The 55,462-nt window shown below is 62.1% G+C and carries 55 protein-coding genes and 3 tRNA genes (1 of these 58 only partly in view); 32 read left to right on the plus strand and 26 right to left on the minus strand.

All coding sequences use genetic code 11. The annotated features are described in order from the left end of the window. A protein-coding gene (locus tag MHM97_RS04665; protein ID WP_239320044.1) for a YqaA family protein crosses the window boundary here: on the minus strand, positions 1-382 show its 5' portion. 197 nt of this gene lie to the left of the window's left edge; the window shows 382 of its 579 coding nt (coding positions 1-382); its start codon is at positions 380-382; its stop codon lies beyond the left edge, outside the window. Positions 383-548: 166 nt separating this feature from the next. On the opposite strand from MHM97_RS04665, the gene MHM97_RS04670 reads away from it, so the two are divergent. Further along, positions 549-634 (plus strand) — tRNA-Leu (locus tag MHM97_RS04670). A 209-nt stretch (positions 635-843) separates the two neighbouring features. Here the strand turns inward: MHM97_RS04670 and MHM97_RS04675 are convergent. Further along, entirely contained in the window at positions 844-1,509 is a 666-nt protein-coding gene (locus MHM97_RS04675; RefSeq protein ID WP_239320046.1) for a class II aldolase/adducin family protein, read from the minus strand. A 247-nt stretch (positions 1,510-1,756) separates the two neighbouring features. Here MHM97_RS04675 and MHM97_RS04680 point away from each other — a divergent pair, with 247 nt between their 5' ends. After that, positions 1,757-2,593 (plus strand): hypothetical protein, encoded by an 837-nt coding sequence (locus tag MHM97_RS04680; RefSeq protein ID WP_239320048.1) that lies wholly within the window; start codon positions 1,757-1,759, stop codon positions 2,591-2,593. Between the two features lie 110 nt (positions 2,594-2,703). On the opposite strand, the gene ugpC is transcribed toward MHM97_RS04680, so the two are convergent. The 4 genes from ugpC to MHM97_RS04700 all read right to left on the minus strand — a co-directional run bounded on the left by ugpC (position 2,704) and on the right by MHM97_RS04700 (position 6,952). Beyond that, positions 2,704-3,753, minus strand: a complete 1,050-nt coding sequence (ugpC, locus tag MHM97_RS04685; protein WP_239320051.1) for a sn-glycerol-3-phosphate ABC transporter ATP-binding protein UgpC — start codon at positions 3,751-3,753, stop codon at positions 2,704-2,706. A gap of 12 nt (positions 3,754-3,765) precedes the next feature. Further along, positions 3,766-4,674, minus strand: a complete 909-nt coding sequence (gene ugpE / locus MHM97_RS04690; RefSeq protein ID WP_239320054.1) for a sn-glycerol-3-phosphate ABC transporter permease UgpE — start codon at positions 4,672-4,674, stop codon at positions 3,766-3,768. Positions 4,675-4,687: 13 nt separating this feature from the next. Continuing rightward, a complete protein-coding gene (locus MHM97_RS04695; protein WP_239320056.1) occupies positions 4,688-5,569 on the minus strand; it encodes an ABC transporter permease subunit in 882 nt (293 codons plus the stop codon). A gap of 75 nt (positions 5,570-5,644) precedes the next feature. Beyond that, the gene (locus MHM97_RS04700) at positions 5,645-6,952 is read right to left on the minus strand and encodes an extracellular solute-binding protein (RefSeq protein WP_239320059.1); all 1,308 of its coding nucleotides are present in this window, start codon (positions 6,950-6,952) and stop codon (positions 5,645-5,647) included. A 360-nt stretch (positions 6,953-7,312) separates the two neighbouring features. Between MHM97_RS04700 and MHM97_RS04705 the strand changes: the two genes are divergently transcribed. Then, complete coding sequence (locus MHM97_RS04705) at positions 7,313-8,305, plus strand: TAXI family TRAP transporter solute-binding subunit (protein ID WP_239320062.1); 993 nt, start codon at positions 7,313-7,315, stop codon at positions 8,303-8,305. A 17-nt stretch (positions 8,306-8,322) separates the two neighbouring features. On the opposite strand, the gene MHM97_RS04710 is transcribed toward MHM97_RS04705, so the two are convergent. Genes MHM97_RS04710 through MHM97_RS04720 form a run of 3 tightly spaced genes read right to left on the minus strand, consistent with a single transcriptional unit; the run spans position 8,323 to position 12,465 of the window. After that, a complete protein-coding gene (locus MHM97_RS04710; protein WP_239320065.1) occupies positions 8,323-9,393 on the minus strand; it encodes a lipocalin-like domain-containing protein in 1,071 nt (356 codons plus the stop codon). Continuing rightward, entirely contained in the window at positions 9,383-11,803 is a 2,421-nt protein-coding gene (locus MHM97_RS04715; protein WP_239320068.1) for an ABC transporter permease, read from the minus strand. The genes MHM97_RS04710 and MHM97_RS04715 overlap by 11 nt, the downstream gene beginning before the upstream one ends. Then, entirely contained in the window at positions 11,800-12,465 is a 666-nt protein-coding gene (locus MHM97_RS04720; protein WP_239320071.1) for an ABC transporter ATP-binding protein, read from the minus strand. The genes MHM97_RS04715 and MHM97_RS04720 overlap by 4 nt, the downstream gene beginning before the upstream one ends. A gap of 121 nt (positions 12,466-12,586) precedes the next feature. Between MHM97_RS04720 and MHM97_RS04725 the strand changes: the two genes are divergently transcribed. Beyond that, positions 12,587-13,042: a potassium channel family protein gene (locus tag MHM97_RS04725; RefSeq protein ID WP_239320073.1), complete on the plus strand. Its 456-nt coding sequence runs from the start codon at positions 12,587-12,589 to the stop codon at positions 13,040-13,042. 25 nt (positions 13,043-13,067) lie between these two features. Further along, positions 13,068-13,931, plus strand: a complete 864-nt coding sequence (locus MHM97_RS04730) for a YihY/virulence factor BrkB family protein (protein ID WP_239320076.1) — start codon at positions 13,068-13,070, stop codon at positions 13,929-13,931. 337 nt (positions 13,932-14,268) lie between these two features. Here MHM97_RS04730 and MHM97_RS04735 read toward each other — a convergent pair whose 3' ends face one another. Together MHM97_RS04735 and MHM97_RS04740 are read right to left on the minus strand one after the other, a co-directional pair. Further along, complete coding sequence (locus MHM97_RS04735; RefSeq protein ID WP_239320087.1) at positions 14,269-14,985, minus strand: RlmE family RNA methyltransferase; 717 nt, start codon at positions 14,983-14,985, stop codon at positions 14,269-14,271. A gap of 81 nt (positions 14,986-15,066) precedes the next feature. Beyond that, a complete protein-coding gene (locus MHM97_RS04740) occupies positions 15,067-16,179 on the minus strand; it encodes a Ppx/GppA phosphatase family protein (RefSeq protein ID WP_239320108.1) in 1,113 nt (370 codons plus the stop codon). Positions 16,180-16,478: 299 nt separating this feature from the next. On the opposite strand from MHM97_RS04740, the gene MHM97_RS04745 reads away from it, so the two are divergent. Genes MHM97_RS04745 through MHM97_RS04755 form a run of 3 tightly spaced genes read left to right on the plus strand, consistent with a single transcriptional unit; the run spans position 16,479 to position 18,802 of the window. Next, positions 16,479-16,775, plus strand: coding sequence for a virulence factor (locus tag MHM97_RS04745; RefSeq protein WP_239320110.1), 297 nt, complete (start codon positions 16,479-16,481; stop codon positions 16,773-16,775). Positions 16,776-16,804: 29 nt separating this feature from the next. After that, positions 16,805-17,737: a methylenetetrahydrofolate reductase gene (locus MHM97_RS04750; RefSeq protein ID WP_239320112.1), complete on the plus strand. Its 933-nt coding sequence runs from the start codon at positions 16,805-16,807 to the stop codon at positions 17,735-17,737. A gap of 3 nt (positions 17,738-17,740) precedes the next feature. Further along, entirely contained in the window at positions 17,741-18,802 is a 1,062-nt protein-coding gene (locus MHM97_RS04755) for a methyltetrahydrofolate cobalamin methyltransferase (protein WP_239320114.1), read from the plus strand. A 95-nt stretch (positions 18,803-18,897) separates the two neighbouring features. Here the strand turns inward: MHM97_RS04755 and MHM97_RS04760 are convergent, their stop codons facing one another. Both MHM97_RS04760 and MHM97_RS04765 read right to left on the minus strand, forming a co-directional pair. Then, entirely contained in the window at positions 18,898-19,308 is a 411-nt protein-coding gene (locus MHM97_RS04760) for a DUF1801 domain-containing protein (protein WP_239320116.1), read from the minus strand. Between the two features lie 131 nt (positions 19,309-19,439). Beyond that, a tRNA-Ser gene (locus MHM97_RS04765) sits at positions 19,440-19,529 on the minus strand. Positions 19,530-19,649: 120 nt separating this feature from the next. On the opposite strand from MHM97_RS04765, the gene MHM97_RS04770 reads away from it, so the two are divergent. The 7 genes from MHM97_RS04770 to MHM97_RS04800 all read left to right on the plus strand — a co-directional run bounded on the left by MHM97_RS04770 (position 19,650) and on the right by MHM97_RS04800 (position 26,066). After that, on the plus strand, positions 19,650-20,525 hold the full coding sequence (locus MHM97_RS04770; RefSeq protein ID WP_239320118.1) for a DUF2059 domain-containing protein: 876 nt from the start codon (positions 19,650-19,652) through the stop codon (positions 20,523-20,525). Positions 20,526-20,758: 233 nt separating this feature from the next. Continuing rightward, positions 20,759-21,367: a 50S ribosomal protein L21 gene (locus tag MHM97_RS04775; protein WP_239320121.1), complete on the plus strand. Its 609-nt coding sequence runs from the start codon at positions 20,759-20,761 to the stop codon at positions 21,365-21,367. Between the two features lie 12 nt (positions 21,368-21,379). Then, positions 21,380-21,649: a 50S ribosomal protein L27 gene (gene rpmA, locus MHM97_RS04780; RefSeq protein WP_005611266.1), complete on the plus strand. Its 270-nt coding sequence runs from the start codon at positions 21,380-21,382 to the stop codon at positions 21,647-21,649. Between the two features lie 213 nt (positions 21,650-21,862). Continuing rightward, positions 21,863-22,399 (plus strand): GNAT family N-acetyltransferase, encoded by a 537-nt coding sequence (locus MHM97_RS04785; protein WP_239320123.1) that lies wholly within the window; start codon positions 21,863-21,865, stop codon positions 22,397-22,399. Positions 22,400-22,569: 170 nt separating this feature from the next. Beyond that, a complete protein-coding gene (gene obgE / locus MHM97_RS04790; RefSeq protein ID WP_239320125.1) occupies positions 22,570-23,616 on the plus strand; it encodes a GTPase ObgE in 1,047 nt (348 codons plus the stop codon). Then, the gene (gene proB / locus MHM97_RS04795) at positions 23,604-24,710 is read left to right on the plus strand and encodes a glutamate 5-kinase (protein ID WP_239320127.1); all 1,107 of its coding nucleotides are present in this window, start codon (positions 23,604-23,606) and stop codon (positions 24,708-24,710) included. The genes obgE and proB overlap by 13 nt, the downstream gene beginning before the upstream one ends. A gap of 90 nt (positions 24,711-24,800) precedes the next feature. Further along, a complete protein-coding gene (locus MHM97_RS04800; protein ID WP_239320128.1) occupies positions 24,801-26,066 on the plus strand; it encodes a glutamate-5-semialdehyde dehydrogenase in 1,266 nt (421 codons plus the stop codon). Between the two features lie 100 nt (positions 26,067-26,166). Here MHM97_RS04800 and MHM97_RS04805 read toward each other — a convergent pair whose 3' ends face one another. Beyond that, the gene (locus MHM97_RS04805; protein WP_239320130.1) at positions 26,167-26,763 is read right to left on the minus strand and encodes a histidine phosphotransferase family protein; all 597 of its coding nucleotides are present in this window, start codon (positions 26,761-26,763) and stop codon (positions 26,167-26,169) included. A 28-nt stretch (positions 26,764-26,791) separates the two neighbouring features. On the opposite strand from MHM97_RS04805, the gene MHM97_RS04810 reads away from it, so the two are divergent. The 5 genes from MHM97_RS04810 to tsf all read left to right on the plus strand — a co-directional run bounded on the left by MHM97_RS04810 (position 26,792) and on the right by tsf (position 30,581). Beyond that, complete coding sequence (locus MHM97_RS04810; RefSeq protein WP_239320132.1) at positions 26,792-26,974, plus strand: DUF3553 domain-containing protein; 183 nt, start codon at positions 26,792-26,794, stop codon at positions 26,972-26,974. 108 nt (positions 26,975-27,082) lie between these two features. Continuing rightward, positions 27,083-27,844, plus strand: a complete 762-nt coding sequence (locus tag MHM97_RS04815) for a GNAT family N-acetyltransferase (protein WP_239320134.1) — start codon at positions 27,083-27,085, stop codon at positions 27,842-27,844. Then, positions 27,841-28,686: a lysophospholipid acyltransferase family protein gene (locus tag MHM97_RS04820; RefSeq protein WP_239320135.1), complete on the plus strand. Its 846-nt coding sequence runs from the start codon at positions 27,841-27,843 to the stop codon at positions 28,684-28,686. The genes MHM97_RS04815 and MHM97_RS04820 overlap by 4 nt, the downstream gene beginning before the upstream one ends. A gap of 168 nt (positions 28,687-28,854) precedes the next feature. Then, a complete protein-coding gene (rpsB, locus tag MHM97_RS04825) occupies positions 28,855-29,625 on the plus strand; it encodes a 30S ribosomal protein S2 (RefSeq protein WP_239320137.1) in 771 nt (256 codons plus the stop codon). 80 nt (positions 29,626-29,705) lie between these two features. Continuing rightward, the gene (tsf, locus tag MHM97_RS04830; protein ID WP_239320140.1) at positions 29,706-30,581 is read left to right on the plus strand and encodes a translation elongation factor Ts; all 876 of its coding nucleotides are present in this window, start codon (positions 29,706-29,708) and stop codon (positions 30,579-30,581) included. Positions 30,582-31,005: 424 nt separating this feature from the next. On the opposite strand, the gene MHM97_RS04835 is transcribed toward tsf, so the two are convergent. Together MHM97_RS04835 and aroQ are read right to left on the minus strand one after the other, a co-directional pair. Then, positions 31,006-31,761, minus strand: coding sequence for an autoinducer binding domain-containing protein (locus MHM97_RS04835; RefSeq protein ID WP_239320143.1), 756 nt, complete (start codon positions 31,759-31,761; stop codon positions 31,006-31,008). Continuing rightward, positions 31,758-32,207, minus strand: a complete 450-nt coding sequence (gene aroQ / locus MHM97_RS04840) for a type II 3-dehydroquinate dehydratase (RefSeq protein WP_239320146.1) — start codon at positions 32,205-32,207, stop codon at positions 31,758-31,760. The genes MHM97_RS04835 and aroQ overlap by 4 nt, the downstream gene beginning before the upstream one ends. 403 nt (positions 32,208-32,610) lie before the next feature. On the opposite strand from aroQ, the gene MHM97_RS04845 reads away from it, so the two are divergent. Then, entirely contained in the window at positions 32,611-33,324 is a 714-nt protein-coding gene (locus tag MHM97_RS04845; protein ID WP_239320149.1) for an enoyl-CoA hydratase/isomerase family protein, read from the plus strand. A gap of 112 nt (positions 33,325-33,436) precedes the next feature. Here MHM97_RS04845 and MHM97_RS04850 read toward each other — a convergent pair. Both MHM97_RS04850 and MHM97_RS04855 read right to left on the minus strand, forming a co-directional pair. After that, positions 33,437-33,513, minus strand: a tRNA-Arg gene (locus MHM97_RS04850). Positions 33,514-33,697: 184 nt separating this feature from the next. Beyond that, positions 33,698-34,264 carry a YcbK family protein gene (locus tag MHM97_RS04855; protein WP_239320152.1) on the minus strand — a complete coding sequence of 189 codons (567 nt, stop codon included), beginning with the start codon at positions 34,262-34,264 and terminating at the stop codon, positions 33,698-33,700. A gap of 358 nt (positions 34,265-34,622) precedes the next feature. On the opposite strand from MHM97_RS04855, the gene MHM97_RS04860 reads away from it, so the two are divergent. The 4 genes from MHM97_RS04860 to MHM97_RS04875 are packed head-to-tail and all read left to right on the plus strand — an operon-like array spanning position 34,623 to position 38,909. Then, positions 34,623-36,245: a L,D-transpeptidase family protein gene (locus MHM97_RS04860; RefSeq protein WP_370645677.1), complete on the plus strand. Its 1,623-nt coding sequence runs from the start codon at positions 34,623-34,625 to the stop codon at positions 36,243-36,245. Positions 36,246-36,283: 38 nt separating this feature from the next. Beyond that, entirely contained in the window at positions 36,284-37,357 is a 1,074-nt protein-coding gene (gene lpxD / locus MHM97_RS04865) for a UDP-3-O-(3-hydroxymyristoyl)glucosamine N-acyltransferase (RefSeq protein WP_239320158.1), read from the plus strand. Between the two features lie 51 nt (positions 37,358-37,408). Beyond that, positions 37,409-37,666, plus strand: coding sequence for an acyl carrier protein (locus MHM97_RS04870; RefSeq protein ID WP_239320161.1), 258 nt, complete (start codon positions 37,409-37,411; stop codon positions 37,664-37,666). Between the two features lie 34 nt (positions 37,667-37,700). Then, on the plus strand, positions 37,701-38,909 hold the full coding sequence (locus tag MHM97_RS04875; protein ID WP_239320162.1) for a beta-ketoacyl-[acyl-carrier-protein] synthase family protein: 1,209 nt from the start codon (positions 37,701-37,703) through the stop codon (positions 38,907-38,909). A 78-nt stretch (positions 38,910-38,987) separates the two neighbouring features. Here the strand turns inward: MHM97_RS04875 and MHM97_RS04880 are convergent, their stop codons facing one another. Continuing rightward, positions 38,988-39,635, minus strand: a complete 648-nt coding sequence (locus MHM97_RS04880; RefSeq protein ID WP_239320164.1) for an invasion associated locus B family protein — start codon at positions 39,633-39,635, stop codon at positions 38,988-38,990. Between the two features lie 577 nt (positions 39,636-40,212). Between MHM97_RS04880 and MHM97_RS04885 the strand changes: the two genes are divergently transcribed. Next, positions 40,213-41,757, plus strand: a complete 1,545-nt coding sequence (locus tag MHM97_RS04885; protein ID WP_239320166.1) for a helicase HerA-like domain-containing protein — start codon at positions 40,213-40,215, stop codon at positions 41,755-41,757. 52 nt (positions 41,758-41,809) lie between these two features. On the opposite strand, the gene MHM97_RS04890 is transcribed toward MHM97_RS04885, so the two are convergent. From MHM97_RS04890 to MHM97_RS04910, 5 genes are all read right to left on the minus strand, one after another. Further along, complete coding sequence (locus MHM97_RS04890) at positions 41,810-43,135, minus strand: branched-chain amino acid ABC transporter permease (RefSeq protein ID WP_239320168.1); 1,326 nt, start codon at positions 43,133-43,135, stop codon at positions 41,810-41,812. Beyond that, entirely contained in the window at positions 43,132-44,142 is a 1,011-nt protein-coding gene (locus MHM97_RS04895) for a branched-chain amino acid ABC transporter permease (protein WP_239320169.1), read from the minus strand. The genes MHM97_RS04890 and MHM97_RS04895 overlap by 4 nt, the downstream gene beginning before the upstream one ends. Before the next feature lie 3 nt (positions 44,143-44,145). Continuing rightward, complete coding sequence (locus MHM97_RS04900) at positions 44,146-44,859, minus strand: ABC transporter ATP-binding protein (protein WP_239320170.1); 714 nt, start codon at positions 44,857-44,859, stop codon at positions 44,146-44,148. After that, the gene (locus MHM97_RS04905) at positions 44,856-45,647 is read right to left on the minus strand and encodes an ABC transporter ATP-binding protein (RefSeq protein ID WP_239320172.1); all 792 of its coding nucleotides are present in this window, start codon (positions 45,645-45,647) and stop codon (positions 44,856-44,858) included. The genes MHM97_RS04900 and MHM97_RS04905 overlap by 4 nt, the downstream gene beginning before the upstream one ends. Positions 45,648-45,757: 110 nt before the next feature. Continuing rightward, positions 45,758-46,951: an ABC transporter substrate-binding protein gene (locus MHM97_RS04910; RefSeq protein WP_239320175.1), complete on the minus strand. Its 1,194-nt coding sequence runs from the start codon at positions 46,949-46,951 to the stop codon at positions 45,758-45,760. Between the two features lie 139 nt (positions 46,952-47,090). Between MHM97_RS04910 and MHM97_RS04915 the strand changes: the two genes are divergently transcribed. Continuing rightward, on the plus strand, positions 47,091-48,197 hold the full coding sequence (locus MHM97_RS04915; protein WP_239320177.1) for a PQQ-dependent sugar dehydrogenase: 1,107 nt from the start codon (positions 47,091-47,093) through the stop codon (positions 48,195-48,197). A 3-nt stretch (positions 48,198-48,200) separates the two neighbouring features. Here MHM97_RS04915 and MHM97_RS04920 read toward each other — a convergent pair whose 3' ends face one another. After that, entirely contained in the window at positions 48,201-49,205 is a 1,005-nt protein-coding gene (locus MHM97_RS04920; RefSeq protein ID WP_239320179.1) for a GlxA family transcriptional regulator, read from the minus strand. Between the two features lie 200 nt (positions 49,206-49,405). Here MHM97_RS04920 and MHM97_RS04925 point away from each other — a divergent pair, with 200 nt between their 5' ends. Continuing rightward, complete coding sequence (locus MHM97_RS04925; protein WP_239320181.1) at positions 49,406-50,776, plus strand: class II 3-deoxy-7-phosphoheptulonate synthase; 1,371 nt, start codon at positions 49,406-49,408, stop codon at positions 50,774-50,776. Positions 50,777-50,991: 215 nt separating this feature from the next. Here the strand turns inward: MHM97_RS04925 and MHM97_RS04930 are convergent, their stop codons facing one another. Continuing rightward, positions 50,992-51,942, minus strand: a complete 951-nt coding sequence (locus tag MHM97_RS04930) for a PAS domain-containing protein (protein WP_239320183.1) — start codon at positions 51,940-51,942, stop codon at positions 50,992-50,994. A gap of 242 nt (positions 51,943-52,184) precedes the next feature. Here MHM97_RS04930 and MHM97_RS04935 point away from each other — a divergent pair, with 242 nt between their 5' ends. The 4 genes from MHM97_RS04935 to MHM97_RS04950 are packed head-to-tail and all read left to right on the plus strand — an operon-like array spanning position 52,185 to position 55,453. After that, complete coding sequence (locus MHM97_RS04935; protein WP_239320184.1) at positions 52,185-53,081, plus strand: YicC/YloC family endoribonuclease; 897 nt, start codon at positions 52,185-52,187, stop codon at positions 53,079-53,081. Between the two features lie 16 nt (positions 53,082-53,097). Further along, complete coding sequence (gene gmk / locus MHM97_RS04940; RefSeq protein ID WP_239320185.1) at positions 53,098-53,751, plus strand: guanylate kinase; 654 nt, start codon at positions 53,098-53,100, stop codon at positions 53,749-53,751. After that, complete coding sequence (locus MHM97_RS04945) at positions 53,748-54,269, plus strand: gamma carbonic anhydrase family protein (protein WP_239320187.1); 522 nt, start codon at positions 53,748-53,750, stop codon at positions 54,267-54,269. The genes gmk and MHM97_RS04945 overlap by 4 nt, the downstream gene beginning before the upstream one ends. Before the next feature lie 26 nt (positions 54,270-54,295). Next, entirely contained in the window at positions 54,296-55,453 is a 1,158-nt protein-coding gene (locus tag MHM97_RS04950; protein ID WP_255729369.1) for a trans-sulfuration enzyme family protein, read from the plus strand. Positions 55,454-55,462: the final 9 nt, after the last annotated feature.

Genomic DNA, 55,462 nt, shown 5'->3' on the forward strand with positions numbered 1-55,462 from the left:
CGGACATGATGGTGATGACCTTGTAGGGGAAGGGCGTGACCCCGGCGATCAGCACGGCCCAGAAGCCAAAATCGTTGAACCGGGTATTGAACTCGGCCATCTTGTCGGCCTTTCCCATGGCTTCGAGTACCGGCAGGCCGATCCCCTCGTAGAAGAACGCCCCGATCACATAGCCCAGCAGCCCTCCGGCCACCGAAGCCGCAAGCGCCACAAGCGCAATCAGCCAGGCGCGGGACGGGCGCGCCAGGATCATCGGGATCATCAACACGTCGGGCGGTATGGGAAACACGGAGCTTTCGACAAAGGCGACAATCGCCAGCCACCACAGCGCATGCGGGTGGTCCGCCAGGGCCATGGTCCGATCATAAAGAGGGCGCAACATGTCAGAGGGCAATGTCCTAGATGGAAAAGTCCCGGCTGACGTTGCATGCAGGCGCCCGGGGGTCAACTCAACTGTTTGCGACAGCGCTGAATTGGTCAATTTTCTGCGCCTGTGCCCACATTTGGCTCTGGACCTCGGGCAAAAGCAGCGCTAGGACACGCAGCAGGCCCAAGTGGCGGAATGGTAGACGCAGGGGATTCAAAATCCCCCGCTGGTGACAGCGTGCCGGTTCGAGTCCGGCCTTGGGTACCATCGCAAAGCATTGTTTTGCTTGAGAAAGCCGCTGGTTGCGAAACCGGCGGCTTTTCTGGTGGATGCGGCGACATCAGAGAAAATCGTCGTCATCATCCTCGGGGAGGAAATACCACCTCAGCCCAAGACCGATCAGGGCCACGGTGCCCAGGATCAGCAGCAAAGCAAGGGCGTGCGACGCGCTCATGCGTGGACCAGGCCCCGGCGCATCAGGACTCGCGCGCCGGGCCGTAACCGGCAAAGGCCTCCAGCACCTCGGCCATTTCCGCGTCGCTCAGGATATGCGGCGTGCCGATGGAGAGGCTTGCGATATAGCTCTTGGCGAGGGCTTCCAGCTCTCCCATGCGCCACATGGCCTTCTCGAGCGTTTCACCGCAGACAACAGCGCCATGATTGGCCATCAGACAGGCAGAGCGCTCCTGCATGGCTGCGGTGACACTGTCCGAGAGCGCGTCGGAGCCGAACAACGCATACTCCGCCAGAGGCACGTCGGTGCCGCCAAACGCAGCCACCATATAGTGGCAGGCCGGTATACTCTGGCGGTTCATGGCCAATGCACAGCAATGAACCGGATGGGCGTGCACCACCGCCTGCATCTCGGGTTTGGCAACCAGCAGGGCACGGTGGAAGGGCCATTCCGTCGAGGGTTTCATCTGCCCGGGCGCTGCCTGCTGAGTTGGGTCCAGTGGCAGGCGCACGATCAGGTCAGGGGTGAGCCCCTCGTAGGGAACGCCGGACGGGGTAATCAGAAAATCCGCGCCGACGCGCACCGAAATATTGCCGGAGGTGCCCTGGTTGACGCCGCTTTGGTTCAACGCGCGGCAGGCCTCGATCATTGCTTCGCGGGTCTCGAAGCTGTCGCCATAGATGGTCATGGGCACGCATCCCCTTGTTGCTGTCTCCGCTACATAGCGTTTTTACGCGCGCGGCACAAAGCCTTGCGCCAGACCGCCGGGCGCTGGAAAAAATCGCACACGCCGCGACGGAACCTGAGGGCTGCTGCGTGAGACCAGATGAGACGCAGGTTGTTTCAAAGTTTTGCCGCTCCCGACTGGTGGGACGGCGCGCAGCCCGCTAATCAGATTATTGTGAACAGGCAATTGGCACCAAGGAGGAACGAATATGGCAGTAGAAGCAGGAAGTTGGGCGAAAGAATGGGAACGCGCCAAGACGGCGTTCGAAAAGAACACGAAATCCAAAAAGCCGAGCGATGCCTTTATCAAGGCGATCCAGAAGACAAAGCTGTCCACCAATTTCAAGGCGATGGACAAGGCGTTCACCGACTATCGCAATGGGGCACGCGATAAGAAGGATCCGTTGGACAAGCAGCTGAAGGCGCTCGAAGATCTGGACAAGGCGCTGTCTTCCGCCAAGAAAGCCTGCGCGGCCTATGTCAAGGTTCTGGACACGGCATGGAAGGACGAGCTGAAGAAAACCGGCTCCAAGATGAAGCTCGACAGCCTCAACGTGCTGGAGAAGGACCTCGAAGCGATCATCGTCAGCGGTGAAGCGCAGCTCAACATGAACAAGCAGATCGTCGGCAAGCGCGGCAAGGAAATGACCGATGCGGTGCGATCCCTGAATGTTCTGGGAAAAAACCTCGACGCGACCCTGAAAAAAGGCGCGCTGTTTGTGGCGCAGAACCAGCGCAATTCAAACGGCGACGAAACCGAAGCGCTGAAGTTCTTTTCCGAGAACATTCTGAAAGCGGCCCGCGACATCAACCAGAATGTCGGCAATATCGCCAAGCTCTATCCAAAGAGCAGCACTGAGAACAAGACCGGCGAGGCCATATTCAAGGCCATGGCGGACTGGGCATCCAAGGGGGCCAGCGCATCGGATGTGAAGGCGATGAAAACCATGAAAGACATGCTGGATCTCAATCAGAAGATGTCGACGCGGATCAAGGCGATCGCCTCCTGGCGCAAGAAACTCGGCCCGCCGCCTGCAACCGTTTGACCCGGAGGCTGTGGGATCCGCGTCCGCACCGCGGGCGATGATCTTGCCAATGGGCCGGCGACGTCGCAGTCGCCGGCCTTGTTATTGCTGCACGTTACTCTGCACCGGGATCAGAGACGCGTGCCGCGCTCGGGGTGGAAGAAGTGGACGCGATCCTGGGGCAGGGTGATCGGCTGCGGGCCGACCTGAGCCTGTTCGTCCTTGCCGATGCTGATCGAGAACGCCTGTCCGCCCAGCTGACCATGCAGCAGCCGGTTTGCGCCCAGCTCCTCGATGATCTGCACATCCAGCACCACAGAACCGTCACCGCCCAGACGCACATCCTCGGGCCGGTATCCGACAAGCACCTCATCCGTTGCCACAGCAGGCGGGGTGAGGGGCAGTTTCGTCTCGCCCCCGACTTGCAGCTGACCGGAGACCAGCGCTGCCGTCATCAGGTTCATCGGCGGCGCGCCCATGAATCCGGCCACAAAGGTCGAGGCCGGGCGTTCGTAGATTTCGGTCGGGGTGCCGATCTGCTCCACGCGCCCGGCATTCAGCACGATGATGCGGTCCGCCATTGTCATCGCCTCGACCTGATCGTGGGTGACATAGACCGAGGTCACCCCAAGCCGCTGCTGCAACGCCCGGATTTCGATCCGCATCTGGTTGCGCAGCTTGGCATCGAGGTTGGAGAGCGGCTCGTCAAACAGGAACAATTCCGGATCGCGCACGATGGCCCGCCCCATGGCGACGCGCTGTCGCTGCCCGCCCGACAGCTGGCTTGGGCGACGATCAAGATAGTCGCCGAGGTTCAGAATACGCGCGGCTTCCTGCACCTTGGCGTCGATCTCGGCCTTGGAGGCGCCGCGGTTCTTCAGCCCGTATCCCATATTTTTTGCAACGCTCATATGGGGATAGAGCGCGTAGTTCTGAAAGACCATCGCGATGTTGCGATCAGCCGGGTCCTTGTCGTTGACCACATCGGTGCCAATCGAGAGCGCCCCATCGGTGATGTCCTCAAGCCCTGCGATCATGCGCAACAAAGTGGATTTCCCGCAGCCCGAGGGGCCGACCAGCACCACCAGCTCCCCATCAGGGATCTCGACGGAGCAGGGCTGCACGGCTTCAAAGCCATTGGGATAGGTCTTGCGGACACGGTCCAGTGTTACCTGTGCCATAGGTTCAGTTCCTTATTTATCGGATTCCGTCAGGCCCTTGACGAACCAGCTCTGGAAGAAAATGACGATGAGGACAGGCGGGATCATGGCGATCAGAGAGAGCGCCAGCGCCTTGCCGTATTCGGGGATCATCGCGCCGGTCTGGCTCAGCACCTGCACGATCTGCTTGATGCCGCGCACCAGGGTGAACATGCCCTCATCGGTGGTGATCAGCGTCGGCCAGAGGTACTGGTTCCAGCCATAGACAAACATGATGATGAAGATCGCCGCGATCATGGTGCGGCTCAGCGGCACCAGAATGTCGATGAAGAACTTGATCGGCCCGGCGCCGTCAATGCGCGCGGCCTCCACCAGTTCTTCGGGGATCGAGCGGAAGAACTGGCGGAAGAAGAACGTGCCGGTGGCCGAGGCGATCAGCGGGATGATGAGGCCGCTGTAAGTATTGGCGAGGCCAAGGCTCTGGATCGCCTCGTAAGAGGGCAGGATGCGCACCTCCAGCGGCAGCAGCAGCGTGGTAAAGATGATCCAGAAGGCGAATGTCGCAAACCGCAGCCGGAAATACACGATGGCATAGGCGGCCATCATGGAAATCACGATCTTGCCGATCGCAAAGCCAAAACCGAGGATCAGCGAGTTCATCAGCATCCGGGTGCCGGTGATCGCCTTGCTGAACCCGGCGGCCTCGAACATCGCGGCTTCAAAATTCTCCAGCATCTGGCCTTCAAAGCCGAACTGGAGCCCGTTGCGCACGATGTCCGCGTCCTCGAAACTGGTGGTCATCAGCACCAGAAACACCGGAAACACCATGAAGAACGCGCCCGTGCACAGGATCGCGTGGTCAAACACCTGCGACCAGCGAAAGCGTTTGGAGCGGCGCGGGCGCGCCGGGGTGGCGATGCTGGCCTGTGTCATATCAGTCATGATCCGACCCTCCTCAGGTGTAGTGAATCCGGCGTTCGATCAGCCGGAACTGGAAAACGGTGAGCAGCAGGACCAGCACCATCAGGATCACCGATTGCGCTGAGGATCCGCCGAGATCATTGCCGCGGAACCCATCGACAAAGACCTTGTAGACCAGCGTCACCGGGTTGTTGCCGGGCTCCGACCGCACCAGCGTGTCGATGATCCCGAAGGTGTCGAACAGCGCATAGGTGATATTGATGATCAGCAGGAAGAACGCGGTCGGCGCGAGCAGCGGAAAGGTCACCTCCCAGAAGCGCCCCGAGGCGGAGCGGTTGTCGATCAGCGCGGCCTCACGCACGGATTTCGGGATCGACTGAAGCCCCGAGAGGAAGAAAATGAAATTGACCGGGATCTGCTTCCACACCGCAACGATCACCATCGCGGTGGCGGTGGAGTTGTAATCAGCACCCAGACGGAAATCCCAGCCCAGCGCCTGAAACATCTCGGTCATCGGACCATTGCGCTGATCAAAGAACATCAGCCCCAGGAACCCCGCTACCGGCGGGGCGATCGCGTAGACCCACATCAGCAGCGTGCGATAGGACTTTGCGCCCTTGATGACCTTGTCCGCCTTCACCGCCAGCAGCAGGGCGATCGCCAGCGAGAAGAACGTCACCAGCGCGGTATAGATCACGGTGAAACGCGCCACCTTGCCGTATTCGGAGTTGGCCATCAGGTCGGTGTAGTTCTCGACCCCGACAAAGGTTGAACCAAACCCAAACGGGTCCTGAAGGTAGAATGACGACTGCACCGCCCAGGCGGCTGGCCAGTAGAAGAAGATCGCAATGATCATCAACTGCGGCAGCAACAGCGCTACGGGCAGCCAGACAGTGGTGAATCCGGCACGTTTCATGAGGGGTCTTCCATCGGCAAAAGAAAATGGGGCAACCCGCGCGGATGACGCGGATTGCCCCGGATATGAGAGAGCTTAGCCCTGGGTCTTGGCAAAGCGCGCCAGCAAGTCGTTGGCTTCTTTCTCAATGTTGTTGAAGGCGTCTTCGACCGAGGTCTCGCCGGTCAGGATGCGACCGTATTCACGGTTCATCACGTCACGGATCTGGACGTAGAAGCCCATGCGGTAGCCTTTGGTGTTGTCGCCACCGGGCAGGGACAGCTGCTGGATGCCAACTTCGGCCGCCGGGAAACGGTCATAATGGCCGTCTGCCTTGGCTTGCTCATAGGCTGCTTCGGTGATCGGAACGTAGCCGGTTTCCTTGTGCCAGAAATACTGCACGTCGGAGGAGGTCAGGAATTCGAAGAACTTGGCGGTGGCTTCGTTTTCCTCGGCATCGTGACCGGACATGGCAAACAGCGATGCGCCGCCGATGAAGGTCTGCTTGGGCTCGGTGGTCACACCTTCCCAATAGGGCAGATAGGTGGCGGAGAATTCAAAGCCGAGATCCTTGGACATCAGCCCGCCGAAGGAGCCGGAGGAGCCGAGCCAGATGGCGACATCGCCGTCCTCGAAGGGCTGCTGGTTGTCGCCCCAACCGGTGCCATACCATTCAAAGAAGCCGTTTTCCTTCCACTCGGTCAGAGCGGTGAAATGCGCCTTGATGGCGTCGTTGTTGACGAGGATCTCGGTGCCTTCTGCGCCTTCATAGCCGTTGTCGTTGGTGGCAAACGGCAGGTTGTGGCGGCTATGGAAGTTCTCGGTAAAGATCCAGGGCAGGTGCGACTGGCTCAGACCGATGTAGCCGGCGTCTTTCAGGGCGGGCGCGGTTACGGTCTGGAACTCTTCCCAGGTCTTGGGGGCGGAGACGCCTGCTTTTTCCAGCGCGTCCACGTTAAAATACATGATCGGCGAGGAGGAGTTGAACGGCATGCCGATCATCTTGCCATCGCTGTCGGCATAGAAGTAGCGCACGCCGGAGATGTAGTCGTTGATGTCGAAGTTGACGCCATTGTCGGTCAGCAGATCCTGAACCGGGATGGTCGCGCCCTTGGCGCCGATCACGGTGGCGGCACCGGCGTCGAACACCTGCATGATGTTGGGCTGCTCGCCAGCGCGGAAGGCGGCGATACCAGCGGTCAGGGTTTCCTCGTAGGAACCTTTGAACACCGGCGTGATCTTGTAGTCGTCCTGGGACGCGTTGAAGTCTTCGGCGATCTTGTTGACGGTCTCGCCCAGCTGGCCGCCCATCGCGTGCCACAGGGTGATTTCGGTTTCGGCAAAGGCCGCGGTGGCGGTGATGGCAGCGGCGACGTTCAGCGCTGCGATTTTCCAGATTGTCATCGACATCTCCAAGTCTGTTACCCCGGGAACGGGGTGAATTCACTGTTTCGGACGCCGGGATGCTGCCAGTATTTTGAAATATCTATATGACAGCGTGGCCCCCGTTTTCGCGCGCCCCTGATCCTTTCCCGCAGCCCGGTTTGAGACCGGAAAGCGGGGCTGGACGTGAGTCCGCGAACACGTGTGCTCAGCTACAAGTCTTTGATAACCTTTTTATGACACAGAACTATTTCCGGACGTCAACTTTGAGGTCAGGCCGCGGAACGGACGGTTCCGGGTTTCCATGCCTTGGGGGCATTCACCTTGACAGGCTCTGCCCCCTTTGGAATTTTGCGCGCACAGCGTGGGGGCGGGGACAGTATGGAAAAAATTGTAAGGCGGTGCGCCCGTCTATGGGCAACATGGCTGACCGCCGTGATCGTGGTCGCGGCCCCCGCCCGGGCAGAGGATTTCATCACCATCGGCACCGGCTCTGTCTCCGGTCTGTATTACCCGATGGGCACAGCCATTTGCCGGTTGCTGAACAAGGATCGCCGCCGTCACGGCATTCGCTGCACCGCAGAGGTGACCGATGGATCGGTGGCGAATCTCCAGGCGCTGCGCCGGGGCGAACTGGATTTTGCGATCGTGCAGTCCGACTGGCAGGCCCAGGCTGTCGCGGGCACGCCGCTGCTGGCGAACGGGGTTCCGTTCTCGGATCTGCGGGCGTTGTTCTCGCTTCACGGAGAGGTGTTTACCGTGGTGGCGCGGGTCGATGCGGATATCCACAGTTTTTCGGACCTGCGCGGCAAACGGGTCAATATCGGCAATCCCGGATCTGGTCAGCGGGCCACCATGGAGGGGTTGATGGCAGTGCTTGGCTGGAGCAGGGACAGTTTTGCCGAGGTGCATGAATTGCCAGCCGAAACCCAGTCCGAAGCGCTGTGTGCAGATGAAATCGATGCGATGGTGTTCACGGTCGGCCATCCCTCCGCCTCGGTCGAAGCGGCAACCACCGCCTGCGATTCCCTGCTGGTCCCGGTGAATGATCCGCAGATCCGCGCAATCGTGTCGAGCAGCCCGTTCTACGATTTTGCCCAGATCCCGGCCCATCTCTATCGCGGCAATCCCGAGGTGGTGCATTCCTTTGGCTTTGCGGCGACGCTGGTGACCACGCGGCAGCAGAAGCTGAAGATCGTGCATGAAATGGTGCGCAGCGTCTTCTCCAATCTCGACACGCTTCGCCGTGCGCATCCCGCCTTTGGGGCGCTCAACGCGGCCAGCATGGTGGAGGATTATCAGACCGCTCCGCTGCATCGCGCGGCGCGCGCCTATTACCGCTTTGACGGCCTGCTGGAGCGCAGCTCCCCCTGATCTGGGGCGCGCCGGCCCTAGTCGTAGCCGGTCATTTCAAGATAGCCCCGCCCCTGATGCGACCCCGAGACCTCTACCGGCCCTTCCCAATAGGGAAACACGGTGCCCATCCAGGCGTTCGGGTTCAGCGCGCGCACCTCCACCGCGAGATCCCGCTCGGGCAGCGAAACACGCCAGCTGGTCGGGACCTGCCGCCCCGCGACCGCGCTCCAGCCCCGGGGCTCAGCCGCGAGTGATCCAGGCGCCAGCGGGCTGGTGGTCCCATCTGCTTCAATCCAGGTGCCGGAGCTGAAATCCCCGCTGTCGCTGCGAAGCACAAACCCCATCAGCTTGTCGCCGCCATCAAGGTGGAGAGAGAACCAGTCCCAGCCGGATTGATCCGCCGCCAGGGGCTGGCTCGACCATTCCCGATCGAGCCAGGCTTTGCCGGTGACCTCCAGATCCCCCTCCGGCAACCGCACGGTGCCACTCACCCGGTAGCCGGGCTGGGCGTAGTAGTAGCTTGCCTGCCCCTGTGCCGATTTCACCGAATAGCCGGCCTCCCCATGCAGGACCAGCGGCCCCTCCGCGCGCAGGGAGAGATCATAGCCAAACTCGTCGCCACGCGCTTGCAGGCTCAGACCGTCGAGCGTGTTATCCATTGAGGTCATCGCCCAGTCATCGATCCAGGCCTCAAACGGATCAAGCGACACGCCCGCCTGTCCAATCCCGCCGCGCGCCAGGCGCTCCGCATAGTAATGCTGCTGTTGCGTGGTCACGGCGGCGTGCCCCATCCAGACCTGCGGGCTGTTCCAGCCGGGGGCGGTTCCGGGGGCGAGTGCGGATCTGAACAGGGTCCATTGCACCCCAAGCTGCGCGCCGCTTGCGGTTTCAAGCGTTGCGGTGAGATACCACCATTCGATCCGGTAATCGGGATGGGCCGCGTGATCGGCGGGAAATTCCAGGCTCTGCCCCGGTGTCGGAACCGTAAACCCCTCTGCCTGGGTGCCAAGCCCGGCATAGCCTTGCGCCGCGACCACAGTCGGCGCGCCCCCAACCAGGACGCCAAGCGCAAGGGCGCAGGTCCGGACAACAGCACTAGCGATCATGTGAGAACACCCCCAGAAGACGGGCCGGAGACAGCCGCAGCAGACGCGTCGCCGGTCCCAGTGCCGCCACCGCCGCTGCCAGGAGCGTCAGGGCGAACAGCCGCAGCCAGTCGTCGGGGAACAGGGTCATCGGCACGCGCCATCCAAAGGCCTCCAGGTTGATATGGGCCAGCAGGATCCAGGCCAGCAACAGCCCCAGCGGCAAGGCCAGCAGGAAGGTTCCCGCCGCAAAGCCGAGGCTGCGCAGCACTTCGCACAGTGCCAGCTGACGACGGGTGACCCCCATCGCCCACAGGGGTGACAGCTGCGGCAGGCGCCGGCTCCATTGACTGAGAAAACTGGTCAGCATGGCAAAGCCGGCAACGGCCAGAGTTAGCACATTCAGCGCGCCGGTCACCACGAAAGTGCGATCAAAGATCGCCGTCGAAGTTGCCCGGATCGCGTCGCGTCGGATCACGGCACCGGGCGGCAGGGCGAGCGCGGCGCGCAGCTCCTGCGCCAGATCCTCGATGGATGTGCCCGCCGGTGCCACCAATCCGATCTGCGACAGGGTCATCGGCATTTCGCGATCACGCATGGCGTCGATCGACATGTAAGCCTGCCCATCCGGGTTGCCATAGTCGGCATAGACACCGGCAACTCGGGCGCTCCAGCCCGGCGCCAGTTCAACCACCGATCCGGGGGACAGCCCCTGTCGATGTGCCAGCTGTTCGTTGATCAGGATCTCCCCCTGATCGAACAGGCGGGTCCAGACGTCAGGCTGGCTGCGCAAAAGGGGCCACTCTTCGGCGTATCTCGGATCATCGGTGATCCCGAACAGCCGCAGGGGCGCATTACCACTGCGGCTGTCGATCTGATAGCGGGGCAGGGCGCGCACGCCCGCCTGCTGCGCCCAATGCATCAGCTCCGCCTCCATCGTCTCCGTTTCGGGCTGTACATAGAGGTCGGCCAGCAGCCGCTGGTCGATCCAGTCGACGAAGGTCAGCCGGAAGCTGGACACCATGGTTCCAACGCCGATATTGGTGGCTACCGCGAGGCACAGCGCCATCAGCGAGAGCGAAAGCCCCGGCAATTGCAGGCGGCTGTCGGCGATCAGCCAGGCGCGCAGCGGGCTGTCTGGCCCGGTCGGGATCAGGTGGCTGGCCGCATGCAGGAGCGCCGGCAACAGCAGCGCCGCACCGACCATAAGCCCCGCCAGCCAGACAAACCCGGTCAGAAGCCCGGGCCAGATCCCCCCGATCAACGTCCCGAGGCCCATGAGGACGAGCCCCCCTGCCGCCAGGCGCAGCCAGTGGTGCGCGCCGCGTCTGGCCCCGCTCACGGGCGCTTGCGACAGGCTGCGCGCCATGCGGCGCAGCGCCAAAAAGGCCTGAGTGCCCGCCAGCAATGTACCGCCAACCGACATGGCCAACCCGGACAGAACCCACCCCGGGCGCAGGGTCAGTTCACCGTCCACCGGCGCCCCGTAGAGGCCGCGAAGCGTGGCGGTGACATCCGGCAGCAGCAGCCCGGCCAGACCGTAGCCGATGACGAGGCCGATCAGCCCTGCGACTAAGGCAAACACCACCAGCTCGATCGCCAGCGCCAGCATCAGCTGCGACAGCGGCACGCCGAGACAGCGCAGGGTCTGGATCTGGCCCCGGCGCTGTTCCAGCCCAAGCGTCACGCTGCCCTGCACGATGAACAGACCCACCGCAAACGACAGCAACCCAAAGGCCGAAAGATTGAGGTGAAAACTGCGGGTCAGCCGCTGCGGATCCCCGGCAACCCCGTCCTGAACACGCCCGACGCGCAGATTGGGGGCAAGCTCTGCAAGCGGTGTCAGACCCGTGGGTTGCTCTGGTAATATCAAAAGCCGCGTCAGCGCGTCCGGCCGGTCGAGCAGGGTCGCGACCAGCGCCAGATCGCCGATCACCACATCCGGCGGCAGATGCGGCAGCGGCAGCAGGCGATAGCCGCTGCCCGCCAGATCCGGCAGATGATCGGGGTGCGCAAACAGGGTCTCGCGTTGCATCACCGTCGCAAAGGGAGGCGCATCGGGGTCGGCTTCGGCCTCTGCCGCCGCCATCGCCGCTGTCACCGGGTGGCTCAGCACATCCACCCCCATCAGCGTGACCGGCCTGCGCCCCGGCGACCAGCGCCCCTCCAGCACCGGCGACAGCTGCCAACCGGCGCGTCGCAGGCTGACATAGGTGGCAAGCGGGATGTGCCCGTCCGGAGCGGTCAGCGCGGGCAGTTGCGCACTGCCGAGCTGTTCCACGGCACGCGCATAAGAGGCCCGCGCCTCGCCATTTATCGCCTGCACCGCCGACCACAGCGCCGTGGCCAGTGCCAGGCCCGCGATCATCAAGCCCAGTTGCAACGGCATCCGCCGCCAATGGCGCAACAGCGTGGCCAATGTCAGCCTCATGCGCAGGCGCCCTCGGTAATCTGCCCGCCGCTGAGGTGCAGGTGGCGCTGACACCGGGCGGCAATCTGCTGCGAATGGGTGACCAGCAACAAGGCGCTGCCCGCCTCGCTCACCAACTCCAGCATCAGCCGCAGCACTTCCTCGCTGGCGTATTCGTCGAGGTTTCCGGTCGGTTCATCCGCCAGCAGCACATCCGGGCGCAGGGCCAGCGCCCGGGCGATCGCCACGCGTTGCTGCTGCCCGCCGGAGATTTGCTCCGGATAGCGCCGCATCAGGTCCGCCAGTCCCATCCGCTCTGCCAGGTGGTTGGTCCACTCCGCCTCATGGCATTTGCCAAGGCGGGCATGCAGCGCGATATTCTCGGCCACGGTCAGCGCCGGTATCAGATTGAAATGCTGGAACACCAATGCAATCCGCCGCCGCCGCACGGCGGAGGCGCTGCGATCATCCAGCCTGCTGATGTCCGCGCCATCGAGCAGGATCTGCCCCGCATCGGGCTGGTCCAGCGCGGCCAGCATGTGCAGCAACGTGGATTTGCCGGAGCCGCTCTCTCCGGTCAGCGCCACGCTCTCGCCGCGATCCAGCTCGAACCCGGCGCCCTGAAGCACGGCCCTGGTCTGCCCCGGGTATCGGCGTGTCAGGTCCTGAACGCGCAAAAGCAAAAGAAAGCCCCTTGTCCCAATGTCTTGTCTCATGGATGTAATGCGGAGGTTGCACGATCAAGTGACGATTTCTAGGCTGCGTCAATCTGGCCTGCGGCGGTGACAGAAGGAGCAAAGCGACATGACCCTGATTCAGCAGATCGTCTGGGGTAGTTTCTTCCTCGGCGGTTGTCTGGTGCTGGAAGCGGCAATGCTGGTCTGGTGCGTCGAAGCCCTGCGCCGGCACCAGACGCGTTTTGGCCATCTGTCCGAACGGCCGCGGCAGCTGGGCGTGCTGCTGATTTCGATCGGGTTCATCGTCGGCGCCCATACGGCGCAGGTCTGGATCTGGTCGGCGGCGCTGATGTTGAAGGCGGCCAGCTTTGCCACCTGGAACGCCGCCGTCTATTTTTCCATCGCCACCTATACCACCCTGGGATATGGCGACATCGTTCTGGACGAAGGACATCGCATCTTTGCCTCCTTTGCTGCTATGACGGGCATGCTGGCCTTTGGCATCAGCACGGCGTTCCTGGTGGCTGTCATGCGGCCGGGGTTCTCTGAACAGACATCAAGACGCACGCCGAACTCATTGTAATAAAATCATTTCAAGGGAGACACATATGGCAGCGGGACACCAGGCAAGAAGGGCATTTCAGGTCTTGCGCCGTGCCCTCCGGCGTTTCAATTCCAAGAACGCCTGGGTGCTCAGCAGCCATATCGCCATGTCGATGATGATGGCACTGTTTCCGTTTGTGCTGTTCACCGTCGCACTCAGCGGTGCCATTGCCAGCCTGCTGTCCCACCGCGTGGTGGTCGAGGATGTGGTCGGGCTGGTCTTTGGCAGCTGGCCACAGTCGGTGGCCGCTCCGATCACGCGCGAGGTCTATGCGGTGCTGGAGACCTCTGGCACCGGGCTGATGACGTTGGGTGGGATTCTTGCGCTCTATTTTGCCTCCAACGGGGTTGATGCGATCCGGATCGCGATGCTGCGTGCCTACGGGCAGGAGGAAACGCGGCCGTTCTGGAAACACCGGCTGATTTCGCTGGGGCTGGTGATCCTCGGCGGCGTGGGGCTGTTGTTTGCGGCGATTTTCGAGCTGTTCCTGCCGCTGGCGGCGCGGTTTCTGGCACGGTTCTTTCCGGACCTGGATTTTCTGCGCGGCTGGGAGAACGGCGCCAGTGGCCTGGTTGTCGCCGTCGTGCCGGTGGCGGCGGTGTTTCTGTATCATCTGGTGCTGTTGCCCCGGCGGGCGCCGGTCTCGCTGATCCTGCCGGGGGCGATCACGACCCTGATCCTGTGGTGGGCGGCCGGGTTGGGGTTTGCCTTTTATGTGTCGAGCTTTGCCAGCTATTCCGCGACCTATGCCGGCCTCGCGGGGGCCATGGCGGCGTTGATCTTTCTCTACCTCAATGCCGCGATCCTGATCCTCGGTGCCGAGATCAACGGCGTGCTGCAAACCGACCGGCTTGCAGACAAGGCGTGACCCGAATTCCCCGAGAATTGTCACAAGGGGCGCAGGTTTTGCCGCATTTTTGCCGCTGCGGAGCCCCGTCCAGACGGCCCTATGGGACCTCGACATCCATAGGGCACAGGTTTCGGAGACTCACATGGCAAAATCAGCGATGGCAAAGGGCAGGGAGCGGCTGCTGCATCTCAGTCGCGTGCCCGCAGGGGCTGCGGGCCCTGGTGGTGCGACGGCAGCCTCTGGCAGCGCGCCTCGTCTGACCGAATCCGAGGCGATCAACGCGCTCAGGGACCGCGCCTTGCGCTCTCTGCGGGCCTCTCGTGCGTCGCGTGTCTGGCCGTTGACGCGGTGACGATCAGCCGCGAAAGCCGCTGGCCACGACGAATTTTTCTGAACTGTCGGACCGCGATGCGGGTGGTTTCACGTTGGCCACGCTCGTGAATTTCTGCTTCAGCAGCTTTTGCAGTTCGCCCTCGGCGCCCCCGGCCAGGACCTTGGCCACGAAGGTGCCGCCTTCTTCGAGCACGTCAAAGGCAAAATAGGCAGCGGTTTCGCACAGCGACATGATCCGCAAGTGGTCGGTCTGCTTGTGACCGGAGCTGGATGCCGCCATATCCGACATCACCACATCCGCCTTGCCGCCAAGCCAGTCCTTGACCTTGTCGTCGGCCCCTTCGTCCATGAAGTCCAGCTGATAGAACTCCGCCCCGGCAAGGGGTTCGACCTCTTGCAGGTCCACGCCGATGATACGTCCGATCGCCTTGCCGGATTTCTCGCCGAGCGCATTGACCCGGGGCACCGCCACCTGCGCCCAGCCGCCCGGCGCACAGCCGAGGTCCACGACCCGGGCGCCGGGCACCAGAAACCGGTATTTGTCGTCCAGCTCCATGATCTTGAACGCCGCACGTCCGCGATAGCCTTCGGCCTGGGCCCGTTTGACATAGGGGTCGTTGAGCTGACGTTGCAGCCAGCGGGTCGAGCTGAGCTTACGTCCGCGCGCGGTCTTGACCTTGACGGTCAGATCGCGCTGCCCGCGACCGGAGGTGTTCTTGCCTGTCGGTTTCTTCGCCATGGTCTATCCTCTTTCGCGCGGTCCTGACTGTTGTCACAGCTGACGCGCTATAGCCGATCTCGCGCCGCTCAGAAAGGGGCCTCAGAACGGGCCGTCCTCCAGCACGCCATCGGCACTCATCTGCGCATAGAGCAGCCCTTCGCGCAGGCCCCGGTCCGCCACCGACAGCCGGTCCGTGGGCCAGCAGCGCAACAGCGCCTGCAGGATCGCGGCCCCGGACATGATGAGCGCCTGACGGTCTTCGCCGATCCGCGGGTCGCGGCGGCGCCCCTGTGGCCCCAGTTCCAGATAGCCCCGGATCACCTTGTCGATCTGATCGGAGGTCATCCGCAGCCCGTCGACCTTGGTGCGGTCATAGCGTTTCAGCCCCAGATGCGAGGCGGCGACCGTGGTGACGGTGCCGGAGGTGCCGACGATCTGGAACCCCTCGCGGGCCTGTTCGTCCTTGTAGGGCGCAAAATCCGACAGGTTTTCCTCGAAAAACCAGCTCATCAGCGCAAAACGGGCGGCGTCATCCTCCACATCGCTGAACTGGTCGCGCAGCGTTGCCACGCCCAGCGGCACGGAAATCCAGTCCACCACCTTGGCGGCGGGAAAGGGGCTTTCGGTGCTGTGGAACCCGGCGTGCAGCCGCATGATGGCAGAGGGGCGATCCCGGCGCGCGATCGAGGAGATATCGATCCAGACCAATTCGGTCGAGCCGCCGCCAATGTCCACGACCAGCAACTGCTCGGTCTTGGTCGACACCAGCGGCGCGCAGGAAATCACCGCCAGGCGGGCTTCCTCCTCGGGCTGGATGATCTCCATCGTCATCCCGGTTTCACGCTTGATCTGGCGCATGAAGTCACGCCCGTTCTTGGCCCGCCGACAGGCTTCTGTCGCGACAAGCCGCATGCGTTTGACCCGGTTGCGGTTGATCTTCTGCTGGCAGATGCGCAACGCCTGAATGGTGCGCGCCATGGAGGACCGGGACAATCGTCCCGTCTTTTCAAGGCCGGAGCCAAGCTGCACCGACTTTGAAAAACTGTCCACCACATGAAAGCCGCTGCCCTTGGGTTGGGCAATCAGCATCCTGCAACTGTTGGTGCCAAGATCCAGCGCTGCATAGAGCGCATCCGGATCCGGCCGGGCTGGTACAGGGGTCTCAACCGCTTTGGGAAACGCTCCTGCACCTTTGGAACGCCTGGGCGCCATGAATCACGCCCTCCGATTATCGTGTTGAGATGACAGTACGTCCGGCGGGGCGGATCTGCAAGGTACTGCCATCAGCCGATTGTTTGATTTGCCACCGGACCTGGTCCGCGCCGGGTTTCGGGCCTCATGATCTTGTTGAAAAATGTGACGTTGCAATTTCTTGGCATCCAAGGGGGCGAACCCGTAGCATGATCCGCAAAAGGTCGCTCATTCCCCTTGTGTTGTCGAAATCCGACGCACCAAGCGATCTGCGGCGCACTAGAAACACGATACGACAGACGTATCGGAAAGGAACGGCAATGCCCGACGTCACCATCGTATATTGGCGCGACATCCCGGCCCAGGTCATCGTGGGCAAGGGGCGGCGTGGTGCAAAACGCCAGCTCGAAGAACGCTTCGAGCAGGCCATCGACCGCGCAGCCATGAAGGTGAACGCCAAGGACAGCGACGCCTATCTTGCGGAATGGCGCAAGGCCGCCCCCGTGACCATCGAAGGGGATCCGGGGGATATCGCCGAAGCCGAGGCGACCCGTCTGGAAGAGGAATATGATCAGGACCGCCTCAAGGCGCTGATCGCAAACGACGGTTGGGCATGACAGCCCTGAGCTCACTATGGGAGGCCGCCATGGCTTTGCTGAATTTCAAAAAACGCGGTTCCGAGACCGAGACCATCGCCAATCCGGACCTTGAGGCCTTCCTCCAGGATTATTCCATCGAGGTGATGCCGCGCACGGCACAAAAGGTCGAGGATTTCCGCGAGCTGCTGCCCGCCGGCACCCGCGTCTATATCGCCCACATCGAGGGCACCCCGATCGAGGAAATGGTCGCCACCGCCAAACGCCTGAACGACGAGGGCTATCCGGTGATGCCGCATTTCCCGGCGCGCATCATCAAGGATGAGGCCACGCTGGCGGATTGGATCGCCCGCTATCAGGGCGAGGCCGACGTCAAGCAGGCGCTGATGCTTGCGGGTGGCGTGGCGACACCGCATGGCGACTTCGACAGCTCCATGCAGCTTTTGGAAACCGGCCTCTTTGACAAGGCGGGCTTCACCAATCTGCATGTGGCCGGCCACCCCGAGGGCAACAAGGACATCGACCCCGATGGTTCGATGAAGAACGTCTCCGAAGCGCTGTCCTGGAAACAGAAATTCTCCGAACGCACCGATGCCAAGATGGCCCTGGCGACGCAGTTCGCCTTTGAGGCCAAGCCGATCATCGCCTGGGCGAACGGCCTGAAGGACGCGGGCATCGACCTGCCGATCCACATCGGCATCGCGGGGCCGGCCAAGTTGCAGACGCTGATCAAATTCGCCATCGCCTGCGGTGTCGGCCCGTCGCTGAAAGTGCTGCAAAAACGCGCCATGGACGTGACCAAGCTGATGCTGCCCTACGAGCCCACCGAGGTGCTGACCGAACTGGCGGCCTACAAGGCGGCAAACCCGGATTTCAACATCACCAACGTGCATTTCTTCCCCCTGGGCGGTATCAAGACCAATGCCACCTGGGCAATCAACAATGGCGGCGAGTCCACGCAGCCTGTCAAACAGCAAGGATAAACAATGACCCGTACTGTCGTAGAATCTAAGTCAAAAACCGCCATTCTGGGCTTTGACCAGCCGTTCTGCGTGATCGGTGAGCGGATCAATCCCACCGGTCGCAAGAAGCTGGCCGCAGAGCTGGAAGCAGGTGATTTCTCCACCGTGGAGAAGGACGCGCTGGCACAGGTGATGGCGGGGGCCAACATCCTCGATATCAACGCGGGCGTTGTCTACAACTCCAACCCGAACCCGAACGAGACCGAGCCGCCGCTGATGACCAAGATCATCGAGCTGGTGCAGGGGCTGACCGACACGCCGCTGTGCATCGACTCCTCGGTTCCCGCCGCGCTTGAGGCCGGGCTGCAGGCCGCCGAAGGACGCCCGCTGCTGAACTCCGTCACCGGCGAGGAAGAGCGTCTGGAGCACGTGCTGCCGCTGGTAAAGAAGTACAATGTACCGGTGGTGGCGATTTCCAACGACGACACCGGCATCTCCGAGGACCCGGATGTGCGCTTTGAAGTGGCCCGAAAGATCGTGCAGCGCGCCGCCGATTTCGGCATTCCTGCGCATGACATCGTGGTCGACCCGCTGGTGATGCCGATCGGCGCCATGGCGACTGCCGGCCAGCAGGTTTTTGCCCTGGTGCGCAAGCTTCGCGAGGAGCTGGGCGTGAACACCACCTGCGGCGCTTCCAACGTGTCCTTCGGCCTGCCGAACCGGCACGGCATCAACAACGCCTTCCTGCCGATGGCCATGGGCGCGGGCATGACCTCCGCGATCATGAACCCTGTGGCGCTGCCGGTGACGCAAAAGGCGATTGCCGAGAAGAAGGAACAGGTTGCCGCCGCTGGCATCATCCTGCCCGAAGGCATGGATGACGAGACCTTTGTGACCCTGTTCGGTCTCGGGTCCACTCTGCCGCGCGCCGGCAAGGAGATGGAGGCCATCCGCGCCGCCAACCTGCTGACCAACAACGACCCGCACGGTGGCGACTGGATCAAGTTCAACAAGGCGCCCGCCAAGGAGGGCGAAGAGGCACGCGGCCGGGGTGGCCGCTCCGGTGGCCGTCGCCGCCGCGCCTGACGCACCACAAAACAGCAGCAAAAAGCCGGGTCACAGCCCGGCTTTTTCATTTGTGCGCGCAAGATGATGCGCGTGCATCGGCCCCGCGGGCGCGGTTATTTCAGGTGATAGGTCAGGGCGTTGCGCACCAGCAGCCTTAGCACGTCCACAGGCGGATCGCTGTCGGGCAAGAAGTGAATGGCCCGGTTTCCCTCATAGCGGAAGGTCTCCGGGAACAGCGCCTGGAAATCCGACATGAGCGTCGTCTGGCAATTGGTGTAAAGAGCAAAGCCACCGCCTTTGGGACGCCCCAATCGGATCGTCGACCCGGATTTGCTGTCAGGTGTCAGATAGGCAGGCTGCCCCCATTTCAACGTTTCGTCCAGCCGCCCCACCGCCGGGATCTCCGCTGCGGTTTCAAAGATCATGCGGCGTAACGCCAACAGGCCCTGTCGCTCCGGCTCCGGGTAGGCGGCAAAGACCCCCGCGACAGCAGGCGACAAAAAGGGGGGCGTTGCATTCAGCATGCCGGGCCACTCCAAAACGCTTGAGGCCGAGCCTAAAGCCGGCCCCGGCGCGATGCAACGCGGCGGTCAGCGCCGTGTCGTGCAGGCGGTGGAAGATCCTGCAAACGCTGGCGGATGTGGGCGGGGATAAGTGGCGGAGAGACAGGGATTCGAACCCTGGGTGCCCGTGAAGGCACAACGGTTTTCGAGACCGCCCCGTTCGACCACTCCGGCACCTCTCCGCGGGGGGTGTGAGGGCGTTTAAAGGTGATTTTCACCGCGTGCAAGGGGCGATTTCACAGTTATATCAAGAAAGTCGGATTTTGGTTTGCGGATGCGGATCGCGCCCCTACATTTGTGCCATGACCGAACCGTTCTCAGCGCGTCTGCGCCCCGCCTCAGTTGTATCGTTCCTGCTGCACGGTGTCTTTGCCGCCGCGTTGAGCGTTGCGGTTTTGCTGCCGGCAAGAGCCGAAGCGGCGGATCGCGACCAGATCAAGGCGTTTCTCGAGGTCACCGGCTTTGACGTGGCGCTGGACAGCATCGCGCAATCCGCGGGCGACGCGCCCATGATCCTCGGCGCCGACGCCGGAGATTTCGGGCTGGAGTGGGAGCGGCTGACCGCAGAAGTGTTCGACACCGACCAGATGCGGGCCACCGCCCTGGACATTCTGGAAGAGACTCTCTCGACGGAGGCGCTGTTCTTTGCGGCGGAGTTTTATGCCAGCGACCTAGGGCAGCGGCTTGTCGCGGTCGAGAATGCCTCGCATATGGCGACCGATGGCGAGGACACCCGCGCCGCAGGTGAACGTATCGTCAGCAGCCTGATCGAAGAGGATGATCCGCGGGTTGCGCTCTATCAGGATATGAACCTGGCGATCGGCGGCACCGAGACGGCGCTCCGTGCGGTTCAGGAAATCCAGTTCCGCTTCCTGATGGCGGCCTCGGCTGCCGGCGTCATCGACATGCAGATCGACGCCGAGGGGCTGCGCGCCCTGATGAAGGCCCAGGAGGATGAGATGCGCCGTGAGATGGCAGCCTCCAGCCTGGCGCATTCGGCCTATCTCTATCGCGACTTCACCACCGAGGAGGTTGCGACCTATGTCGAGGCGCTGGAGCACCCGCTGATGCAGGAGGTCTATGAGCTGCTGAATGCAATCCAGTACGAGATTCAGGCCAATCGCTTCGAGGAGCTTGCACATCGGATGCGGGATTTGCAGCCGGTGCAGGAGCTGTGATCCGGGGCCACGACACTCGCTGTGGATATTTTTCACCTGCGCCCGCACAGAAGGGTTGACTTCAAGCGCCAACAGGGCCAAAAGCCCGCATCCCGGCCCGGACTCTCCGCGCCGGGGTTTTATTGTCATACCGTCCCGTTCTCGGGGCGCGCTGTTCGAGGTGAGGGGGCGAGGCCCCGTCGCAAACACCCGAAAGGGGACCGAAGGACGCGGGTAGAAAAGGAAAGACTGAAATGTTCGCAGTCCTCAAGACCGGCGGCAAGCAGTACAAAGTTCAGGCGGGCGATATGCTCCGCGTGGAAAAACTGGCTGCAGACGCTGGCGAAACCGTTCAATTCAATGACGTTCTGATGATCGGTGGCGATGCCCCCGTCGTTGGTGCTCCGTTTGTGTCCGGCGCTGCCGTGCAGGCGGAAGTGGTCGAACAGATCAAAGGTGACAAGGTCATCAAGTTCGTCAAGCGTCGTCGTAAGCACTCCTCCAAGCGTACTGTCGGTCACCGTCAGAAGCTGACCCTGGTCAAGATCACCGAGATCCTGTCCTCCGGTGCGGATGCGTCCGGCGTCAAAGCGGCAACCGGTAAAGGCGATGCAGCACCCGCTGCCAAAGCCGCGCCGAAAGCCAAGGCTGCCAAAGCCGCTGCACCCGCAGCTGCTGCCGGTTCCGACGATCTGACCCAGCTGACCGGTGTTGGCCCTGCCGCCGCCAAGAAGCTGGAGGCCGCTGGCCTCACCACCTTCGCTCAGATCGCAGCCTTGTCTGAAGACGACATTGCTGGTATCGACGCCGTCAAGATCAAACCCGAGTGGGTTGAGCAGGCCAAAGAGCTGGCTCAAGGCTAAGGAGAGACAAGAATGGCACATAAAAAAGCTGGCGGTTCGTCCCGTAACGGTCGCGACTCCGCAGGTCGTCGTCTTGGCGTGAAACTTTATGGTGGTCAGTCTGCAATCGCGGGCAACATCATCGTGCGTCAGCGCGGCACCAAGTTCTGGCCGGGCGAAGGCGTTGGTATTGGCAAAGATCACACCATCTTTGCGACCGCCAACGGCAACGTGACCTTCCACAAGGGCCTCAAGGGCCGCACCTTTATTTCGGTTCTCCCGGCGGCGGAGGCCGCTGAGTAAACCGAACCCAAAGGGTAATAAAATCTTCAGGGGGATCGGTTAAAAGACCGGTCCCTCTTTTCGTTTCTGGATGGACCTGTCGGATCGTACCGCAAGTGCGTGAAAACGTGACTTGTTTCCCATTCCGGCGCTTCCCATCTCATTGGCAAGGGGATGGAGGAGCACAAGTCCCAGTCTTGCCGCAGTTTGAGTTTTTTGAGGAGGAGCGTGGTCATGGGTTTGGATCAGGCAGATCGGCAAACCATCATCGAGGCAGATCGTTTTGATCTGCGGCCGCTGCGGCCGTCGGATGCGGGTTTGATCGAACATTATGCAGGGGACGCGCGGGTCGCCAAGATGACAGCGCCGATCCCGCATCCCTATCCCCCCGGCGCGGCAGAGGCCTATGTAAGCCGGGCGATGGAGGCTGCGCAGGGCGAGTTCATCTGGGCGATGGATGGCACCAAGGACGGCAGCCCCGAACTGATGGGGGTGATTTCCCTGAAATCCATGGACCGCAACCAGTCCGAGGTCGGCTACTGGGTGGCGCCGCCGTTCTGGAACACCGGGCTGGCCTCCAAGGCGGTGCAATTGCTGGTCGAAGCCAACCCCTTGGGGGATGCGACCATGTTCGCCAGCGTGTTTCAGGACAATCCGGCCTCGGCGCGGGTGCTGGCGCATTGCGGGTTCGAATACCTGGGCGATGCGGAGGATTTCTCTGTCGCGCGCAATGCCAATGTCCCGACCTGGACCTACAGCCGCAAACTGTAACCCCGCGGTCAGCCGGCGACAGACATCGCGGACGCGCTGATGCGGGTCCGCGTTTTTTATGGCCTGCATTCTGTCGACCGCTACCGGCCGCGCCACCACCACAGACGCAGGGTTGAGCCATCCCCTGAATTCAAGTATTGGCGATCCAACTCGAACACAGAGGCCTACTCATGAAATTCCTCGATCTGGCAAAGGTCTACATTCGCTCCGGCGCCGGCGGGAACGGTTGCGTCAGCTTTCGGCGCGAGAAATACATCGAATACGGTGGCCCCGATGGCGGTGACGGCGGCAAGGGCGGCTCGGTCTGGGCCGAGGCCGTGGATGGGCTGAACACGCTCATCGACTTCCGCTATCAGCAGCATTTCTTTGCAAAAAACGGCCAGTCCGGCATGGGGCGCCAGCGCTCCGGCAAGGACGGGGACGAGATTGTACTGCGGGTGCCGGTGGGCACCGAGATCCTCGACGAGGATGAAGAAACGGTGCTGGCGGACCTCACAGAGGTTGGCGAACGCGTGCTGCTCGCCAAGGGCGGCAACGGTGGCTTTGGCAACCTGCACTTCAAATCCTCCACCAACCAGGCACCGCGCCGCGCCAACCCCGGTCAGGAGGGCGTCGAGCGCACCATCTGGCTGCGGCTGAAGCTGATCGCGGATGCGGGGCTTTTGGGTCTGCCGAACGCGGGCAAGTCGACGTTCCTGTCGTCCACATCCAACGCGCGGCCCAAGATTGCCGATTATCCCTTCACCACGCTGCACCCGAACCTCGGGGTGGTGGGGATTGATAACACTGAATTCGTGATGGCGGATATTCCCGGCCTGATCGAAGGCGCGCATGAGGGCCGTGGCATCGGTGATCGCTTCCTAGGCCATGTGGAACGCTGCGCGGTGTTGCTGCATCTGGTCGATGGCACCTCCGAGACCGTGGCCGAGGACTACCGCACCATCATCAACGAGCTTGAGGCCTATGGCGGCGAGCTTGCCGATAAGCCCCGGGTGACGGCGCTGAACAAGATCGATGCGCTGGATGACGAGGAGCGCGCCGAGGCACGCGCCGCACTTGAGGCTGAGGTGGGCGCACCGGTGCGGATGATGTCCAGCGTCAGCCGCGAGGGCTTGGACGAGGTGCTGCGGGCCGTTCGGGCCGAGATCGACGATGACCGCCTGCGGATCAAACAGGCGGAGGCGTCCGAGGAGGAGGACACCCCTTGGCAGCCCTGAACACGGCGCGTCGCGTCGTCATCAAGATCGGCTCTGCACTGCTGGTGGATCGCGCCAGCGGCGCGTTGCGGCAGGACTGGCTCCTGTCGCTGGCGCAGGATGTTGCGCGCCTGAAAACGCAGGGCAAGGATGTGATCCTCGTGTCCTCGGGGTCGATTGCGCTGGGGCGCGGTGCATTGGGCCTGCCGCGGGCGGATCTGCCACTGGAACAATCGCAGGCCGCCGCTGCCGTGGGCCAAATCCGTCTCGCGCGCGCTTATGAGGAGGCGCTGGCCCCGCATGGCATCACCACTGCGCAGGTTCTGGTGACGCTGGAGGACAGCGAAAACCGCCGCCGCTACCTCAATTCCCGCGCCACGCTGGAGACGCTGATCGGGCTGGGCGCGGTGCCCATCGTCAATGAAAACGACACCATCGCCACTGACGAGATCCGCTATGGCGACAATGATCGCCTCGCCGCGCAGGTCGCGGTGACGGTGGAGGCGGATGTCTTGATCCTGCTGTCGGATGTGGACGGGTTCTACAGCGCCAATCCGGCGCTTGATCCCCACGCCAAGCGGTTTGATCGCATCGAGACCATCACGCCCGAGATCGAGGCGATGGCCGGCGACGGGGTGTCGGGGCTGTCCAAGGGCGGCATGATCACCAAGCTGCTGGCAGCCAAGATGGCGACCGCCGCGGGCTGTGCCATGGCGATCACCGAAGGCTCGGTGATGTCGCCAGTCGCAGCGCTTGAGGCAGGTGCGCCCTCGACATGGTTCACCGCCCACGGGGATCCGCAAGTGGCGCGCAAACGCTGGATCGCCGCAATGAAGACCCGTGGTGTAATCACCGTGGACGAGGGCGCCGCCAAGGCGCTGCAAAATGGAAACAGTCTGCTGCCCGCTGGGGTGCGTCATGTGGAGGGTGACTTTGGCCGCGGGGATCCGCTGGCCATCCTCGGCCCAGACGGGCGCAAACTGGGGCAGGGGCTCAGCCGGTACACGGCAGAGGAAGCCCGTGCCATCCAGGGGCACCGCTCCGCTGACATCGAGGACATCCTCGGCTATGCGGGGCGCGCGGCCTTGATCCATCGGGATGACATGGCGCTTTGATCCTGTCATTCTGAGCATGCGAGATTTCCCACCGCCGCGCGACGTGGCGGTGCGGCTCGGACCCCGCCTGGGGAAACAAAGGGCAAAGACATGAAAGATCTGGAAAATATTCCCGCGCTGATGGCAGACATCGGCACGCGCGCCAAAGCGGCTGCGCAACAACTCGCCACCGCCAGCGCGGCACAGAAAGAACAGGCGCTGACCGCCGCCGCAGATGCGGTCTGGGCCAAGCGTGACGACATTATCGCCGCCAATGCCAAGGATCTGGAGTTTGGCCGCGAGAAGGGGCTGTCCTCTGCGATGATGGACCGACTGATGCTGGATGAGGCGCGTATTCAGGGCATCGTCGATGGGTTGCGCGCCGTTGCGGCGCAGGACGACCCCGTCGGCGCGGTGATCGAAGAATGGACGCAACCCACCGGCCTGCGGATCCAACGCGTGCGCACCCCGCTTGGGGTGATCGGCGTGATCTATGAAAGCCGCCCCAATGTGACTGCGGATGCGGGCGCGCTGTGCCTTAAATCCGGCAACGCGGTGATCCTGCGCGGCGGTTCCGAGAGCCTGCATTCGGCGCAGGCGATCCATGGCTGTCTCGCCGCCGGGTTGCGGGCTGCGGGTTTACCCGAGGACGCCGTGCAACTGGTGCCGACCCGTGATCGTGCGGCGGTGCAGGAGCTTTTGACCATGACCGACTACGTGGATGTGATCGTTCCGCGTGGCGGCAAGGGGCTGGTGGGGCTGGTGCAGCGCGAGGCCCGCGTGCCGGTTTTTGCCCATCTCGAGGGCATCGTACACATCTACATCGACAAACACGCCGACCGCAAAAAGGCGATCGATGTGGTCCTGAACGCCAAGACCCGGCGCACCGGCATCTGCGGCGCTGCGGAGTGCCTGCTGATCCATCAGGATATTGCTGAGACCATCGGCAAGGACGTGCTGGACCTGCTCGCCATGGGCGGAGTGGAAATCCACGCCGAAGCGGGCTTGCCCGGCCCGGACAGCATGCAGGTCGCCACGTCCGAGGATTGGGGCAAGGAATACCTCGATGCGATTATCGCCGCCAAGAAAGTGGCAAGCATCGACGAGGCGATTGCCCATATCCGCAGCTATCACTCGGCCCACACCGATTGCATCATCACCGAAGACGATACGGCTGTGGCGCAGTTCTTTGCGGAGCTGGACAGCGCCATTCTGATGCACAATGCCTCCACCCAATTTGCCGATGGCGGCGAGTTCGGCATGGGGGCAGAGATCGGCATTGCCACCGGCAAGATGCATGCCCGTGGTCCGGTGGGGGCAACGCAGCTGACCAGTTTCAAATATCTGGTCCGCGGCGACGGCACCGTGCGCACCTAACAGGCGGAGACGCCCTAAAAACCAACAACGCCGCGGCAGACTGCGCGGCGTTGTTCAACGTTTCAGACCGGCCTCCCGTGCAAGAGGCTGGGGCATCCGCCTAGAAGCTGATCGAGACCTTGTCGACGGTCTGATCGAAACTCACGCGCCGTCCGGCCTCGCGCGCCGCTTCCGGTAGCAGGGCAAACTGGATCAGGGCCGGTGTGATCTCGGCACTGTGGTCCTGGCCGCTCAACCCGGACCAGAGCGCCTCGTCGACATTGATCTTGCGCCCTTCGCCCACCACGGTCCAGCTGTCGCTGCTGCGCAGGATCTGCACGGTGCCGCCATAGGGCAGGGCGGTTTCCAGGCACAGCGCCGCCAGAAAGGCCATGCGGACCTCGCGCCGTGCGGCCGCCCCGTCGGAGGACCAGTTGTACTTGATCCGCCCACCCTTGCTGACATCGGCGAGCACGCTTTCGACTTCTGCGCGGCCCAGTTCCTGTTCACCGGCAGCGCCAAAGGCGACCCGGAAGAAACGGATGCGGGCATTGGCGTTGTTGACGCTGTCCGAGATCAGTTCCAACTCCGGGCCGTCCAGCGTGTTGGACATGCCCAGCAGCTCCAGGCCGTTGTTGATGGCCCCCACAGGGCTGATCAGATCGTGACAGATCCGAGAGCCTACCAATGCGGCCAAATTGGCGTTATCTACACCCATAACTTTCCTCCAATAGGGTCATCCCGATATGAACGACCTCAACGCGATCCTGGCCCCCGGCATGTTTGTGCGCCATCCCGATCACCCGGAGTGGGGCGTCGGGCAGGTGCAGTCAAACGTGGGCGGCAAGATCACAGTCAATTTTCCCGACCAGGGCAAAGTCGTCTTTGACGGTGCGCGCGTTGCCCTTGTTCCAGTCTTTGATCCGTAAAAACGGTTTATGAAAGGTTAACCAATCACAGACAAGTGTGCATATATCTTGCGCGCGAACATGCCGATGGGCTATTTGCCCGCCACAGATCAGGGGTAGAACAGACTTATGCACGATGGCGCGCCGCAATTCACCGTGAGGATTGCCGAGACGGACGAGGACCTCAGAGCCGCGCAGGCGCTGCGCTACGAGGTCTTTGTGCGCGAACTCGGCGGCAGTGGCGACCTCGTGGACCACGAGGCCGGGCTGGAACAGGACAAGTTCGACCCGTATTTCGATCACATGCTGGTCAGCGACACCAGCACCGACGAGGTCGTCGGCGTGTACCGGCTCTTGCGCAGCGATCAGGCCGCGGCGCTGGGGCAGTTCTACTCCGAAGACGAATACGACCTGACCCCGTTGCGACAGTCCGGGCGCAAGCTGCTGGAGCTTGGGCGCTCCTGCCTGCACCGCGACTACCGTGGCGGCATGGCCATGTTCCACCTTTGGAACGGTCTGGCGGAGTATGTGGCTGCGCATGACATCGAGGTGCTGTTTGGTGTGGCGTCCTTCCACGGCACCGATCCCGCCGCGCTGGCACAGCCGCTGTCGATGCTGAACGCCAACCATCTGGCACCCGAGGATCTCCGGGTGCGGTCGACCCACTACCAGTCGATGGATCTGCTGCCGCCCGGGCAGATCGACCGGCGCACCGCGATGCTGCAGACCCCGGCGCTGATCAAGGCCTATCTGCGGCTCGGGGGCTTTGTGGGCGATGGCGCGTTTGTCGATCATGATTTCAACACCACCGATGTGTGCCTGATCCTCGATACCGCGCGGATGAACGCGCGCCAGAGCCGGATCTACACCCGGGGCAGCAGCGCGGAATGAGCGTCAGCTGGAACAGCGATACTCCACCGGACACGATGACACTGTCCGGGCGCGATTGGGTGCGTGCCTTGCGGCGCGGCGTGCCGCTGGCGGTGCTGATCTTTGGCGGGCTGGTGCTGATGCTGTTGATCCGGCTGGTCGAACGCCCGCTGTGCGGCCTGCATCGGCCAGTCAGCCCCGCGATCACGATGTTTGTCTGCCGCAACGCCTTTCGCATCCTCGGTCTGTCCTTCAAGGCGACAGGCGCCCCGATGTCGCAGCCCGGGATCGTGGTGGCGAACCATACCTCCTGGCTCGACATATTTGCACTCAACGCCACCAAGCGGATCTATTTCGTGTCGAAATCCGAGGTCGCCGCATGGCCCGGGATCGGCTGGCTGGCACGGGCCACCGGCACGGTGTTCATTGATCGCGACCGGTCACAGGCCAGCGCGCAGAAAACCCTTTTTGCCAAGCGGCTGAAAGCCGGGCACAAGCTGCTGTTCTTCCCGGAGGGGACCTCCACCGACGGCTTGCAGGTGCTGCCCTTCAAGACCACGCTGTTTGCCTCTCTGTTTGACGCGGATCTGCGGGATCGGCTCTACGTGCAGCCGGTTTCGGTGGTCTTTCACGCACCCGATGGCGCTGATCCGCGTTACTACGGCTGGTGGGGGGATATGGATTTTGGTCCGCATGTGTTGAAAGTTCTCGCCACGCGCGCCCCCGGGCGGGTGGAACTGCGTTATCACAGCCCGCTGGCGGTGCGCGACTTTGCGGATCGCAAGTCACTGGCCCGCGCCTGTGGCGACATCGTGCGCGCCGGACATCAGGCCCTGCGCAGGGATGTGCTGGAACAGCCTTGATGCCGCGCTTTTGCGCTTGCGCTGCTGGCCAAGCTGGCTTATACGCGCGCCATCGAACCCGCAGGCGGGGTTTGGCCTGTCCAGGGGAGACATCCCTGACAGACCGCCGGTTGGAGGCATCCGCTTCTGAACCCCCGCCGAGGATTAAACCGGAAAGGATAGAATAGCATGGCTCTTCCCGAGTTCTCCATGCGTCAGCTGCTGGAAGCTGGCGTTCACTTTGGTCACCAGACTCAGCGCTGGAACCCGCGCATGTCGCCCTTCATCTACGGCGCGCGCAACGGCATCCACATCATGGACCTCACCCAGACCGTTCCGATGCTGGATCAGGCGCTGAACGCGATCCGTGAAACCGTTGCCAAGGGTGGCCGCGTTCTCTTCGTCGGCACCAAGCGTCAGGCCGCAGCGCCGATCGCCGAAGCCGCAGAGAAATCCGCGCAGTACTACATGAACCACCGCTGGCTCGGCGGCACGCTGACCAACTGGAAAACCGTGTCCCAGTCGATCAACCGTCTGAAAGAGATCGACGAGCGCATGGCAGCCGGCGCCGAAGGCCTGACCAAGAAAGAGCGCCTGGGCATGGAACGCGACCAGCAGAAGCTGCAAGCCTCGCTCGGCGGCATCCGCGACATGGGCGGCATCCCGGATCTTCTCTTCGTCATCGACGTGAAGAAAGAAGCCCTGGCGATCGCCGAAGCCAACAAGCTGGGCATCCCGGTTGTGGCTATCGTCGACACCAACTGCTCCCCGGAAGGTGTGGACTACATCATCCCCGGCAACGATGACGCGGCGCGTGCGATCTCGCTCTACTGCGATCTCGTATCCCGTGCGGCTCTGGACGGCATGTCCGCTCAGCTTGGCGCGGCCGGTGTTGACCTTGGTGCACTGGAAGAAGCACCGGTCGAAGAAGCCGTCGCGGAAGAGGCCGCCGAGGCCTGATCCGACAGCCTGTCATCGATTTGACATGCGGGGCAGGGTAGACCTGCCCCAAACCGCATTTGACTTGAGGAGAGCCCAAGATGGCAATCACTGCAGCAATGGTGAAAGAACTGCGCGAATCCACCGGCGCAGGCATGATGGACGCGAAAAAAGCACTGGTCGAGAACGACGGCGACATGGAAGCTGCCGTTGACTGGCTGCGCACCAAGGGCCTCGCCAAAGCGGCCAAGAAATCCGGCCGTACCGCCGCAGAAGGCCTGGTGGCCGTGGTCGTCGACGGCGGCAAAGGTGTTGCTGTCGAGGTGAACTCCGAAACCGACTTCGTCGCGAAAAACGGCGAGTTCCAGGAGATGGTCGCCGGCATCGCCAAGGCAGCCCTCTCGGTGGACACCGTCGAAGAGCTGGCCGAAGCCGATCTGGGTGGCAAATCCATTGCCAACACCCTGACCGACAAGATCGCCACCATCGGCGAGAACATGACCCTGCGTCGCATGGCGAAGCTGGAAGGTGAAACCGTCGTGTCCTACGTGCACAACGCGGCCACCGACGGCATGGGCAAAATCGGCGTTCTGGTCGCACTGACCGGCGGCGACGAAGCCATCGGCAAGCAGGTCGCGATGCACATCGCAGCCGTGAACCCGGCGGCCCTGTCCGAGGCGGACATGGACCCGGCCATCGTCGAGAAAGAGCGTCAGGTTCAGATCGACATCGCCCGCGAATCCGGCAAGCCGGAGCAGGTCATCGAAAAGATGATCGACGGTCGCATGAAGAAATTCGTCGCCGAATCCACCCTGCTGAACCAGCAGTTCGTGGTGAACCCGGACCTGACCGTGGAAGCCGCAGCCAAGGAAGCGGGCGCCACCATCACCGGCTTCATCCGCGTTGAGGTTGGCGAAGGCATCGAAGTCGAAAAAGAAGACTTCGCAGCAGAAGTGGCCAAAGCCGCTCAGGGCTAAGCCCGGCTCCACCGCCAAGATCTTGCCCCCGGTGCCTCTGTGCGCCGGGGGTTTTTCGTTTTGGGCGTTCATCAGAAGCCCAAGCCACGGGCAGAGCGGCACGCAACAATGCCCGCTCAGCGCGGGGGCCGTCCTGGTGACGTGTGACGTTAGATGTGTGGAATATCTCCGGTCGTTGGCATGGAACAATACACACCAACGACCGGACAGGTCGGAGAGCCCTGTAATTTCAAGGATCGTTTCCCGTAGTTCCCAGGCTAAGCCACCACTCACGGAACGCCTAGATTATGTCGTTTTAACGCATAAGGCGAAAGTCTTGATTTCCTTACCTCTTCGCGTGTGTACTTCAGGGAAGGATCAACAAAACGTCGTAAAAATGTTGCCTCTGGCAGATCGGTTCCGGATCGGGTGACGGGGCGAATCCTCAGGTCACGACGGCATACATCTGATTGTGCAGCGCCGCCTTCAGCACCGCCTGCGCCGTGGTCTCCACGCAGAGGGATTCGCGCGCCAGCCGCAGGTGTTTTTCGATGGTTGCGGGTGTCAGCCCCATCAGGATCGCGATGTCCTGCGTGGTCTTGCCATCGCCCACCCATTGCAGAACCTCGCGCTGCCGTTTGGTCAGCCCCCGATTGGGCGCATGATAGGGCAGGGTGAGGATTTTCAGATGCGCAACATTGTTCATCAGCAGGATGTCCTGCCCATGCGCCTCCCAGATTTCATCAACCGCATCCTGGGTCAGATCCCGCCGCGCGGTCAGGGCGATCGCGCCTTTGAACCGCTGCGTGGCCGAGTTGAAACTGATGGTATAGCCGGCCTTCACGCCCATCCGCTGATTGAAGTCGTAAACGGCCTGGGTTTTGGGATCCAGTTGGCCGGCACGCGCCATGTCATGGGCGCGGCGCCAGCTGGCAAAGCCCTCGTTGGTGAGCGCCCAGTCCAGCATTGGCGCATCGGCATAGAGCCCCTCGGCAAGGAAGCCGTTGAGATACTCCGGGCTGTGATTGCTCAGGATCACAAAATCGTCCGGATCGCCGAGCGACGTCGCGGTCTTGAACAGGGTATAGCCGTAGATCAGCCGGTCAAACCCGTAGCGGCCCATCTGGTTGACATGGGCATGCCACAGCTCCTCCATGGTCTTGAACTGGGTCAGACGGTGGAGATAGTCGCTCAGTGTCATGACACTTCCCGGCTGGCATGGTGCTGCAGCAAGGCGTCGATCGCCATCAGATAGCCAAAGGCGCCAAAGCCGCAGATCTGCCCCAGCGCCGCGCGCCCGATGTAGGAGGTATGGCGAAACGTCTCGCGCGCATGAATGTTGGACAGGTGAACCTCGACCGTGGGCACCTCGACAGAGTAGATGGCATCCATCAGCGCGATCGAACTGTGGGTATAGGCCCCGGCGTTCAGCACGATGCCGTCATATTTGCCCTTGGCCGCATGGATCTGGTCGAGCAGGTCTCCTTCGTGATTCGACTGGTAGCAGGCGACCTCCAGACCGGCTTGTTCCCCATGCTGGCGACAGGAATCTTCGACCATCGCCAACGTCTGTGACCCGTAGACCTCCGGCTGCCGGGTGCCCAGCAGGTTCAGGTTCGGGCCATTGAGGATCAATACGCTCTTCATCATCTGTCCTTTCTAGATCACGCCGGGGCGCTTGCCTGATCCGGAAGACAGGCCTGGCGTTCCGGCGGTGCGACACCACACATAGCCTGAGTTTTTCGGGGCGTCGCGGTGAAAAACCAGTCTCTTCCCCCAGTCATGCGCGCATTGTCGGTGAGGTCAAGATCAGTGCAATAGGTGAAAAACAAATGCAGACCAAACATCTACCCGAGCCGGGGCCGGCCTCGGCGCGGGTCAGGACAGGGCGTTGGCCTCCGCCACAGCTCGCATCCCGGGTGAAACAGCTACAATTGCGCACTTATTGCCTGAGGCTGGTAATAGATTGGCAAACCTCCCGTCAGAGACTCGCACCCGTGAACCGCGGGTGACGTGCGCCTGCGGTCCTGAGACATCACTGGGGGTGAATATGGCACAAGAGGAATGGCTCAACCGGCGGCCGCATGGGGATGGCGTGGTGGAGTTGCAACTGGGCCATGCGCCTGAGAACCGGCTGACGGCCGCGTTCCTGCGCGACTTTCAGACCGAGATCATGGCCCTGTCCCGGGATGACAGCGTTCGCGCGCTGCTTCTGACAAGCCCCTTCAAGGATTTCTGCACCGGATTGCCGCTTGACGACGCGGCAGGCGCAGAGCGTCCCGACGCGGAACTGAACGCCGCCTTTCTGGCGCTCTACGCAAGCCCAAAGCCGGTGGTGACGGCCTGTGCCGGGCTCTGTTCCGGTGCCGGCATGTTCTTTGTTCTGGCCAGCGACGTCCGGGTTGCCCACGCACGGGCCGGGTTCGAACTGTCGCAGGTCCAGCAGGGCCAGGGGTATCCGGCGGCGCTTATGGAAATCGCCCGCGCATCTCTGGACACCAATACCCAGCGGCGTCTGATGCTGACCGGGCAACGCCTGGGCCCGATCGCCGCGCGCAATGCGCAGATCATCGAAATCATCGCCGATGATCTGGAGGATCTGCACGGCTATGCCCTGAAAGAGGCGCGCAAATGTGCAAGCCTGCCTCCGGCCACATACGCCGAGATCAAGCGCGACCTGCGCCGGGACACCATCGCCCGGATCGAAACGCGTCTGGACGAGAGCATGTCGACACCGGACACAGAAAAACGTCTGGCGGGCTAGGGGCCAGACCCAACTGCGGAGGCGGCCGTGTCAGAAGGCACCCGCCAGCATAGCCGCGCGTCAGGATTACTGTCGCATGCCAACATCGGTACATTATCGGGAAAGGGGTAAGTGGCGCACCTGATAGGATTCGAACCTATGGCCTCTGCCTTCGGAGGGCAGCGCTCTATCCAGCTGAGCTACAGGTGCGTCTGTCTGCGCGATATACGCGGCTGCTGTACCCTCTGCAATGGAAAAAACACCCGATCCGGCAATTCCTTGTGCTGAATTGGCGCGCGGCATGGGGGCGGTGGAACCAGCGTTTGAAACGCAAATGGGCGCGCTGTGGCAGAACAGCGCGCAAACCAGATCGGGGACAGGCGACAGGCGTGTGTTAGCCGCGCCAGGTGCGGACGACGCCGCAGTCCATATGAACGAAGTTCGAGCCGTAGTAGCGACCCACACCGCCAGCCTTGCAGGCCTGCGCGGCCTGCGCCATCTGACCAACCGACCGCGACGCGAGACGCAGATCTGCGGCCTGGCCCTTCATGTGCAAGGAGTTCTTGGCAACACCACGCGAGCGGCTGCGCAGCATCGCGTTGGTCTGCGGGCTGCGGTAACCGGACAACAATAGGTAGGGCTCGTTCACCTCCAGGAGGTTGTGCGAGGCCGCCATGATGTCGATGGTGCGCAGATCCATGGACTTGACCTGATCGGTCCGCCAATCGCGCATGAAGTGGTTGATCTCCTTGACCGCATCTTTGATGTATTTGCCATCAATCCAGTAGACCATGTCGAGGCGTTCGCCTGTGCGACCGGAATACATGCGGATGCGGCGGATATCGCCACCTCCGCGGAGGAAGCCTGCTGCCTGGGAGTAGGTGGGGGCGGATGCGACAGTGGTCGCCGCAAATGCCTTCAAGAGTGCTCGACGGGTAAACCCGGTATTTTTTTCTGCCATTGTGATGAGCGTTGTCCCATACGCTTTTGTTTTCACACTGCCCGATATTTGTCGGGAATTTACGCGTTTTGATACGCACAGGCTGTATGGCACAGCGAGAATCGCCTGCCAAGACGGGATTGATCTGTGGCCGGAAAGCACCGGATTTTCGGCAAAATCCCGCGCAGAAGGGGAGGGGCGGGGCGTTTTTCCCCCTCCTGCCGGGGAACAAAACGCCGCTATTGCGGTTTACGGGCACCATTGCGGCCTCAACCACACGGCTGATGCAAATGTGAATGGACTTGCAAGGGGGTCGTTTACCTACAGTCGGTTAGGGTCTATCTGAAACCCTTGCGTTATATCTTGGAGTGTATTGAGAATGTCGCGGCCTTGCGCACCAAAACTTTCGTCCTTTCTCAAAGCGGGGCTGATGGCCTCCGCGTTGGCCGTGTCGCCGCTTTGGGCCAGTGTCTCCCAGGCCTCCACTGCCGGCTTTCGACAGGCGGTTGCGGAAATGGCGTGGGAAGATGCCGACGTCTCCGCGTTCTACCGCGAGAACGGCTTTGAACCGATCTGGACCGCCGACACAGAGGACGCCCGGGCCCGGCGTCAGGCCCTGATGCAGGCGCTGGACGAGGCCGCGCAGCACGGGCTGCCCGATATGGCGCCGCGCGTGGTCGAATTGACCGAACAGATGCGCGCCGTGCGCTCCACCCGCGATCTGGGCGCCGTCGAAGTTGCGCTGAGCCGCGCGCTTGTGGACTATGCCACCGACCTGCAGACCGGCCTGATCGATACGCCGTCCCGCATTGACGACGGCATCGTTCGCAAGAAACATAAGATCGACATGACGGCGCTCCTGCGGGGCATCTCCGAACAGCGGCCGCATGCCTTCCTGCAAAGCCTCGTGCCCGCTTCGGCGCAATACCGGGCGCTGCTGCGCGAGAAACTGCGCCTCGAAGCGCTGCTGGCCGCGGGCGGCTGGGGCGCGTCGGTGCCGGTCCGCAAAATGGAGCCGGGCGACACCGGGGCAGGTGTCGTGGCGCTCCGGGACCGGCTGGTGTCGATGGGATACATGGATCCGACCGCCAGCGCCGCCTATGACTTTGATCTGGAGGACGCGGTGCGCCGGTTCCAGGCGGAGCACGGGCTGGAAGTGGATGGCATCGCCGGCGAGGGCACGCTGAAGGAGCTGAATCGCCCGGTCAGCGACCGGATCAAATCGGTGATGGTCGCGATGGAGCGCGAACGCTGGCTGACGCCGGAGCGTGGCGACCGCCACATCCTCGTCAACCAGACGGATTTCACCGCCAAGATCATCGACAATGGCGAGGTGACATTTGTCACCCGCTCGGTGATTGGCCGCAACAGCTACGACCGCCGCTCGCCGGAGTTTTCCGACGAGATGGAACATATGGTCATCAATCCGAGCTGGTATGTGCCACGTTCGATCGTGACCAAGGAATATCTGCCAAAGCTGAAGAACAACCCAAACGCCCATAGCTATATCGAAATCACCGACAGCCGGGGCCGGGTGGTGAACCGCAACAATGTGGATTTCACCCAGTTCACCGCGCGCAGCTTTCCCTTTGCCATGCGTCAGCCGCCCAGCAGCCGCAACGCGCTGGGGCTGGTGAAGTTCATGTTCCCCAACAAGTACAACATCTATCTGCATGACACCCCGCAAAAGAGCCTGTTTGGGCGCGAGGTGCGCGCCTTTTCGCATGGCTGTATCCGGCTGCAGAAACCGTTCGAATTCGCCTATGCGCTGCTGGCGCGGCAAACCTCTGATCCGAAACAGTATTTCCACAGCATCCTGAACAGTGGCCGCGAAACCAAGGTGGAGCTTGAGCAGAACGTGCCGGTTCATATCATCTATCGCACCGCCTTTGTCTCCGAAGAGGGGCGCGCCGAGTTCCGCCGCGACGTCTACGGGCGTGACGCAAAGATCTGGTCGGCACTGGAACAGGCAGGGGTGGCACTCCCCGGCGTTCAAGGCTAAGTCTCGGGCCAAGGATCCGGTTCAGGAGGGATGGCCCGATGTTCACCATTCGTGAAATTGCCAATGCACTTGGCGCTGAGGCGGCTGGTGCGCTCGATCTGACGGTCACCCATGCGGCAGAGCCGCAGGACGCCAAACCGGATGCGCTCGCCATGGCCATGGCGCCGAAATATGCCGATGCGCTGGCGCTCGGCAGTGCTCGTGCCGCGTTGCTCTGGGACGGGGCAGACTGGCAGGGCATGGGGCTGGAGGCGGCGATCTTTGCCACCCGTCCGCGCCTGGCGATGGGCGGCGTGACGCGAATGCTCGACCCGGGTCAGGGAGAACAGCCAGGTATCCACCCCTCCGCCGTGATTGATCCGACAGCGCAGATCGGCGCCGATGTCAGCATTGGTCCGCTCTGCGTGGTGGGGCCGAATGCACGGATCGGCGAAGGATCGCTGATTGGCGCGCATTGCTTCATCGGGGCCGATGTGACCATCGGCGCGCAGGCGCATCTGCGGGAAATGGTGTCGATCGGGGCGCGTGTGACCATCGGTGATCGGTTCCGCGCCCAGCCCGGCGCCCGGATCGCGTCGGATGGGTTTTCCTATGTCACCCCAGAGACTTCCGGCGTCGAAAATGCCCGCAAAACACTGGGAGACCAGGGCGAGACCGATGCGCAATCCTGGGTCCGCATACATTCGCTGGGTGCCGTAAGGATCGGAAATGACGTGGAAATCGGCGCCAACTGCACGATCGACAACGGCACCATCCGCGACACCGTGATCGGCAATGGCACCAAGCTCGACAACCAGGTACACATCGGACACAACTGCCGCATCGGCAATGATTGCCTGCTGTGCGGCCAGACCGGGCTGTCGGGGTCTGTCGACATCGGCAACAATGTGGTGCTTGGTGGCCAATGCGGTGTTGCCGACAATCTCTTTGTCGGCGACCGGGTCATCGCCGGGGGCGGCACCAAGATCCTGTCCAATGTCCCGGCGGGCCGCGTGATGATGGGATACCCGGCGGTCAAGATGGACACGCACACCGAAATCTACAAGGCGCAACGCCGCCTGCCGCGGCTGATGCGCGAACTGGATGCGCTGAAAAAGGCTGTTTTCAAATAGCAAAGCAGTCAGTAAACCTCTGCCAAACTTATCTTCCGCAGGAGCCCCTTCATGAGCACGCAGGACAAGGTCATTGCAATCATCGCGGAACAGGCGGTGCTGGACCCCTCGGATGTCACTCTCGACAGCACGCTGGAAGATCTCGGGATCGACAGCCTTGGCCTGGTTGAGAGCATCTTTGCGATCGAAGAGGAATTCGACATCACGATCCCCTTCAACGCCAATGAACCTGAACAGAGCGATTTCGATATTTCAAATGTTGCTGCCATCGTGACCGGCATCGACAAGCTGATCGCCGAAAAGGGCTGATCGCGCCGGACATGGCGGGACAAGAGGATTTGCGATGAAACGCGTTGTGATTACCGGCGCTGGAACCATTAATGCGCTGGGGCATTCCGTCGCCGAGACCCTGACCTCGATGCGCGAGGGGCGTTGTGGCATCGGCGAACTGGAGTTTCGCGACGTAGATCGTCTGGCCATCAAGATCGGTGGCCAAGTCCGTGATTTCGAAGCAGAAGGCCGGTTCAACCGCCAGCAGATGGTGCTCTATGACCGGTTCACCCAATTCACATTGGTGGCCGCGGGCCAGGCCATCCGGCAATCGGGGCTTGAGTTTACCGGCGACCTCGCCGCGCGCTCCGGCGTGGTGCTTGGCACGGCGGGTGGCGGCGTTTCGACCTGGGACGACAACTATCGGTCGGTCTACGAGGACGGCAAGAACCGCGTGCATCCCTTTGTGGTTCCCAAACTCATGAACAACGCGGCCGCCAGCCACGTGTCGATGGAGTATAACCTGAAGGGGCCGAGCTTTACGGTCTCCACCGCCTGCGCCTCCTCCAATCATGCCATGGCCCAGGCGTTCCAGATGGTGCGCAGCGGCATGAGCCCGGCGATGATCACCGGCGGGTCCGAATCCATGCTGTGCTTTGGCGGCGTCAAAGCCTGGGAAGGGTTGCGGGTCATGTCCAAGGACGCCTGCCGCCCCTTCAGCGCCAATCGCAACGGCATGGTCCAGGGCGAAGGTGCCGGGATCTTTGTCTTCGAGGAATATGAACACGCCCGCGCGCGCGGGGCGGAAATCCTCTGCGAGATCGCCGGCTATGCCATGAGTTCGGATGCCGCCGACATTGTCATGCCCAGCAAGCAGGGCGCGGCGCGTGCGATTTCCGGTGCGCTGCGGGATGCACGGATCAACGCCGATGAGGTCGGCTATATCAATGCCCATGGCACCGGCACCGCCGCTAATGACAAGACCGAATGCGCGGCCGTTGCGGACGTGTTTGGGCCGCATGCCGATAACCTTATGATTTCGTCGACAAAATCAATGCATGGGCATCTGATTGGCGGCACCGGCGCGGTGGAGCTTCTGGCCTGCATCATGGCGTTGCGGGATGGCGTGGTCGCGCCGACCATCGGTTACGAGGAGCCGGATCCCGAATGCGCCCTGGACGTGGTTCCAAATGAGGCACGCGAGGCCAAGGTTGACGTGGCGTTGTCGAACGCCTTTGCCTTTGGCGGGCTGAACGCGGTGCTTGCGCTGAAACGCGTCTGAGCCATCAGAACACCCCCCCGAAGAAAAACGCCCGCCTGATGCGTCAGGCGGGCGTTTTCACATTCAGACCATGCGCGGTTACTGCTTGACCACGTCCACGGCGTTGAAGCCGGCGGTGAAGCCGTTCAGCGACATCGGTACCGACACCGTGGTATCCGGCGAGGGCGCCGGGCGCAGGCTGAAGATCGCCTCGTTGCCCTGTTTGAACGCGTTGATGTCTGCTTCGGTCAGGCCGATCTGCGCCACGCAGCCGGCGGAATTGCAGAACGAGAAGTTGTAGCGCTTGCCGGGGGCGCCATCGACCGAGACCGTCAGGCCGGCCGGCAGCAGCGTTTCCAGCGGCGCAATCACCGTGGCACCTGCAACCGCGAGACCGCCACCGGATTGATCGATGCGGAACAGCGAAACCTCGGCCACCGGGCCGCCTTCCTCATCCAGCAGCACCTGGAGCAGCGAGCAGGGGTCTTCGCCCGAGTCGGTGCGCACGCAGGCGAGGTCCCAATCTCCGAATTTCTCTTTCGAATAGCGCTGCCCCACCCGAAGCGCCGCATCCGCGGGCGTGCCCAGATCCAGCAGCTGGTCTGCAGTGGCTGCGGGTGCCTCTGCATCTTGCTCTGCGGTGCCCGCAGTCTGATCGGCTGTGTCCTGATCCGTCGTCTCTTGCGCTGCCAGCGGCGAGGCCGCGAGGAGAAGTGCAAGAGAGACCGAGCTGAGGGATTTCAACATGAATGCCTCTTCTGTTTGAAACTGTCTTCGCCATGTAACATGACCACCTGCATGTGTCAGGGGAATAACGCCTGTTTCGCTTGCAAATACCTGAAATCCGCCGATGTTCGCGCGCGCCGTGGGGCGAGCGCGGCAACGGCGCGCACCAAAACGCGACAGAATGACGAAAAAGGGGGCCGAAGCCCCCTTTTACGTACACATCTCCCCGTCGGACTGGCCGACTTAGTTATTAATCAGAACGTTACGAGCGAAATCCTCATCGGTCAACATGCAATGAGAAAAAAAACGCGTATCTTCGCCAGCGCGCCATTTTGCGCTTGTATTGCGAAAGCCCTGTGACAGGGGCGGCGATTTCAGGGAGATCAGCTGGGGGGCCGCCAATAGCGCCGATCGGGCGAGCTGGCCGTCGCGATGCGCCCCGCAAAAAAAATGGCCGTGCACTAAGGCACGGCCAGTCTGACAGGGAGGAAATGTCCGTCAGTTCAACCGCATTCGAACCAACGGGCAAGTTCACGCTGGCACATAAAGGTTAACATTGTATTTTTGTTCCATAACCGGCTTTAGGAGTTCTGACCGAATGCCAGAGGAATTGTTTATTGGAGGGGGTGGTGCAGACTATGGCGACGCGCAGCACCTGCAACTTCGTTACGCCAATCGGCACGGGTTGATCGCCGGAGCCACCGGCACCGGGAAAACCGTTACACTTCAAATTCTTGCAGAGAGTTTCTCAAACCAGGGCGTGCCCGTCATCCTGGCCGATGTCAAAGGCGACCTGTCGGGACTGGCCAAAGCCGGCAGCACATCGGCGGAGCTGCACGAAGCGTTTGTTAAAAGAGCGCAAAAAATTGGATTTACCGCGTTTGACTATCACGACGTGCCCGTGACCTTTTGGGATCTGTTCGGGCAGCAGGGTCATCCGGTGCGCACGACGATCGCCGAAATGGGCCCGCTGCTGCTGGGGCGACTGCTGGAACTGAGCGACGCGCAGGAGGGCATCCTGAATATTGCCTTTCGCCTCGCCGATGAACAGGGGCTGCCGCTGCTGGATCTGAAGGATCTGCAAGCCCTGCTGGTCTGGGTCGGGGAAAACCGGGACGCGCTGTCGCTGCGCTATGGAAATGTCTCCACCGCCTCGATCGGCGCCATCCAGCGGCGGTTGCTTGTGCTGGAAAACCAGGGTGGCGCCGACATGTTTGGCGAACCGGCGCTGGACCTGCGCGACCTGATGCGCCGGGACGACACCGGGCGCGGCATGGTCAATATCCTCGCCGCTGACAAGCTGATGGCGGCGCCGAAGCTCTATGCCACCTTCCTGCTGTGGCTGCTGAGCGAATTATTTGAAACCCTGCCGGAGGTGGGTGATCCCGACAAACCGGAGCTGGTGTTTTTTTTCGACGAAGCGCATCTGCTGTTCGAAGACGCGCCCAAGGCACTGGTCGACAAGGTGGAGCAGGTGGCGCGGCTGATCCGCTCCAAGGGGGTTGGGGTCTATTTCGTGACCCAATCGCCGGATGACATTCCCGAAGATATCCTCGGGCAGCTCGGCAACCGAATTCAGCATGCGTTGCGGGCCTTTACCGCGCGCGACCGCAAAAAGCTGAAACTGGCCGCCGAGACCTATCGCGAGAACCCGCGGTTTTCGACCGAGGATGCCATCCGCGATGTTGGCGTTGGCGAGGCGGTTACCTCGCTGCTGGAGAAAAAGGCGGTTCCGGGAATCGTTGAGCGCACGCTGATCCGCCCGCCCTCCAGCCAGTTGGGGCCAATCACACCGGCGGAACGGGCAGAGGTTCTGCGCCAATCCCCCATGTCGGGGAAATATGACGCCCCGGTTGATCGAAACTCGGCCTATGAAATTCTGATGGCGCGCGCCAGTACCGCTGCAACAGAGGCCGCCGATGCAGAAGACCAGGCCGAGCACGCGCCCGATCCGATGGTGCGGGAATTCAATGCAGCGCGGCGCTACAGTGGCAGCCGGGTGGGGCGGTCCTCTGCCCGCCGGATCGGGGGCGCCGACACGATCGCCTCTGCCATGTCGGAGGCGGTCATCAAGGAGTTGAAGGGCACAACCGGCCGCCGCATTGTGCGCGGCATTCTGGGCGGATTGTTCAAGGGACGCTGAGACACTGCCATCCCCAAAGAAAAACGCCGCCTCGATGAGGCGACGTTTTTTGTTACTTTTCAGGGATCAAGCCGCGTGGGCTAAACCTCAGCACCAGGAGCAGCACCAGCCCCATGGTAAACAGACGCATATGCGCCGCGCTTTCCAGCAGATGCGCGCGCAGGCCGCTGTCCTCGGCCATGCCGGCGGTGACAACTTCGATCAGCAGCACGCCGAGGGGTTCAACCTTGATCCAGAGGAACCAGACCAGCAGCCCGCCCAGCACCGCGCCGAAATTGTTGCCGGAGCCGCCCACGATCACCATCACCCAGATCAGGAAGGTGAACCGCAGCGGGTTGTAGGTCCCGGGGGTCAGCTGACTGTCGAGCGTGGTCATCATCGCACCGGCCACACCACAGATGGCAGAGCCGAGGATGAAGATCTGCAAATGACGCCGGGTGACATGTTTGCCCATGGCATTTGCGGCCGTTTCATTGTCGCGGATCGCGCGCATCATCCGGCCCCATGGGCTCTTGAGCGCCATCTGCGCCATCCACAACAGCACCAGCAGCACCACGGTGAACAGCAGCGCATAGCCCAGCTTGACGTAAAGCGTGGAGGCGGTGGTGGCGTCAAAGCCCCAGGACGCCGCCCGTTCGACAAAGGCGGGATCGTTTTGCAGATCGACCTCATAAGGCAGCGGCCGGGGCAGGCCGACCACGTTCTTGACGCCGCGCGACAGCCAATCCTCGTTCTTGAGCACCGCAAGAATGATCTCGGCAATACCGAGGGTGGCGATTGCCAGATAGTCAGAGCGCAACCCGAGCGCGGTCTTGCCGATCACCCAGGCCGCGCCCGCAGCCAGGAGCCCACCAACCGGCCAGGCCAGAAGCACCGGCAGTCCGAGGCCACCGATATTGCCCTCCAGCGCGGGGTTGATGTCCTCGATCGCCTCGACACCCGGATCAAGCATGGCCCGGTAGAGGACAAATCCCAGGATGAGAATGGCCAGCATCGCCAACGTCCGCACCCGCCCCGCCGGCAGTTTCTGATAGGCGACGATGGTGGCGGCAATGGTCGCCGCACCAAGGATCAAAGCGATCACGATCCGCTGACCGCCAGCCTCCCAGGCCCCCGGCGTTGCCGGCATCGAGGTCAGCACCACGGCCAGGCCACCAAGCGCGGTGAAGCCCATGATGCCGACGTTGAACAGCCCGGCAAACCCCCATTGCAGGTTTACACCTAGCGCCATGATCGCCGAGATCAGACCCATGTTGAGAATGGTCAGCGACGAATTCCACGACCCCGAGAACACGCCCGCGGCGGTGGTGGTTCCTTCGAGCACCAGCAACACGCCCACGGCAACAAACAGAAGCGTATGTTTCATCGTATCGTTCATACCGCTTTCCCCTTGAAGATGCCGGTGGGTTTGAACAGGAGCACGATCACCAGGATCGCGAAGGACACCGCAAATTTGTAGTCGGTGCTCAGCAGCTGCGCGAGCCCGTCGGGCTCCAGGCTTTCCGGCAGGACATAGCCCGCAACCTTTTTCCAGGCGTAGGTGATCATCACCTCGCTCATGGCGATGACAAAACCGCCGGCGATCGCGCCCAGCGGATTGCCAAGCCCCCCGACGATCGCAGCCGCAAAGATGGGCAGCAACAGCTGGAAATAGGTGAACGGTTTGAAGGACTTATCAAGACCGTAGAGCGTACCGGCAATGGTGGCCAGCGCGGCCACGATCAGCCAGGTGATCATCACAACACGCTCCGGGTTGATGCCGGACAACAGCGCCAGATCCTCATTGTCGGAATAGGCGCGCATGGATTTGCCGGTGCGGGTCTTGTTCAGGAACCAGAACAACAGCGCCACAACGATGATCGCGGTCACCAGGGTGATCCCCTGCGAGGTCTTGATCGCCAGCCCTTCATCGAGGCCGGTCATCTGCTTGAAGGTGCGGGCCTTGATGATGAAACGCTCGCCATCCGAGAACCGCTGATCGCCGGGGCCGATGATGAAACGCACCAGGCCGTTCATCATGAACATCACCCCCAGCGAGACCATCACGAACACCACAGGTTTTGCCTTCTGCTGGCGATAGAAGCGGAACACGGCACGGTCGGTGCCGACCACAAGCGCCATGGTGATGGCGATGCCAAAGGGCAGGGCCAACAAGGCCGTCGGCAGCGGACCTGCGGAGATGCCCATCGACTGGAACCACCAGGTGAACAGGATCGTCACCATGGTGCCAAAGGCCATGGTATCGCCATGGGCAAAGTTCGAAAACCGCAGGATGCCGTAGATCAGCGTCACGCCAAGCGCGCCAAGCGCCAGCTGGCTGCCATAGGCGATACCGGGAACAAGCACGAAGTTTGAAAGCGCCACGAAGGCGTTGAGGAAATCCATCTCTTAGCCTCCCAGAAACGATTGGCGCACTTCGTCATCGGCAAGCAGCTCCTTGCCGGTGCCGGTATGTGCATTGCGGCCCTGAACCAGGACATAGCCTTTGTCCGCGATTTCAAGCGCTTGCTTGGCGTTCTGCTCCACCATCAGGATCGGCAGCCCGGTGCGGGCCACCTCGATGATGCGGTCGAACAGCTCGTCCATGACGATGGGCGAGACGCCCGCAGTGGGCTCATCCAGCATCAGCACCTTGGGCTTGGTCATCAGCGCGCGGCCCACGGCCACCTGCTGACGTTGCCCGCCCGACAGCTCTCCGGCGGCCTGAAACCGCTTTTCCTTCAGGATCGGGAACAGGTGATAGACCTGCTCCATCGTGTCGGAGAAGTCATCGGTGCGGATGAAGGCCCCCATCTCGAGGTTCTCCTCCACCGTCATCGAGGTGAAGATATTGCTGGTCTGCGGCACAAAGCCCATGCCCTTGACCACCCGGTCCTGCGGGCTGAGGCTGGTGATGTCTTCGCCCCCCAGACGAACCGCACCGGAGCGCACGCTCAGCATTCCGAACACGGCCTTCATGGCGGTGGATTTACCGGCGCCATTGGGGCCGACAATCACGGCGATTTCGCCGGGGTTCACGGCGATGGTGCAGTCATGCAGGATGTCCGGCCCTTTGCCGTAACCCCCCGTCATGCTGTCACCAATCAGAAAGGGTTCGCTCATGCGTCCGCCCCTTGCAATTTGTCTTTGTTTTTTAGACCGGTCCCCAAGTATGCTTCGATCACATGCTCATTGGCCTTGATCTCGTCCAGGGTGCCTTCGGCCAGTTTCTTGCCCTCGGCCATGACGATCACCGGGTCACAGAGGCGGCCGATGAATTCCATGTCATGTTCGATCACCACAAAGGTGTAGCCGCGTTCCTCGTTGAGGCGCTTGATGGCGTCGGCGATGGTATAAAGCAGCGTCCGGTTCACGCCCGCGCCCACCTCGTCGAGGAACACGATCTTGGCGTCGACCATCATGGTACGGCCCAGCTCCAGAAGCTTTTTCTGACCGCCCGAGATTTCGCCCGCCTTCAGGTCCGCGATATGGCCGATGGTGAGGAACTCCAGCACCTCATCCGCCTTGGCGCGCAGGGCGCGTTCCTCTTCGGCGATGCGCTTGCGCCCGAACCAGGTGTTCCAAAGCGTCTCTCCCGATTGATTGCCCGGAACCATCATCAGGTTCTCGCGGCAGGTCATCGAGGAGAACTCATGCGCGATCTGGAAGGTGCGCAGCAATCCCTTGTGGAACAGCTCATGCGGTGGCAGGCCCGTGATGTCCTCACCATCCATCAGGACGCGGCCTGACGTTGGTGGAAGAACACCCGCCACAACGTTGAAAAGAGTGGTTTTTCCCGCACCGTTTGGCCCGATCAAACCGGTAATGGAGCCCTTGGCGATTTCCAGCGAAGCGCCGTCCACCGCGTGGAACCCGCCGAAGTGCTTGTGCAAATCCTCGACGACGATCATGTCATTTCATCCCCTGCCGCGTGTTTTTGCGGCCCCTTTTAATTTGGAACAGCCCGGGGCGCTTGCGGCTCCCGGGCTGATCAGATGTCGATGTCAGTTCGTGAAACGGATCAGCGGAACTTTACCGTCACGTTCTTGCCGTCCTGAACTTCGATCTCGCGGTAGGAGCCTGCGCTCTCGCCCGGTCCGATCAGTTCAACGCCGGTGGCGCCCTCATAATCGATGTCACCGCCATTGGCGAGGATTTCGAGCGCCTTGCCCAGATCGCCGGGGTTGATCTTTTCACCGGGGGCGTTGGCGACTTCCATCACCTTGGCGCCGTATTCAGCCGGATCAACGGATCCTGCCGCCTGCATCGCCAGCATGAAAAGTGCAGCCGCATCATAGCTTTCCGCGGAATAGGCGGAGGTGCCGTCAAAGCCCGCGTCAGAGGCCATCTTGGCGTAGATTTCCGCGCCTTCGCTGTCGGAGCCGGCGATCTGGCCGAAGGAGCCATCAAGGTCCGATCCAACGTTGGTGGGCAGCGAATCGCCGATCATGCCGCCGGGCAGGCCGAAGGTGTCAAAGGCGCCGGTGTCGAGCGCGCCCTGGATGATGCCCAGACCGCCCTGGTCGAGGTAACCGGCCACCACGAGGATGTCACCACCGGCCGAGGCCAGCGCCGCAACTTCGGCGGAATAGTCGCCCTTGCCGTCTTCATGCGCGGTCACGATGGTGACTTCGCCGCCAACTTCCTCAAAGGAGGACTGGATGGCATCGGCGAGACCCTTGCCGTAGTCGTTGTTGGTATAGGTTAGCGCGATGGAGTCGATGTCACGATCCTGCAGGATCGCTGCCATCACCTGACCTTCGCGCGCATCGGAGGGCGCGGTGCGGAAGAACAGGCCATTGTCCTCCATGGTGGACAGGCCCGGCGAGGTCGCGGAGGGCGAAATCAGCACCATGCCGTTTGGAATCGCGACGTTCTGAAGGATCGCGCCGGTCACGCCGGAGCAGTCGCCACCGATGATGCCATGCGCGCCGTCGGCCAGCAGTTTTTCGCCATTGGCGGTGGCCAGACCGTTGTCGATACAACCGGTGTCGGCACGCATCGGGGTCACCTTGGCAGCATCCAGCAGCTTGCCGGAGTCGGTCACCTCGGCCATGGCCAGTTCAGCGCCCGCGCCCATGGCCGGAGCCAGGGATTCAATCGGACCGGTAAAGCCCAGCAGGACGCCCAGTTTGACTTCCTTCGCGTGGCCATCTGCAAACGCGGTGCCTGCGCTCAGCGCAATGGCCGCAGACGCGGTCAGCAGTTTTTTCATTTGAAAACTCCCTTGTTGGAACAATGTTGTTCGTCAGGAACCCTATGCAAGCCCCGCGGGAAAGGGAAGAGTGTTCAGCATTGCTTTTTGTGACTCGGCGATGTGGGCGCTAACACCCCTCCCCAAAAGGAGAAAGCCGATGATATACCGCCTCGCCCTGATCTTCTGCCTCAGCCTCGGCTCCGCCCTTGCGACCCCGCCGAAGGCCGCGGCGATGGACAGCAACCAGGGGCAACTGACCGTGGAAAAGATGGTCGACGGGCTGGATGTGCCCTGGGGGTTCACGTTCCTGGATGATGACGCGCTGCTGGTGACCGAACGGGACGGTCGCCTGTGGTACGTGAAAGAGGGCCGCAAACAGACGGTAAGCGGAGTGCCGACGGTCGCTGCCGACGGGCAGGGTGGCTTGCTCGATGTGGTGGCGGCGCGGGATTTCGACCAAAGCCGTCGGATCTATCTCACCTATGCAAAACCCCAGGGCAGAGGCGCCGGCACCGCGGTTGCCCGGGCGACATTGTCGCCGGACAATCGCCAGCTCACAGATGTTGCGGTCATTTTCGAAGCAAAACCCGGCGCACGCGGCGGTCGACACTTTGGCGCGCGGCTGGTCGAAGCGCGCGATGGCAGCCTGTTTGTCTCGCTCGGCGAACGCGGCGACCGACCCAGTGCGCAGGACCTGGGCCGCGAGCAGGGCTCGGTGATCCGCATCCTGCCGGATGGCCGCATCCCGGGCGACAACCCCTTTGTCGGCGTGCAGAACGCGCGCCCCGCGATCTGGTCCTACGGCCACCGCAACCCGCAGGGGCTGGCCATGGACGCACAGGGGCGGCTGTGGGGCGTGGAGCATGGCGCCAAGGGCGGTGACGAGGTCAACCTGATCGAGAAGGGCACCAACTACGGCTGGCCGGTGATCTCTTATGGAACGCATTACTCCGGGCGCAAGATCGGCGAGGGCACCCAGACCCCGGGCATGGCACAGCCCGAATGGTACTGGGATCCCTCGATCGCGCCGTCCGGCCTGATGATCTACTCCGGGAAACTCTGGCCAGAATGGCAAGGTGACCTGTTCGTCGGATCCTTGAAGTTTGACTATATATCAAGACTGTCCGGCACGCCGTTAAAGGAGGTCGAACGGCTGAAGTCGCCACAGACGGGGCGGGTCCGGGACCTGCGGGAGGCCCCGGACGGCAGCATCTGGTTTGCATCGGAATATGACGGCGCGCTGTACCGGCTGCGCCCGCAGTGATCGTCAGGTGATCTGCCGCGCACCTTTGCTGCCACGCTCGCGATAGGGCGTGGTGTCATAATGCGCGCGGTAGCATTTGGAGAAATGCGACGGCGAGGCAAAGCCGCAGGCCAGTGCCACGTTGATCACGCTCATGTCGGTCTGCATCAGCAGGTTGCGCGCCTTCTGGAGACGCAGTTCCATGTAGTACCGCTTGGGGCTGCGGTTCAGGTAGCGGCGGAACAGCCGCTCTAGCTGGCGGGTCGACATGCCGACATCCTCCGCCAGGATCGACGGGCTGATCGGTTCCTCGATGTTCTTTTCCATCATCTGGATCACCATCGACAGTTTCGGATGGCGCACCCCGATCCGCGTCGGGATCGACAGACGCTGGGTGTCCTGATCGGTGCGGATGGAGGAATAGATCAGCTGATCCGCCACCATATTGGCCAGCTCCTCGCCATGATCCTCGGCGATGATCTTCAGCATCAGGTCGATCGAGGAGGTGCCGCCGGCAGTGGACATGCGATTGCCGTCGATGACAAAGACCGATTTGGTCAGATCGACCTCTTCGAACTCTTCGGCAAAACTGTCGGAATTCTCCCAGTGGATGGTGGCGCGCTTGCCGTCCAGCAACCCGGCCTTTGCCAACGTGTAGGATGCGGTGCAGAGCCCGCCAATGGTCAGACCCTTGCGCGATTCCCGCCGCAGCCAGGACAATACGCGTTTGGTCGTAGCTTTCTGCACCTCGATCCCACCGCAGAGCATGATGGTGTCATCGCGCTGCAATTCATTGAGATCGCTGTCCACCTGGAACACGGTCCCGGCGGAGCAGGTCACCGTCTCGCCGCCCTCACCAAGAAGCCGCCAGGAATAGAGTTCCTGACCGGCCATGCGATTGGCGATCCGCAGCGATTCCATCGCGGCGGAGAAACACAGAAGCGTGAACTGGTCCAACAGGACAAACGTAAACCGGCGGTGTTTGCCACCCGAGGTCAGCTCAGGGAGCGTCTCTGGTTTTGTTTGCATGGCTCGGGTCCTTACAAATCGGGTCTTTTCGACAGGTGCTGGGAAAGCCGCGCGACGCAGCGTCGCGAATTCAAAAACCCTGCTCACAGGATAGCAGCCGGGTCAAGATGTTGAAATTCTAAACTGGCCACTGTTAGCGCTCTTCTGTATACGCTTCTTTCGTAATACCGGGTTCCAAAGTCATTTTCGGAGTATAGGCCATGAGCAATTGGCAAAAAACGAACTGGCGCAGCAAACCGCGGGTCCAGATGCCGGAGTATACGGATCAGGATGCGCTGCATGCCGTCGAAGCGCAGCTGGGGAAATATCCGCCGCTGGTTTTTGCCGGCGAAGCGCGCCGTCTGAAAGCCCAGTTGGGCGCCGCCGGTCGTGGTGAGGCCTTTCTCCTGCAAGGGGGCGATTGCGCCGAAAGCTTTGAGCAATTCAGCGCCGACGGCATCCGCGACACCTTCAAGGTGATGCTCCAGATGGCAATGGTGCTGACCTATGGTGCCAAGGTCCCGGTGGTCAAAGTGGGGCGCATGGCCGGTCAATTCGCCAAACCGCGCTCCGCGCCGACCGAGACTGTGGATGGCGTCGAACTGCCCAGCTATCGCGGTGACATCATCAACGAGCTGGCGTTCACGCCCGACGCCCGGATTCCCGACCCCAAGAAAATGCTTCAGGCCTATACCCAGGCAGCGGCAACCCTGAACCTGATCCGGGCCTTCTCGACCGGTGGTTACGCCGATGTGCATCAGGTCCACGCCTGGACCCTGGGTTTTACCGAAGGTGAAAAGGCCGAGGCCTATCGTGACATGGCCAACCGGATCACCGATACGCTCGACTTCATGAAAGCGGCGGGCGTCACCAAGGACACCGCGCATACCCTGCAAACGGTGGAATTCTACACCAGCCACGAGGGGCTGCTGCTGGAATACGAAGAGGCGCTGACGCGGATGGATTCGACCTCCGGCAAATGGCTCGCCGGGTCGGGTCACATGATCTGGATCGGCGACCGCACCCGCCAGCCGGATGGCGCGCATGTGGAGTTCTGCCGCGGGGTGCTGAACCCGATCGGCCTCAAGTGCGGCCCCACCACCACCGCCGAGGATCTCAAGGTCCTGATGCAGAAGCTCAATCCGGACAACGAAGAGGGCAAGCTGACCCTGATCGCACGTTTCGGCGCGGGCAAGGCGGGCGAACATCTGCCGCGTCTGGTCAAGGCGGTGAAGGAAGAGGGGGCCAATGTCACCTGGGTCTGTGACCCGATGCATGGCAACACCATCAAATCCGCCACCGGCTACAAGACCCGGCCGTTTGATTCGGTGCTGCGCGAGGTGCGCGACTTCTTTGGCGTGCATCAGGCCGAGGGCACGGTGCCCGGCGGTGTCCACTTCGAGATGACCGGCCAGGACGTGACCGAATGCACCGGTGGTGTACGTGATGTCACCGAGGAAGACCTCAGCGATCGTTACCACACCGCCTGTGATCCGCGCCTGAATGCGGATCAATCGCTGGAGCTGGCCTTCCTTGTGGCCGAGGAACTGTCGCGCCTGCGCGATCCGGGGGAGACCCGCGCGGTCATCTGACCCGACGCCCTCCGGTTTCCGGAGACATCTAACCTGAGACACGACGGCCCGCCTCATGTGCGGGCCGTTTTTCTGTGCTGCGCCCGGTTTCGCCGGAACGCGGCAAAAAAGAACGCCCGGGGCGTTCTGCGCCCGGGCGTCAATGCTTCAACGTCTATGTCCAGTAGGTTGAAACTTAAGCAACTTCGTCGATATTTCGACTAGAATTTTAACGATCAGTCCCGCGAAACCACAAGACGCAGGTGCGGCGCGTCTTTCTTGAGCTTGCCACCGCGTGGCGGGCGCGACACCAATTTCTCCGCATCGGTCGTCGAGACGGTTTCCAGCGTCGCAGGTCCCTTGCGGCCAGCGCCCTCCTGACCCATTGGGCGGGTGGCTTTCAGCACATCGCTGTTTTCGCGGCGCGCCCGATCCAGCAGAGAGCGCGCCTCTTCCATCAGGCTGGTGGATTTACGCTCAAATCCCGCGCGGGGTTCAGCAAACCCGTCGGTCTCCGACGGTGTCTTTGCCGACAGGTCGCGGCGCGGCAGATCTTCGAGCCCCGGTGCGGTGACGCGCGGCGTCGCCTTGAACGCGGGGCTGGCTGTCGCGGCGTCGGACTTGCCGATCTTGCGAATTTCGTAATCCTCGACCAGGAAGCGCTGCGAGACCCGGCTTGCCCCACCGTCAGAGACCAGAACGCCCAGCGCGCGGCTGACATCGCCCAGATCGCTGCGCAGGGGCAGCAGGATCATCCGTGCGGTACGGCTGCCGCGCAGGCGGGTCGCTTCGGTTTTCAGGTCGAATTCCAGGATCGACGGATCGTCGAACATATGTTCCAGCGCGGCGCTCAGGGTCTTGCGGGCATCGGCGGTGAAGAAGGCGGTCAGAGGCATGCCCCGCACTTCCATTCCGGCCAGTTCGTTGACCTTCTGCCCGGCCAGGCGAAAGCGGGCGATCCCCGGTGCGACGCGCTCCAGAATGAAAGTCTGGCTGAGGATGTTCTCCAGGCCACGCGGATCAACCTGCGAACGGCTGGGAATGTCATCGCCACGGCGCAGAGCAGTCCAATAGGCCTCGGCCTGACGCAGCGGCGACACGTTCGAGCGTGTGCGAAAGCGATCCATAGCTACCACCTTGTTCAACCCCGTCTTGTTGTCTGCGCCGTCTTGACCGCGAAAAATCATTTTCTTGTCCTCTGCATCCGGTTCCGACATCGAAACTTGGCAGGAGGCCCATGCCCAAGTGTTAACGCCGAAGTGGTTACCCTGGAGTTAACATGACACAATCTGACTAAAGTTTGGACCAATAGTTTAAGCAATGGTTAACACTTTGGTATAGGCAGCCTCTGCCTTGGCAGTGCCGCGCGATACGCCTGACCATTGACCCCGCCCTGTGCCCCTGTATGCAGGAAACAGGAGGGTCGCAGATGACATTGCATTCGATGACGGGATTTGCCTCCGGGCAGGGCGCAGAGGGCGCATATACATGGGTCTGGGAAATCAGATCGGTCAATGCCAAGGGGCTGGACGTGCGCGCACGGGTGCCGGATTGGCTGGAAGGTCTTGAAAACGAAATAAAAACCCGTGCCTCCAATAAACTAGGCCGGGGCAATGTGACCGTTGGTCTGCGCCTCAGCCGCGCCGAGGATGGCAAGGGGCAGATGCAGATCAACACGGCGGCGATGGAGACCATGCTGGCCGCCATTGCCGCGACGCAGGCGCAGGCCGCGCAGGTCGGATTGCAACTCGCGCCGGTGCGCGCCACCGATATCCTTCAGATGCGCGGCGTGCTGGAACAGGCCACCGCCGAGCAGGATTCCGAACAGCTGGTGCAGCGGCTCCTATCCGAATTCGACTCACTTCTGGCCGACTTTGTTAACATGCGCGCAGCCGAGGGCGCCGCTTTGCTGGCTGTGTTGACGAGTCAGATCGACCGGATCGACGCCTTGCGCGCGGAGGCCGCCCAGCGCGCCGATGACCGTCAGGCGCAGATCGCAGAGACGCTCAAGAGCAATCTTGCCCGTGTCCTGTCCAACAGCGAGGGCGCAGACCCTGATCGCGTCGCGCAGGAACTGGCGCTGATCGCGGTGAAGGCCGACGTCACCGAAGAGCTCGACCGGCTCGCGGCGCATGTGGCGGCCGCGCGCAAACTGATCGGGCAGGGCGGTCCGGTGGGGCGCAAGCTCGACTTTCTGATGCAGGAATTCAACCGCGAGGCCAACACGCTCTGTTCAAAGGCGCAGAACGCGGCCTTGACCGAGGTGGGATTGGAACTCAAAACCGTGATCGACCAGATGCGCGAGCAGGTTCAAAACATAGAATAAGGAGAGCACCCTCATTATGGTACACTCAAAAGCACAGCGACGGGGCCTTCTCATTATCCTGTCTTCCCCCTCCGGTGCCGGGAAATCAACACTGGCCAAGCGGCTGCGGGCCTGGGACAGCGACATCAGCTTTTCGGTGTCGGCCACCACACGGCAGCCGCGCCCGGGTGAGGTCGACGGGCAGGATTATCACTTTGTCTCGGTGGAGTCGTTTAAACATGACGTGGCCGATGGCGAGATGCTGGAACATGCCCACGTGTTCGGCAATTTCTACGGTTCCCCCAAGGGGCCGGTGCAGAAGGCCATCAATGAAGGCCGCGATGTGCTGTTCGACATTGACTGGCAGGGCGCGCAGCAGATCACCAATTCGGATCTCGGCAAACACACGCTGTCGATCTTCCTGTTGCCGCCCTCCATCACCGAGCTGCGCCGCCGCCTGGAAAGCCGGGGACAGGATGACGCTGAGACCATCCAGCGCCGCATGCAAAAGAGCTGGGACGAGATCTCGCACTGGGGCTCTTATGATCATGTGCTGATCAACGAGGACCTTGATGAGACCGAAGAGGCACTGAAGACGATCATCACGGCCACCCGCCTGCGCCGCATTCAACAGCCTGCACTGATCGAACATGCCCGCACCCTGCAACAGGAATTTGAGGATCTGTCATGAGCATCTATGCGCTTGGCGAACACCACCCACAAATCCACGCCGATACATGGGTGGCCCCGGATGCCAATCTGATTGGCAAGGTGGTGCTGGAAGAGGGGGCCTCGATCTGGTTTGGCGTCACCATCCGCGCCGATCACGAGGAAATCCGCATCGGGCGGGGCTCCAACGTGCAGGAAAACGTGGTCATGCATATCGACGCAGGCTATCCGCTGACCATCGGCGAAAACTGCACCATCGGCCATAAGGTCATGCTGCATGGTTGCACCATCGGCGAGAACTCCCTGATCGGGATGGGGGCGACCATCCTCAACGGCGCCAAGATCGGTAAGAACTGTCTGATCGGGGCGGGCGCGCTGATTACGGAGAACAAGGAAATTCCTGATAATTCTCTGGTCATGGGCGCACCGGGCAAGGTGGTGCGCGAGGTCGATGCCGAACTCGCCGCAAAGCTGACCGCCAGCGCCGTGCACTATCAGGAAAACATGCGCCGTTTCAAAGCGGAGCTGAAGGAGATTTGACCGTGAAGAATTCCCGCCCCTCCGTCATGCGCCCGCATGGTCTGCCCGACAGTGCCAGCCATCCTGTTGTGACTCCGCTCAGCCCCTCGGTGGTCTATGCCTCCGAAACCCCGGATGCGCTGGACGATCAATATGAGGGCCGCGTGCATGGCTATACCTATTCCCGTGAGGGGCATCCCAACGCCGATGTAATTGCGCGTCGGCTTGATGACATGGAGGGCGCAACCGGAGGCGTTGTGACTGGCTCCGGCATGGCGGCAGTCTCCGCCGTGCTCATGGGGCTGTTGCAGACAGGTGATCATGTCATCGGTGGCGATCAGCTCTATGGGCGTTCGCTGCGGCTGATGAAGGAAGATTTGCCGCGTCTTGGTATCAACACGTCTCTGGCCAATCCCGGCGACGTCGACGCAATCCGCGCCGCGATCCGCCCCGAGACCAAGCTCATTCTGGTGGAGGCGGTGTCGAACCCAACGCTTGCGGTGGCCGACATCGACGGGATCGCCGCGCTGTGCCGGGAGCACGGCATCCTGCTGGCGGTGGACAACACCTTTACCACGCCCCGCGCGTTCAAACCGTTTGAGCATGGCGCGGATATTGTCATCCACTCCGTCACCAAACTGCTCGCGGGCCACTCCGACGTGATGCTGGGCTATGTGGTGGCCAAGGACCCCGCGCTCAATGATCGGATGCGGGTGTTCTCCGTCACCACCGGCATGACGCCGAGCCCGTTTGATTGCTGGTTGGCGGAGCGGGGGCTGTTGTCCTTTGATCTGCGCTTTGACCGCGCCGAGGCCACGGCAGCGCGTCTGGCGGATCATATTGCAGGGTTGCCGGGGGTGAAGCGCGTCATTTACCCGACGCGCCAGGACCACCCGGACCATGCCCGCGCGCAGGCGCTGCTCAAGGGCAGGGGCTGCAATATGGTGAGCTTTGAGCTGAATGGCGGTCGTGAGGCGGCCAACGCGTTCACCCGCGGGGCCGAAGGGCTATCCTTCGCGCCAACCCTCGGGGATGTGGGCACCACGCTCTCGCACCCGGCCTCCTCGTCACACCGCGCCCTCACCCCGGAAAATCGCGCAGCACTTGGCCTGCACGAGGGGTTCTTTCGCGTGTCGGTCGGGCTGGAAGACCCGGACACGCTCTGCGCGATCTTTGAGGCCGCAATCAACTCTGCCATGTCATAGTTACATTCA

The sequence above is a fragment of the Epibacterium sp. Ofav1-8 genome, from assembly GCF_022348185.1.
GTDB lineage: Bacteria > Pseudomonadota > Alphaproteobacteria > Rhodobacterales > Rhodobacteraceae > Epibacterium.

Excerpts from the sequence above, each read along its gene's own strand:
- gmk (WP_239320185.1), top strand. The coding sequence starts at position 53,098 with ATGGTACACTCAAAAGCACAGCGACGGGGCCTTCTCATTATCCTGTCT.
- tsf (WP_239320140.1), top strand. The coding sequence starts at position 29,706 with ATGGCAATCACTGCAGCAATGGTGAAAGAACTGCGCGAATCCACCGGC.
- MHM97_RS04915 (WP_239320177.1), top strand. The coding sequence starts at position 47,091 with ATGATATACCGCCTCGCCCTGATCTTCTGCCTCAGCCTCGGCTCCGCC.
- MHM97_RS04905 (WP_239320172.1), bottom strand. The coding sequence starts at position 45,647 with ATGATCGTCGTCGAGGATTTGCACAAGCACTTCGGCGGGTTCCACGCG.
- MHM97_RS04870 (WP_239320161.1), top strand. The coding sequence starts at position 37,409 with ATGAGCACGCAGGACAAGGTCATTGCAATCATCGCGGAACAGGCGGTG.
- MHM97_RS04710 (WP_239320065.1), bottom strand. The coding sequence starts at position 9,393 with ATGATCGCTAGTGCTGTTGTCCGGACCTGCGCCCTTGCGCTTGGCGTC.
- MHM97_RS04815 (WP_239320134.1), top strand. The coding sequence starts at position 27,083 with ATGCACGATGGCGCGCCGCAATTCACCGTGAGGATTGCCGAGACGGAC.
- MHM97_RS04950 (WP_255729369.1), top strand. The coding sequence starts at position 54,296 with ATGCGCCCGCATGGTCTGCCCGACAGTGCCAGCCATCCTGTTGTGACT.
- MHM97_RS04805 (WP_239320130.1), bottom strand. The coding sequence starts at position 26,763 with ATGGGTGTAGATAACGCCAATTTGGCCGCATTGGTAGGCTCTCGGATC.
- ugpC (WP_239320051.1), bottom strand. The coding sequence starts at position 3,753 with ATGGCACAGGTAACACTGGACCGTGTCCGCAAGACCTATCCCAATGGC.
- MHM97_RS04700 (WP_239320059.1), bottom strand. The coding sequence starts at position 6,952 with ATGACAATCTGGAAAATCGCAGCGCTGAACGTCGCCGCTGCCATCACC.
- MHM97_RS04860 (WP_370645677.1), top strand. The coding sequence starts at position 34,623 with ATGTCGCGGCCTTGCGCACCAAAACTTTCGTCCTTTCTCAAAGCGGGG.
- MHM97_RS04810 (WP_239320132.1), top strand. The coding sequence starts at position 26,792 with ATGAACGACCTCAACGCGATCCTGGCCCCCGGCATGTTTGTGCGCCAT.
- MHM97_RS04855 (WP_239320152.1), bottom strand. The coding sequence starts at position 34,264 with ATGGCAGAAAAAAATACCGGGTTTACCCGTCGAGCACTCTTGAAGGCA.
- MHM97_RS04885 (WP_239320166.1), top strand. The coding sequence starts at position 40,213 with ATGCCAGAGGAATTGTTTATTGGAGGGGGTGGTGCAGACTATGGCGAC.
- MHM97_RS04705 (WP_239320062.1), top strand. The coding sequence starts at position 7,313 with ATGGAAAAAATTGTAAGGCGGTGCGCCCGTCTATGGGCAACATGGCTG.
- MHM97_RS04770 (WP_239320118.1), top strand. The coding sequence starts at position 19,650 with ATGACCGAACCGTTCTCAGCGCGTCTGCGCCCCGCCTCAGTTGTATCG.
- MHM97_RS04775 (WP_239320121.1), top strand. The coding sequence starts at position 20,759 with ATGTTCGCAGTCCTCAAGACCGGCGGCAAGCAGTACAAAGTTCAGGCG.
- MHM97_RS04895 (WP_239320169.1), bottom strand. The coding sequence starts at position 44,142 with ATGGATTTCCTCAACGCCTTCGTGGCGCTTTCAAACTTCGTGCTTGTT.
- MHM97_RS04835 (WP_239320143.1), bottom strand. The coding sequence starts at position 31,761 with ATGACACTGAGCGACTATCTCCACCGTCTGACCCAGTTCAAGACCATG.
- MHM97_RS04845 (WP_239320149.1), top strand. The coding sequence starts at position 32,611 with ATGGCACAAGAGGAATGGCTCAACCGGCGGCCGCATGGGGATGGCGTG.
- MHM97_RS04715 (WP_239320068.1), bottom strand. The coding sequence starts at position 11,803 with ATGAGGCTGACATTGGCCACGCTGTTGCGCCATTGGCGGCGGATGCCG.
- lpxD (WP_239320158.1), top strand. The coding sequence starts at position 36,284 with ATGTTCACCATTCGTGAAATTGCCAATGCACTTGGCGCTGAGGCGGCT.
- MHM97_RS04675 (WP_239320046.1), bottom strand. The coding sequence starts at position 1,509 with ATGACCATCTATGGCGACAGCTTCGAGACCCGCGAAGCAATGATCGAG.
- MHM97_RS04880 (WP_239320164.1), bottom strand. The coding sequence starts at position 39,635 with ATGTTGAAATCCCTCAGCTCGGTCTCTCTTGCACTTCTCCTCGCGGCC.
- ugpE (WP_239320054.1), bottom strand. The coding sequence starts at position 4,674 with ATGACTGATATGACACAGGCCAGCATCGCCACCCCGGCGCGCCCGCGC.
- MHM97_RS04910 (WP_239320175.1), bottom strand. The coding sequence starts at position 46,951 with ATGAAAAAACTGCTGACCGCGTCTGCGGCCATTGCGCTGAGCGCAGGC.
- MHM97_RS04725 (WP_239320073.1), top strand. The coding sequence starts at position 12,587 with ATGACCCTGATTCAGCAGATCGTCTGGGGTAGTTTCTTCCTCGGCGGT.
- MHM97_RS04930 (WP_239320183.1), bottom strand. The coding sequence starts at position 51,942 with ATGATTTTTCGCGGTCAAGACGGCGCAGACAACAAGACGGGGTTGAAC.
- MHM97_RS04740 (WP_239320108.1), bottom strand. The coding sequence starts at position 16,179 with ATGGCGCCCAGGCGTTCCAAAGGTGCAGGAGCGTTTCCCAAAGCGGTT.
- MHM97_RS04755 (WP_239320114.1), top strand. The coding sequence starts at position 17,741 with ATGACCCGTACTGTCGTAGAATCTAAGTCAAAAACCGCCATTCTGGGC.
- MHM97_RS04735 (WP_239320087.1), bottom strand. The coding sequence starts at position 14,985 with ATGGCGAAGAAACCGACAGGCAAGAACACCTCCGGTCGCGGGCAGCGC.
- MHM97_RS04890 (WP_239320168.1), bottom strand. The coding sequence starts at position 43,135 with ATGAACGATACGATGAAACATACGCTTCTGTTTGTTGCCGTGGGCGTG.
- MHM97_RS04745 (WP_239320110.1), top strand. The coding sequence starts at position 16,479 with ATGCCCGACGTCACCATCGTATATTGGCGCGACATCCCGGCCCAGGTC.
- MHM97_RS04945 (WP_239320187.1), top strand. The coding sequence starts at position 53,748 with ATGAGCATCTATGCGCTTGGCGAACACCACCCACAAATCCACGCCGAT.
- MHM97_RS04925 (WP_239320181.1), top strand. The coding sequence starts at position 49,406 with ATGAGCAATTGGCAAAAAACGAACTGGCGCAGCAAACCGCGGGTCCAG.
- MHM97_RS04785 (WP_239320123.1), top strand. The coding sequence starts at position 21,863 with ATGGGTTTGGATCAGGCAGATCGGCAAACCATCATCGAGGCAGATCGT.
- MHM97_RS04730 (WP_239320076.1), top strand. The coding sequence starts at position 13,068 with ATGGCAGCGGGACACCAGGCAAGAAGGGCATTTCAGGTCTTGCGCCGT.
- MHM97_RS04875 (WP_239320162.1), top strand. The coding sequence starts at position 37,701 with ATGAAACGCGTTGTGATTACCGGCGCTGGAACCATTAATGCGCTGGGG.
- MHM97_RS04695 (WP_239320056.1), bottom strand. The coding sequence starts at position 5,569 with ATGAAACGTGCCGGATTCACCACTGTCTGGCTGCCCGTAGCGCTGTTG.
- aroQ (WP_239320146.1), bottom strand. The coding sequence starts at position 32,207 with ATGAAGAGCGTATTGATCCTCAATGGCCCGAACCTGAACCTGCTGGGC.
- MHM97_RS04800 (WP_239320128.1), top strand. The coding sequence starts at position 24,801 with ATGAAAGATCTGGAAAATATTCCCGCGCTGATGGCAGACATCGGCACG.
- MHM97_RS04935 (WP_239320184.1), top strand. The coding sequence starts at position 52,185 with ATGACATTGCATTCGATGACGGGATTTGCCTCCGGGCAGGGCGCAGAG.
- MHM97_RS04760 (WP_239320116.1), bottom strand. The coding sequence starts at position 19,308 with ATGCTGAATGCAACGCCCCCCTTTTTGTCGCCTGCTGTCGCGGGGGTC.
- MHM97_RS04680 (WP_239320048.1), top strand. The coding sequence starts at position 1,757 with ATGGCAGTAGAAGCAGGAAGTTGGGCGAAAGAATGGGAACGCGCCAAG.
- MHM97_RS04920 (WP_239320179.1), bottom strand. The coding sequence starts at position 49,205 with ATGCAAACAAAACCAGAGACGCTCCCTGAGCTGACCTCGGGTGGCAAA.
- rpsB (WP_239320137.1), top strand. The coding sequence starts at position 28,855 with ATGGCTCTTCCCGAGTTCTCCATGCGTCAGCTGCTGGAAGCTGGCGTT.
- MHM97_RS04820 (WP_239320135.1), top strand. The coding sequence starts at position 27,841 with ATGAGCGTCAGCTGGAACAGCGATACTCCACCGGACACGATGACACTG.
- obgE (WP_239320125.1), top strand. The coding sequence starts at position 22,570 with ATGAAATTCCTCGATCTGGCAAAGGTCTACATTCGCTCCGGCGCCGGC.
- MHM97_RS04900 (WP_239320170.1), bottom strand. The coding sequence starts at position 44,859 with ATGAGCGAACCCTTTCTGATTGGTGACAGCATGACGGGGGGTTACGGC.
- rpmA (WP_005611266.1), top strand. The coding sequence starts at position 21,380 with ATGGCACATAAAAAAGCTGGCGGTTCGTCCCGTAACGGTCGCGACTCC.
- MHM97_RS04750 (WP_239320112.1), top strand. The coding sequence starts at position 16,805 with ATGGCTTTGCTGAATTTCAAAAAACGCGGTTCCGAGACCGAGACCATC.